The following is a 56,239-nucleotide window of genomic DNA, read 5'->3' on the forward strand; positions in this document are numbered from 1 at the left end:
GCCGGTTGAGTGAAGGGCATGTTAGAACCAGGGAAGAGAGCGATGAAAGGTTCAGATCACAGAATGGGAGAGAAGTTCAAAAAAATCCCCAAGCGACGCTTGGGGATTTTTGTATAAGAGACAGCCCCGGGGTGCCTCTTTCATTTCATCAAGCAGGGAACTCAGCCACGGCTGATATGGAGCGGACCAAAAGTCTGGGCCACCGGCATTATCTCTATGCTGTTGATGTTGACGTGGGCGGGCTGCTGGCTGACCCAGAGCACTGTATTGGCGATGTCTTCCGGCTGAATGGCCTGCACCCCCTGATAGACGGTAGCGGCTTTGGCGTCGTCACCGTGGAAGCGCACGTTGGAGAACTCGGTGCCGCCACACAGACCCGGCTCCACATTGGTGACGCGGATGGCGGTGCCCGCCAGGTCGGCGCGCAGGTTCAAGCTGAACTGTTTCACGAATGCCTTGGTGGCGCCGTAGACGTTGCCGCCCGGATAGGGGTAGGTGCCTGCGATGGAGCCGATATTGACCACGTGGCCGCGATTGCGCGCCACCATGCCCGGCAGCAGCAATCGGGTGAGCAGGGTCAAACCGCTGATGTTGGTGGCTATCATCTGCTCCCAGTCTTCGAGGTCCGCCTTGTGGGCGGGTTCCAGCCCCAGGGCCAGACCGGCGTTGTTGACCAGCAGATCCACTTCTTGCCAGGCAGCCGGCAGGCCAGCGATGGCGGCTTGAGTCGCCGTCTTGTCCTGCACGTCGAATACCAGCGGCAGGAAGCTGTCACCCAGCTCATCGCCCAAGGCAGCCAGACGTTCAGCACGTCGGCCTGTGCCTATCACCCTGTAACCCGCGTTCACCAGCTGGCGGCTGATGGCCTCCCCAAAGCCGGACGAAGCACCCGTTACCATTGCAATCATCTGAACCTCCATATCTACACCGATATTGTTATTTATGTGTTTGAATCCACTCAGATTCATTCATCGCTCAATTCACGCCCGGTCACCTTGCGCCAGACAAATACCACCAGATGGAGCAGGAACAGGCCTGAGCCTCCCAGCGCGAACAGCAGACCGGTGAGGGCATTGACCGAGGTGTCGGCACCAAACCACCACCACACCAGCCAGCCGATCAGGCCGATGACAAACGTCTGGATGGCGCAGACGGGGCAGCGCCCCAGCTTGGCCTTGATGGCGGTGGCAAGGCAGTCTTCACAACTCATCCTGAGCAGCCCGCCTTGCCGTGTTGCAAGGCTGCTTTACCGCCTATGCGGTGCTTGCGGGCCAGACCGCGCAGCTGACGCTCCTCGTCACCAATGAGTGACAACACCAGCCGGTGAGCATGCTGGTCTCGGCCATAGTAATCCGGCAACCTCTGCTGAGCCTTGAATCCCAGCGCCTGATAGAGGGCAAGCGCCTCTTCATTGGCATCGCCCACCTCGAGGCGCACAGCCCCCCAGCCAGCTTCGCGCCCCTCCCGGATCACCTGCTCCAGCAGACGGCGGGCCCAGCCCTGACGACGAATGGTCCAGCGGATGGCGAGAGTCTGGATCACCAGCCGATCCCACCCTCTGTGCTCCAGCAGGCTGAGATACCCCATCAGCTGTGACGTCTCATCCAGCAGCAGCAGGGTGCGCCCCTTGGCGTGGGTGAGCAGATAGTGCCAGCGGCTGCGGCCAAAGGCGACTTCGGGGGGAAAGCAGTAGCGTTCCAGCTTAACGATGGCGCCCAAATCATCGGTTCGGGCCGCGCGCACGGTCAACACAGGGAGTCCTTGTTCGGTTATTTATCTTCAGCACCAGAAATGCGACTTGTATCACAAGTTACCAAAGCAGAATATTAGGCACTGTAACCTCTTGTTTCCCCTCGCGCCATTGTCGTGCTTGTCGGTGCATCGAAGCCCACTGGGGATACTGCCATTCAAGGCAGTCTGATCTGTGGAGCCGAAGAACTATGAGTACCTATGTCATCGTCGAAGAGCTGGGCGACTGGCCCTGCCATGCCGATTATCTGCTGACTGCCCGCACCTACCTGCAACACGGCGTGCCGACCACGGGCGGCAGACCCCGCATCATCAACCTCTGCCGCGATCTGGAGCACCTGAGCGCGGGCTACTACTGCTCCCTGCTGGCGCAGGCCCGGGGCCATCACTGTCTGCCGGGATTGCAAGCCATCAGCGTGTTGCAACCCCAGCAGCCACCGGCCAAGCTGTGGCGCAAGGTGCAGGGCTGGCTGGCCCAGCAGAGCGAGGATCGCATTCGGGTGCGCGCCATCTTCGGTCAGAGCGAACAGAGTGAGCTGGCGGGGCTGGCTCGCTACTACTACGGCCTGAGCCAGTTGCCGCTGCAGGAGCTGACCCTCAAACGCGGTCGGCACGGCTGGTCGGTGCGCCAGCAACAAAGCCTGTCTCCGCTGGATCTGAGCCAGAGCGAGAAGGCGCTGATGCTGCACCATGCCCAGGCGCTGGTTGGCGCCGGGGATGGGGAGCATGCGGCGCCGCTTTACCAGCTCGCCATCCTGGTGGATCCCGATGATGGCCGCGCCAGCAGCGATGCCCTGGCCCTCGACCGCTTCATCAAGGCGGCCGCTGCACAGGGGATCCAGGCCGAGATACTTGCCCCCTCCGCCATAGAGCGGCTGCCGGAGTTCGACACCCTCTGGCTGCGGGCAGAAACCGCCGTCGGCCACTACACCTTCGAATTTGCCCGCCGCGCCGAGCAGCTCAAGATGCCGGTGATCGACAGCTCCCGCGCCATCCTCGCCTGCAGCAACAAGCTCTACCTCTACGAGCTGATGGTGCGCAGCGGCGTGCCCATGCCGCCCACCATGGTGGTCACCCGCCGTGGTCGCCACCAGGTGGACGAGCTGGTGCAGCGGCTCGGCCTGCCGTTGATGGTAAAAGTGCCCGACGGTGCCCAGGGGCGGGATCTCGCCATGGCCAGCGATGAACAGCAGCTCGCCCGCCTGTTGGACGAGGGACTGGGTCGCTCCGCCCTGCTGCTGGTGCAAAGCCGGATCCCTGCCGAATTTGACTGGCGCATCGGCTTTCTCGACGGCTCGCCGTTGTTCGCCTGTCGCCGCTACCGCCCGGAACCCGGCAACCGCATCCGCCGCCGCAAACACCCCCTCGACATGAGCCGGATAGAGGCACTACCGCTCACCGAGGTACCGGAGCGAGTGCTGCAAACAGCCCGCCGCGCCGTGCATCAGCTCGGCAACGGCCTGTTCGGGGTCGACCTGCGCCAGCAGGGGCGCGACTGCGTGCTGCTGGAAATCATCGACAATCCCTGGATACGTGGCGATATTGAGGACAGAGAGGCAAAGGACCTCTACGAGCGCCTGGCCAGGGCCTTCCGGCAACGGCTGGAAAACCGGGGGCAGAGCGCGGCAGGATAACAAGCATCGACAGCAGAGGTGATTATGATGACAGCGGATTGGTGGGACATAGCGCCCCTTGGCTGGGAGAACATCCTGGCCTGCCTGGTATGCGGCACCCTGGTGGGGCTGGAGCGGCAACTGCGCGGCAAGCCGGTCGGGATCCGCACCTCTTCGCTCATCATTCTCGGCACTTACTGCTTTCTCGCCATCGGTGCCGCCGTCAGCCCCCAGGGGGCCGATCAGGCACGGGTGCTGGGTCAACTCATCACGGGGATCGGCTTTCTTGGCGCCGGCGTCATGATGACCCGGGATGGTCAGGTACTGGGCGTCACCTCGGCTGCGACCGTCTGGATGCTGGCGGCACTCGGCGCCCTCATCGGCATGGAGATGCTGCACCAGGCCGTGCTGCTCACCGGCGTCACCCTGGCCATTCTGGTGGGGGTGGATTATCTCGAGACCAGCTTCAATAGTCTGCGCCGCGGTGTGCACAACCGGCTGGAGAGCTGGCGCCACGGCAATAGCCATGCGCCTGCCGCCAATACCCATCAGGACGAGCTTGGCAGCGGTATCGAGAAGTAACCCACCACAATGAACAAGGGCTCCAAACTGGAGCCCTTGTTGTTACTCGCCAGCCTTATTGCAACAGCAGGAAGCGACCGCTCAGCGGTGGCAAGTCCACCGTCACGCTGCTGCCACCCAGCGCCAGACTCTCACCGCTTTGCAGATCCACCAGGGCACTTCCACTGCGCAGTTTGCCGACCGGCAGGGCATAGCTTTGAGGCGTGGTGGAGACGTTGAGAAGGTAGACAATCTGCTCTGCCGCCGTCTGTTTGATGTCGCCATAAACGCTGCCATCGGCCACCAGCTTGACTCGCTCCCCCTGATAGAGGGCAGGATGCGTGGCGCGCATCGCCAGCAACTGGCTGAGCCACTGCTTGAGTTCGGCCTGATCGCTGTTCGGCACGAAACCGGTGACACCGGGCACCTTGCCATCGCTGCGGGCCACGTGATCGTCACAGAGTCCCTGCGCCGCACAGTCGCCACTCACCTGCTTGGCAAAGCCCGGCACCTCGTCGCCAAACTCCTCGCCGTAATAGAAGGTGATGGGGCCTGAGCGAGCCGCGAGGAAGCTGAAGGCCGCCTTGTGGCGCTGCCAGTAGTCCGCCGGATTGAAATTTCCCCGCTCCAGCAGGTCACCGAAGCGTACCAAATCGTGGTTGCCCAGCATCAGATTTGGCATGGCGTGGTTCGGATAGCTCTCCACCTTGTTCCAGCTGGCATCCAGCACGCTGGCCCCCTGCCCGCCCTTGCCGGACTCCTCCACCGCCAGCGCCTGTACTATGCCGTAGCGCAGCGGGAAGTCGAACGCCGAGGAGAGCGCCGGCTTGTCGCTCGGGCCATAGGCCTGGGCCCGGATCTCGTCAGCACTCTTCCATACCTCACCCACCATGTAGCCCAGGGTGCCCCACTGCTGGCCCGCCGCCTTGCGTGTCGCACTGGCCTGTTCGACTTCGCCGCGAATGGCACGCCATTCGTCCAGCCCCAGCTGATAGGCCTGATCCAGTCGCCAGCCGTCGATGCCGTACTGTTCGACCCAGTAACGTGCCACCTCCTTGAAGTAGGCGAGGCTCTCGGGTTGGCTGTAATCCACCAGCTGACCGGGATAACCGGTCCCCCCGCTCTTGAGCGCAGGCTGGCGCCCCGCTGGCGACGGCTTGCTCACTCCCACCTTGTTGACGTGACCGAACACGCCATCGAGAAAGACGTAAAGGCCGCGCTGGTGCGCCGCATCCACCAGCTGTTTGAGCTGGGCATTGCTGCCAAAGTTGGGATCCACGGTGAAAAAATCACAGGCGAAGTAGCCGGTAGCATCCAGCTTGTCATCCCCACCCTGACCCGCGCAGGAGTCAAATACAGGGGTGAGCCAGATGGCGTTGACGTTGAGACTCTTGATGTGATCCAGGCTGTCGATGATCCCTTGCAGATCGCCGTTGTGCCCGGAGGGGCCATAACCGACGCCATAGTTGGCGGCGCTGTCGCCATCGACGAAAGACTCCACCATCACCTGATAGGTTCTCAGGTTGCAGGCGGCCTGGTCATTGCCATAACAGGCGCGGCTGGCCGAGGTCACAGGTGGATTGACCACGGGTGGCTGAGCCTCGCTGCTGGAGCCACCGCCCCCGCTGCCGCACGCCGTCAGGAACAAGGCGGCCCCGAGCAGGCCGCCATAGCGCAAACGTCCTTGTTTCATTGTTATCTTCCCGCTGTGGTGGTGCTGGCGCAGAACGCGCCACCCTTGAGGTCATGATACCCAGCTCACCATTGCGGGTCTGTGACTGAAAACGTTACCCGCTTCAGTCGGTTAGAGCCCCTCTGACTGACAGTTGGCACGTACCCGGTTCAAAGCACGCCGGCAGAGGCGAAGCGATAGTTGACTGACAGCCAGAAGGCGCGGCCCGGTTCGGGGATACGACCAATCTGCTCATACCCCAGCCCAGCCTGGCTGGCGTGTACCGACTTGGAGAGATGCTCGTAGTAGAAGGTATCGAACAGGTTGTCGATACCGGCGGACAACTGCCACCCTTCGCTCACCTGCCAGGCACCGCTCAGATTCATGGTGAAGAAACCAGGTGTCTCCCCCTGATCCTGACCGGCCACTGTGCCAGATCCCACATCGACCCTCTTCTGCGCCGCGACGGCGCGCCCCAGCAGCGTAAAGCTCCAGTCCTCATCCGGCTGCCAGCCCAGGGCCAGCTTGCCATCGAGTGGCGGCATCTGGGCCAGCGGCTTGCTGTCGCTCTGGTTTTCGCCGTAGACCACTGCCAGACCACCATCGAGGCGCCACTGTTCGGCAAACTGCCAGCGCCCTTCCAGCTCGCCGCCCCGGGTCTGAGCCTCTATGTTGCGCACCTGGTTCGACTTGCTGTGATAGAGCAGGTAGTCCTTGATGTCGGCACTGAACAGGGAGAGGGTCAGATCCAGATCGCGGCTGCGCAGGGCCAGCCCGGCATCCCACTGGCGGCTGCGCTCGGGGTTGAGGGTAAAGGGGACGCTGTCTTTGCTGCGCTCCCAGTAATCCGGTGCCCGCTCGGCCTGGCCCCAGGCCAGATAGCTCGACCAGGCTGGCGACCACTGGTATTCGTAGCGGCCAAAGCCGCTGTCGAGCACCAGCTTGTCGCTATAGAGGGTCTGATCGCCGGCGCCATATTTGGTGGTCTCCACCCGATCCTGACGATAACCCCCCTTGTAGCTGTGGGCCCCCTGCTGGCGACCCAGCTCGCTGAACCAGCCTTGCTGTTCGAATCGCAAAGTACGCTGGCGAGGCTGGCTGGCGTAATCCACACCGCTGCGGGCCCTGTGCTGATCCCGGTTGGCATCGAGTCCGGCGGTCAGCAACCAGTCGGCCGGCAGGGCGATATCGTTGGCCCAGCGGCCGCCGGTATTGCGACGATCCGGGTTGGAAAGCATCTTGATGCCGCTGTTTGGCCGCAGGCTGAAGTTGTCCATGATGTGGTCTATGTCGTTGTCCCACAGCGTCAGCTCACTGCGGCGCCACTGCTGGCTGATCGCCTCCTGCTTGAACTTGAGACCGAAAGACTCCCGGTCGAACATGGGGCCATCCATCATGCGATCCGCGTAGGCGGCGCGGGCGTTGCTGCGCTCGGCGGTCAGCTCGAGCAGGGTGTTGTCGCCCGGCGTCCAGCCCAGCTGGGCCGTGCCGTTTTCCCGGCGATAGAAGGAGCGCACCTTGTCGCCATGACCATCGCGGTAGTCATCGCTGTCGGAGTGGGTGAACTGGCCGCGCAGATAGCCCTCGGGGGCGCCGACGGTGGCATCCAGCATCTGGTCGTCACGACCGGAACTGCCATACAGCGCCGAGGCTTCGGCCTTGACACCGGGAGCACTGAACTCGGGTCTGTCTCGCTCGAACAGCACGGTTCCCGCCAGGGTGGCACCCTGCTCCAGGGATTGCGGCCCCTTCAACACCCGTATCCGGTCGAAAGATTGGGGAAACACATAGGCGGTGGGCGGGTCCATGCGACCGCCACAGCCGCCGGCCAGCATGCCGCCATCCATCTGCACGTTGAGGCGGGACATGCCCATCCCCCGCAGCACGGGGTCTCCCCCCAGCCCCCCCTTGCGCACCATGCTCATGCCGGTGACGTTCTTCAGATAACCGGCGCCATCGGCGGCAGGCATGGGGGACCCCGGCTTCTTGGGATCCAGCGTCACTTCCAGAGTGCTGGTCGGGCGGCTGGCAACCACCACCATGGGCTCCAGCCGTTGCACCTGCTCCTGACCGGCTGCGCCGTGGCAGGCGAGGCCGCCCACCAGCAAGGCGAGAGGGGTCCGCATAAAATGAGCCATGAATTTTCCTTATCTATCTGTTTATCTTGTTTTTTTAACCTCTACCAACAAACCTTTCTGCTGGGGAAAGGTTTGCCGTCTGGCCGTAAAAAAGGCCTGCGACCAAGATGTGGCAAGCCTTGTCAGGCGACGGCAAGAGAGGGTTGGCAAAATGTTGCGCAGGTTTTACCCAAATTGGGTAGAGAAGGCAAACGGACAAACATTCCAGTTACAGGAATCTGGGGATGGCTCACAAAAAAGAGAGTTAGTTGAACGCCTCCCGCTCATTGATGGGTTTGATCAGGTGATACACCTCGTGGGCCGAGAGGGTGCAGCCAGCGGGCCATTCCAGCTGATGACGGCGGTTGATGAAGACCCTGGCACAGCGCCGCTCAGAATCCAGCGCCGCAAACAGGGGCTGTGCGCGCCAGGGGGCCAGATCCAGCGCTCCCGTGGTACCGTCGGAAAGCACCACAAACAGCCGCCATCCCTGCAAATATTCCACATCGATAAAGACCGGCATCCCTTCGGCTCCGATTGAGAAAATTCGGCGCCATTATAAACAAGCCCCCAGCGCCGCTTTGCAGGACGGATCACACTTTTTCCAGCCATTTATGCTGTCTTCAATCCCTGCGTCTTGTCACATAAAAGGCATAAATCGTGCCAGAACATCTCTTTTACCGGCACCTGATGCAACCTTTCCCCAAGCACAAGGTCATAACCCTGCAATATAAAAACAATGTGCCCGAGGACGGGTGCAAACAGGCTTGTAGGAACAACAATGACCACTATCAAACAATGGCTGGGACCGTTTTGGCCCATCGCCGTTTTTTCATTTATCGCGCTTGTCTCTCTCTCCGCCAGCCGAGTCGGCCTCGGCGTGTGGCAACTGGAACGGGTCGATGCCGTCGCAGGTTGGCCAGAGATGCTGCTGCAAGGGCTGCGGGTCGATATCGCGACCCTCTGCTGGATATGGGGTGTCCCCGCCATGCTGACCATGCTGCTGGCCGGGCCCCACGCCATTGGCCGGGCCTGGTTGCAACTCATCAGGGTCTGGCTGACGCTGGGACTCTGGCTGATGCTCTTCCTCGAGATCTCCACTCCCTCTTTCGTGACCGAGTACGGCGTGCGGCCCAACCGCCTCTATGTGGAGTACCTCATCTATCCGAAAGAAGTGCTCTCCATGCTGTGGGCCGGCCGCAAGGGTGAACTGCTGATCGCCATGTTGTTCAGCCTGCTGACCCTGGGAGGAGGTTGGTGGCTGAGCGGTCGTCTGCTGCGCGGACTCAGCTTCCCCCGCTGGTATCTGCGCCCGGCCTTCGCCCTGCTCATTCTCGCCATAGGCTTCCTCGGCGCCCGCTCCAGTCTGGGTCATCGCCCTCTGAATCCGGCCATGGTCGCCTTTGCCAGCGACCCTCTGATCAATGCCCTCACCGTCAACTCCGCCTACTCGGTGTTTTTCGCCATCAAGCAGATGGGGGGCGAAGAGGATGCCAGCCAGTTCTATGGCCAGTTGCCTCGGCAACAGATCCTCGACCTCATTCGCCAGGAGAGCGGCCGCGAGCTCCATGACTTCAGCTCGACGGCCCTGCCCAGCCAGACCTTCAACGAAGCCAGCTATAGCGGCCAACCCAAGAATCTGGTGATCCTGTTGCAAGAGAGCCTGGGAGCCCAGTTCGTCGGCTCCCTCGGCGGTCTGCCACTCACCCCCAATCTGGATGCGCTCTCGCAACAGGGTTGGGCATTCGAGCAGCTCTACGCCACTGGCACCCGTTCGGTGCGCGGCATAGAAGCTGTGCTGACCGGTTTCACGCCGACCCCGGCCCAGGCCGTGGTCAAGCTAGGCAAGAGCCAGACCAACTTCTTTACCATCGCGGATCTGCTCAAGCAACGCGGCTACGACACCAGCTTCATCTATGGTGGCGAGAGCCATTTCGACAACATGCGCAGCTTCTTCCTCGGCAACGGCTTCACCACCATAGTCGAGCAGAAAGACTTCAAGAACCCGGTATTCGAGGGGTCATGGGGCGCCTCCGACGAGGACCTGATGACCAAGGCCGACGAGACCTTCAAGGCGCTGCACAAGGAGGGCAAGCCCTTCTTCAGCCTGGTGTTCAGCTCCAGCAACCACGATCCTTTTGAATTCCCGGACGATCGCATCGCGCTCTACGAACAACCCAAGCAAACCCGCAACAACGCCGCCAAGTACGCGGACTACGCCATCGGCGAGTTCTTCAAGAAGGCGAAGCAGTCCGACTACTGGAAAGACACCCTGTTTCTGGTCATCGCCGACCACGACAGTCGGGTTGGCGGTGACAGTCTGGTCCCCATCCCCCGCTTCCACATTCCCGGCGTCATCGTCGGTGACGGCATAGCCCCGAAGCAGGACCCGCGCATCGTCAGCCAGATCGACATGGCACCGACCCTGCTCTCCCTGATGGGGATAAGCGCCGACTATCCCATGCTGGGCAAGGATCTGACCCGCATGCCAGCCGACTGGCCGGGGCGCGCCATCATGCAGTACGACAAGAACTTTGCCCTGATGCGGGGCAAGGATGTGGTGATCCTGCAACCGGAGCGTCCGGCGCAAGGCTTCATCTATGAGGATGCCAGCGAAACCCTCACACCTGCACCGCAACCGGATGCCATGAAGGATGCCGCCCTCGGGCTGGCGCTGTGGGGGAGTCTGGCCTACCAGAAAGGGCTCTACCAGACGGCGCCGGATACCCGGACAGTGCTGAACTGACCCCGCCAACGCAACAACATAAAACCCGCCAGTTGGCGGGTTTTATGTTGGGCGAGACATGCCATCAGATATTGAGGAAACAGGGCAGGGAACGGCTGAATCTGTGCTCGAACACCAGCGAGGTTTCGAGGTGCACCACCTCTTCCCGTGAAGTGAAGTGATCGAACACGAAGTTGCGCAGGTGCTCGGTATCGGCGACGCAGAGGTGCACCAGAAAGTCATCCTTGCCACCCATGTGAAACAGGCTGATCACCTCGGGCAGCGCCAGTATGGCATCGCGGAAGGCATCGATGATCTGGCGGCTGTGGCGCGCCAGTTGCAGCGAAACCATGGCCTGGATATGGCCACCCAGTGCCTGATGATCCACTTCGCAATGTGCCCCCTTGAGCACCCCGTCCTGCTGCAGCTTGCGCACCCGCTCCAGGCAAGTGGACGGAGCCACCCCGACCAGGGCAGCCAGATCCTTGTTGGTCATGCCCGCATCGCGAAACAGATGGGCCAGGATATCCAAATCCAGTTGATCCAGGTTTCTCATCTTAACTCCTTGAACCGATCAATTTTTTAGACTCTGCCCGTAAACCGGGCCGAACACAACGCAGATTGACATAGAGGCTGCACCCCCTATGCTTTGGCGCACTCAGGATCCGGGCCATGTCAGGCCCCCTCCCCCTTGCAGGCCTCATAAGGACCTTTATGTACTCGTCTCATCCCTTCTGGAGCCAGGAAGTGCCCCGCGTCGATGGCCAGTTGCTGCTGACCCCCTGCCCCGGCACCCAGCAAGTACCGCTGCCACTGGCGCTGGATCAGCTGAGGTTTGCCGGTGCCCACGGGGTAGTGACGCTCATGACCGCCACCGAGCTGGCAGAGCTGGATCTGGCGCACCTCGGTCGTCAGGTCGAGCAGGAAGGCATGCGCTGGTTCCACCTGCCCATCGAAGATGATCAGGCCCCCGATGCCGCCTTCGAACACGCCTGGCAGCTGGCGTTGCCACAACTGAGCGCGCTGCTGCACGATGGCAAGCATCTGGTCATCCACTGTCAGGGGGGCAGCGGCCGCACCGGTCTTGTCGCGGCCGCCCTGCTGATCTCCCTCGGCCAGCCACAACAGGAGGCCATGGCCGCCATCAAGGCCCACAGGCCCAAGGCCTTCACCCTGCCGGCGCATCGCCAATGGCTGGATGCCATGGCCACGCGGCTGGATCAGGCCGACTGACCCTGAGCGCTGGCCCTACTTGGGTTGCTGATAGGTAAACACCTTGCCGATATCTTCCACCCGATAGCTGGTGAGCTGGTAGACGTAGTAGTTGAGCCAGTTGGAAAACAACAGGTGGCCATGGCTGCGCCAGCTGGCGCGCGGCGGCTGGGCTGGATCATTGTTCGGGTAGTAGTTGACCGGAATGACGGGGTCGAGACCGGCCGCCAGATCCCGCTGATACTCCCCGTCCAGGGTCAGCACATCGTATTCAGGGTGGCCGGTGACAAATACCTGACGACAATCCTTGGTGGCCGCCAGGTAGACCCCCGCCTCCTCGGACTCGGCAAAGATCTGCAGGTCGGTGTGGGCACGGATGAGATCCCCGTCGAAGGCCGCATAGCGAGAGTGAGGCGCCACGAACTCGTCGTCGAAACCGCGCAGCAGCGGCTCGTTCTCATCGAGGCGATGATGGCGATAGACACCGGAAAGCTTCTCGCCATGGGTCTGCTTCTCCATACCATACAGGGCCTTGAGCGCCGCCTGTACGGCCCAGCAGAGGAACAGGGTCGAGGTCACGTGTTGATGGGACCACTCTATGATCTCGACGATGCGCGGCCAATAGACCACCTCCTCGAACTCCACCAGCCCGAGTGGTGCCCCCGTGATGATCATGCCGTCATAGTTGTTGCCGCGAACCTGCTCGAAATCATGATAGAAGTTCTCGAGATGGGCCTGAGGCGTGTTCTTTGACTCCCTGTCATCGATGCGCAGCAAATCCACGTCCACCTGCAGCGGCGAGTTGGAGAGCATCCGCATCAGCTGGATCTCGGTTTCAATCTTCTTGGGCATCAGGTTGAGGATCAACACCCGCAATGGGCGGATGTTCTGGGTGACGGCCCTGGATTCCGTCATCACGAAGATGTTCTCCTGCCCCAGCACTTCGGCGGCAGGTAACTGATCCGGGATCTTGATCGGCATGCTTACTCCCTGTACTGCATCGGTAAATATGTCTGGACATCCAGAAGCCTATAACAAAGCCACCCAGCCTGTCATCAGATACCTTTTGTATTCACCCCCACCTTTGACTAGCATACGGCTCAGTGTGTCTCTCGCAGCCAAGACAATGACAGGTATCAAAATTTCCGTAGACCGACTGCAAGTCGGCAATTTCGTCTCTCTGCCACTGGGTTGGCGCGAACACCCCTTCCTGTTTTCCAGCTTCAAGCTCAAGAATGAAGAAGAGATAGAGTTGATCCGTCGACTCGGGCTCAAGATGGTCACCATCATTCCGGACAAGAGCGATGCGCCGCCCAAGCCACTGAGCCAGATCCAGGCACAGCCTGCCGAGGTGCCGGACACCTCGCTGCGCCAGGCCGAGATGCAGCGGGATAAAGAGCAGCGCATCGAGCAGTTGCAACAGTATCGTCGTGATTTGCAGCAGTGCGAGAAGCAGTTCCAGCAATCTCTGGCGCAGGTACGCAGCGTCATGAGCAAGATCCAGTCCCGTCCCCTCAACGCCATCGGCGAGGCCCAGGAGCTGATCAACGCCATGACGGAGCAACTGCTGGCGGTGGATGAGATGGTGCTGCACCTGGTCTCTGACAGCGAAGATAGCAACAACCTCTACTTCCACTCCCTCAACGTCAGCGTGCTCAGCATGCTGCTGGCCAAGGAGTGCAACATGTCGGCCGACGAAATTCGCCAGGTCGGCATGGGCGCCCTGTTCCACGACATCGGCAAGCTGAAGATCCCGAGCCAGATACTGCGCAAGACAGAACCACTCACCAAGCCGGAGCAGAACCTGATGGCCCAGCATTCACGCTACGGCCTGGATCTGCTCAATCTGGCCAAGGATTTCCCCGCCGAGGCGAAAGGAATCGTGCTGCATCACCACGAATATCTGGATGGCAGCGGGCCCGAGGGGCTCAAGGGTGGGCAACTCGACCCGCTCACCCAGATGGTGTCGCTGATCAACGAGTACGACAACCTCTGCCACCTGCAGGCCAAGGTGCCCTACTCGGCCCTGAGCGGCCTCTACAAACAGCGCAAGGCCCAGTTCAACCCTGAATACCTCAGCATGCTGATCCGGCTGATGGGCATATACCCGCCAGGCAGCGTGGTGCAGCTCTCCAACGGTCAGGTGGGACTGGTGATGTCGGTCAATGCCTCCCGCCTGCTCTACCCCTCTGTGCTGGTGTACGATCCGCGCATCCCTCGCCAGGAGGCTGTCATCATAGATTTGCAGCAGGCCGAGCTGTCCATCGCCAAGGTAATCCACCCCAAACGACTGCCGCCAGCCGTGTTTGAATACCTCAATCCGCGTACCCGGATCAGCTACTACTTCGAGCAAGCCAAACCCTGATTGCCCCGGCCATGGTGCATGGCCGTCCCAGTTCACTTCCCCAGCCCAAGGAGCCCCCATGCGTATCGAGATCATCAGTACCGGAGACGAGATAGTGACTGGGCTGGTGGTGGATACCAATGCCGCCTGGCTCAGCGCCCTGCTGCTGGATCAGGGCTGGCAGGTGCGCCGCCGCGCCACAGTGGGGGACAACCTCGCCGACCTGAAAACCGTGCTGCAGGAGAGCGCCAGCCGCGCCGACGTGGTGCTGGTATGCGGCGGTCTGGGCCCCACCGCCGATGACCTCACAGCGCAAGCGGCGGCCGAAGCGTTCGGACAACCGCTAACGCTGTTCCCTGAGTGGCTGGCCACCATAGAGGTACGCTACGCCAGTCGGGGCCGCCCCATGGCGCAAAGCAACGCCAAGCAGGCCTGGCTGCCACAGGGGTGCGAGATCCTCGACAATCCGGTCGGCACCGCCTGCGGTTTCGTGGTCAGTCAGATGAACAGCCTGGGCCCGTGTCAGCTCTTCTTCACCCCGGGCGTACCGTTCGAGTTCAAGCAGATGGTGCGCGAGCAGATCTTGCCGCGCCTCAAACAGCTGGCTGGCGCGCAGACCGATACCGAGCTGCGCCGTTTCTACAGCTTCGGCATCTCGGAATCGGCCCTCTCGGACATGCTGGATGCGGCGCCCTGGCCGGCAGGCATAGAGCTGGGCTACCGCTCCGCCATGCCGTTGATCGAGCTGAAACTCATCGGCCACGGTGCGACCAGGGCAGACATGGAGGCCGCCGAGGCGCGGCTGCTCGCAGCCATCCAGCCCTGGCTGGTGGGACGCGGGAATGACGAACCCGCGCAGCAGATCCTGACCCTGCTGGGAGACAAACCGCTGACGCTGCTGGAGGGGGAGAGCCGGGGCGCCCTGCTTGCACTCTGCCACGATCATCCCCTGCTGGAGGCTCACTACGGCCCCCATCTTGCCAGCGATCTGGCATTGCTGCCCGGCACCGCAGCAGGCTTGCATCTGACCATAGGACAAGAGGGGGCTGACGGCGTGCCGCTGCTGCTCTGCGCCCATGGGCAGCAGACCGGCCAGACGGTGAGGGTCAACCATCCGGACCCCGAAAGCCGACGCAAGATCCTCGCCTTCGCCGCCCTCGACATGCTGCGCCGCCACCTGCAAGGCTTGCCAGTGCTTGGCGACTACCTCACCCTGCCCAGAACGACGCAGCGCAGCAGTTAGGCATCAACCGCCGCTACCCGCGCAAGCTGGCATCGGCGTACGCTTCAATCCAGACTCTTCTTGAACCTGTGGGCGGCCAGGGTCAGCACCAGCAGGGTGAACCCCGCCAGCCAGAGCACATCCGGCAGCAACTCCGACAGCTCCCCGCCCCGCAGCACTATGCCCCTGATCAGCCTCATGAAGTGGGTGGCAGGCAGCACCTCTGCAATCCACTGGGCCGCCACCGGCATCCCCTCGTACGGAAACATGAAGCCCGACAGCAATATGGATGGCAGCAGTATGAACACCGTCATCTGCATCGCCTGCAACTGGGTCTGTGCCAGAGTGGAGATGAGCAGCCCCAGAGTCAGGCTGGCGGCAATAAACAACAGGGTCGCCAGCAGCACCTGACTGAGTGCCCCGTTGATCGGTACGTCAAAGATGAAGTGGCCGAGCCCGAGTATGATGGCCACCTGGACCAGCCCCACCCCGATATAGGGCAGTATCTTGCCAAGCATCAGCTCCATGGAGCTGACCGGGGTAGTGATGAGCAGTTCCAGATTGCCGCGCTCCCGTTCGCGCACTATGGCCGCCGAGGTGAACATGATCATGGTCATGGTGAGGATCACCCCGAGCAGACCGGGCACTATGTTGACCGCAGATCGCCTAGCCGGATTGAAGTAGAGCACCGTCTCGAAAGTGGGTGGGGTAGATTCAAGGCCCGGTTTCAGATCCGAGAGCGGCATGTTGCGAAGGCCGAGCAGGGCCCCGGCTATCATGGTATCCGAGCCATCCACCAGCCACTGCCCTGCCGTCTCACCGGCGCTGAGGCGGCGGCTCAAGTCAGGGGGCAGCACCAGCACGGCCCGCACCTCGCCCCGGGTCAGGGCGGCTTCGGCTTCCTGTATCCCCACGTAATGACGTTCTATGCGCACCACCTGGCTCGCCTTCACCGCCTCCACCAGCAGCCGTCCCGGCACGCTCTGGCTCATCTCCACCAGCCCCACCGGTATGTGGCGCACATCCGTGTTGATGGCGTAGCCGAACAGCAGCAGCTGGATCAGGGGTATCATCACCACCATGCCAAACGTCAATCTGTCCCGCGCCAGCTGCCTGAGCTCTTTCTGGGTAATGGCCCAGAGCCGTCGCAGACTGTTCATCGACTCGCTCCTTCAGGGCTCATCACCGCCACAGTGCCAAAGGTCAATCTGTCACGCGCCAGCTGCCTGAGTTCTTGCTGGGTAATGGTCCAGAGCCGTCGCAGACTGTTCATGCCTCTGGCTCCTGACCGGTACAGCTGACAAACACATCCTCCAGACTGGGCCTGACCAGCGCCATGGCAGCTCCGCTCAAGGCCGGACAGGCCTGCTGCAACCAGGCAAGCGGTTCAGCCAGCTCCTTGTCCACCAGCACCCGCAACCGCTGGCCAAGCTGGGCGGCGGATCGCACCTGTGTCAGCTGCAGCAACTGCTGCTTGAGCAACCGCAAGTCGCTGGTCTGCACTTCCACCACCCGGGTGCTCATGGCATCCATCAGCGCCTGTGGTGACCCCTGGGCCCGCACCTGCCCGGCCTCCATGATGGCCAGCGCATGGCAGCGCTCTGCCTCGTCCATGTAGTGGGTGGTCACCAGTATGGTGGTGCCCCCTTCGCTGAGATCGAACAGTTTCTCCCAGAAATCGCGCCGGTTCTGCGGATCCACCGCCGAGGTGGGTTCGTCGAGCAGCAACAGGTCCGGATGGTGGATCACTGCCGCCGCCAGCGCCAACCGCTGCTTCTGGCCGCCGCTCATGGCACCGGCCCGCTGCCGCGTCAGCGACGTCAGTTCATAGGTTACCAGCAACGCGTGCAGGCGCGCCGTCAGCGACTGGCCAGCCATGCCGTGAATGCGCCCCATAAACTCCAGATTTTCCCAGGTCGTCAGCTCGTCATAGAGGGAGAACTTCTGGGTCATGTAGCCGATCCGGCGCCTGAGCGCTTCAGCCTGTTTCGGAATGCTCAGACCCAACACCTCCACCTCTCCCGCCGAGGGAGTGAGCAGGCCGGTCAGCATGCGCAGTGTGGTGGATTTGCCGCAGCCGTTGGGGCCGAGAAAACCGTGGATCTGCCCTCTGGGCACGCAGAGATCCAGCCCGTTCACCGCCAGAAAATCGCCAAAGCGCCGGCTGACCCCCTTGGCAAGGATCGCCAGCTCACTCATGAGCAGGCCCCTCATCGCCGGGATCGGCCTGCAGCGGCAAGCCGCTCGGCAGATCCTGCGCCCCGTCGGGCAGGTCTATCTCGGCCAGATAGACGAGTCGGGCCCTGTCCTGTTCGTTGAGGGCGTAGTAGGGAGTGAAAGCCGGTTCTTTCGAGATCCAGCGCAACCGGCCGGTGAGCGGCTCGGTCACCCCATCCACCACCACCCGCACCGGCTGGCCGATGCGGTAACTGGCGAGGGAGGGCTCAGGCACATAGACCCGGGCGTAGGGTGCCTGATCCGCCTGAATGGCGGCCAGCACGGCACCGACCGACACCCTTTCGCCGATATGATAGGGCAGGCTGTCGAGTCGACCACTGCGAGTGGCAGTGATGGAGAGATCCGCCAGCTCCCGTTCGGCCAGCGCTACCTCGGCACTGGCTGCCTGCAAGGCAGCATCGGCCTCGTCAATGTCTTCGCTGCGCACGCCACGGGCCAACTTGTCGAGCTGCTGGCGGGCCCCATCCTGCTCGGCCAGCGCGCCGTCGCGCAGGGCGCGGGCCTTGTCGAGATCCGCCGGGCTGACCAGCTTCTGACGCACCAGTCGGTCGATGCGCACGAAGTTGCGCTCGCTCTCCCTGACATTGGCTTCAGCCTTGTCGAGATTGGCACGGGCGGCGGCAATGTCCTCCGGTCGCTCGCCATTGGTCATGCGGGCGAGGGCAGCACGAGCTTGCGCCTCCCCGGCACGGGCGCGGGCCAGCACCGCCTGCTGGCGGCGATCGTCCAGCCTTGCCAGCAGGGTCCCCTCCTCCACCATGCTCCCCTGGGCCACCGGCAAGGCCCGGATAATCTCGCTGGCGGTGGCAGTCAGCAGCACCCGGTCCCGCTCCAGCGTACCGAGCGCCGTGGTAGAAACCTGCGGCTGGCAGGCAGTCAGCAGGCTAAACAAACCTAAAGGCAACAGGCAATGACGCAAGATCGACACTCCTCTCGTGACCTGCAATCTCGTCCCGATACAAGGCATTCCGGGGCGCTGGGCCGGCACGTCTCTCACTGACAAGCCGGTTCATTGAGTGGTCAGCATACCCGCTGTCATCCCTGATTTCCTCGTCCCAGCTCACCCATTTGTACTTAGCGCGTTGACCCAAAAAGAGAAATACCCGAATACTGCAGACCGGCGTGATGTTGATGACTCGCGTTTTTAATAAAAAGCCGATTAAATGGAAGCAAGAAGCGATCTCACTGGGGATCATGACGAGAGTAAGGGAGCCGGGTGTTAAGCAAAGAGTGGTTACTGTTATCAGCCGATATGGAATACGCCTGTCTGCGCATCGTGCCCGGGCTGACCAAACCCGTTTCGGAGAGCAACATTCTGGCGTTGTTGCAGGCCTCCAACTGTCGCCGCTACCAGCCGCTGCCGGAGGGGATCAAGCAGGCCATCAGCTTGCTCAATACCCTGTTGAGCAACCCGGCCGCCCCGCTGCCCCGTAACCCTGTGCCCATCGCCCAGCGCCACGATGCCCGTGTCACACTGATCGTCGAGAAGGACCGGATGAGCGCCGTCGCCCAGATAACCGCCGATTGGGGTGGCAAGTGTCTCACCACAGAACAGCTGGAGCTGGCAATCCAGGCCAGCGAGGCCAACCAGGGAATTCAGGATGCGCTCATTGCCGCAGCCATACAGACCGCCAGGGAGGCGGCACCGGGCTCCTTGCTCAAGTTGCCGGTGGCGCTGGGCCAGGCAGCGGTCAATGGCAAGGACACCCATCTGGAGCTGCTGGTGGAGACACCCGCCGAGCGGATCCTCAAGCCCCAGGAACAAGATAATGGCCGTGTCGACATGCGGGATCTGGGCACCATAGTCACGGTCAAAGCCGGTGCCCAGTTGATGCGGCGCCACCCTGCGACCAAGGGGGTGCCCGGTTTTACCGTCACGGGCCAGGATCTGCCCGCCAAAGATGGCAAAGACAGCGCCATGAGCGCAGGCGATGGCACTTGTCTCTCCCCTGACGATCCGGATTTGCTGCTTGCCAGCCGGGCCGGTCTCCCCTGCAAGGAAAAAGCGGGCATGAAGGTAGATGAGGTCTTGAGCGTCAAGCAGGTGGATGCTCGCCACGGCCATATCACCTTTGAAGGGGGGCTCATCGTCAATGCCGACGTCCAGCCCGGCATGAAGGTCAAGGTCAGTGGCGACATCGTCATCGGTGGTTTTATCGAAGGGGCCGAGATCGAAGCCGGCGGCAGCATAACGGTACGCCATGGCATCATAGGTCGGCGCAACGAGCAGGGGGAATACCTGTGCCGCCTCAGTGCCCAGGGCGAGATCCACGCCAGTTATGCCCAGTACGCCAAGCTGGAAGCAGGGGGCGACATCCAGATCCAGAGCCAGCTCAACCATTGTTACAGTTGCAGCGGGCAAGACATCAAAGTGGGCGACACCAATATGCGTAAAGGGCATCTGCTCGGCGGCACCAGCATTGCCAATCGCCTCATCATGGCCCCCATTCTGGGCGCCTCAGCGGCCAACCACACCAAGTTGCAGATCCTTGGCGGCTACTTCACCCACAAGGAGCAGGAGCTGGCCCTGCGCCAGCGCAAGCAGGAGTGCCGGGATCAGTTGGACAAGCTGCAGGATCTGCTGCTCAAGTTGCTGCAGTTGCCCACCGACAAACGCAACCCCGAGACCCTGCAGAAGATAAAGCTGATCCGTACCAAGCATCTCGAGGAGAGCAAGCTGCTGGATGAGCAGCTGGAGGCAGCCCAGGAGGAGCTGCAAAAGCTGATGGCGGAGATGGATATCATCGCCACCCAACGGGTCTTCTCCGGGGTCGAGGTGGAGATGGCCCACTATCACTGTCGGGTCGATATCGAGCATGGCCCCATCCACTTTGCCATTCGCGAAGATCAGGTGCAACTGACCCCTTACGTACCGCAAAAATGACCCTGGCCGGAGACAACCGGCCCTCTCCTCATTGCCCTTCCACCTTGCGAGCAGGCGCCCAATACTCGGAATCCATCCCGTCAATCCGTGATCCAGACGGCGATTTTCGCTACACTCGGCCTCCCATTGGCCCCATAGGGCGGGCCAGCCAGACTTCAGGTAGTGAGAGATGTACAAGCTGATCGCATTGGATATGGATGGCACCCTGCTGAACCCCCAGGGCCAGATTTCACCCCGCACCCACGCCGCCATTGCCGCCGCCCGCGCCAAGGGAGTGACAGTGGTGCTTGCCTCGGGCCGCCCCCTGGAAGGGATGAGCCGCTATCTGGCAGAGCTCGGCCTCACGGGTCAGGATGACTACGTCATCTGTTACAACGGCGCTCTGGTGCAGCAGGTTGCCGACCAGCGCATCATCCGCAGCCAGCTGCTCACCGGAAGCGACGCCAGCGCCATCGCCAGACTGGCCGACGAGCTGGAGGTGAACGTACACGGCTTCTCGGTCAGTCAGGGCCTCATCAGTCCCAAAGTCAGCACCTATACAGAGCACGAATCCCGCCTCATCGGCATGCCCATCAATCTGATCGATTTTGCCACTCTGGCGGCCGACGAACAGATCATGAAGGTGATGATGATCGACGAGCCCCCCCGGCTCTCCCGCGCTATCGAACGCCTACCAGCCGAACTGTACGAGCGCTACACTGTGGTGCAGAGCGCCCCCTTCTTCCTCGAATTCATGAACAAGCAGAGCAACAAGGGCACAGGAGTCGCCGCACTGGCCGAACATCTGGGCCTTGACGCCTCCCAAGTCATCGCAGTGGGGGATGCAGGCAACGATCATCACATGATTGAATACGCCGGACTGGGGGTGGCCATGGGCAACGCCACCGATGAAATCAAGGCGCTGGCCCAACACATCACGGGCCGCAACGACGAGGATGGCGTCGCCCAGGTGATCGAGCTGTTCATCCTGAACGCCTGAGCCAAACAAGGGGCCTCCACCAGGGCCCCTTCTGCTATCCGGCCAATCTGGTCAAATGTTTAATATATCCACCACAGCCATCCCCTTCATACCCACTGCATCCCGTCAAGGCCCCTATAAAAGGGACTCAAGCCTGTGTATCGCTCATGATGATTAACATTTCAGTATCATTTCGTTTGACATATTGAACGGCCTTGGCAGACTGAGATCAGGATCCAGGCCGTCATTGCCCACGCTGACCGACGATTCTGGTACTGCGGCACGACCCTGATCCCACGACCATGCCTTGAGGCATGCCCTTGCCCTCTCGCTGGCAGCAAGGGCCTTCCCAAGGCGCAGGACCGCAAAGGATAGCCAAGGTGAATCATGACTCGCATCCCCCACACCCCATGTAAGCCCGTCGTACTGATGACAATGGGTGCCCAGCCCCGCAACGGTCATGCCTATCAGGTAATGACCCACAAATACATCACGCCCCTGGTGGACATCAGTGGCTGCGTCCCCCTGCTGGTACCGACCTGCTGCGGAACGGAAGACCTGGCGCAGTATCTGGATCTGGCCGATGGCGTCTATCTGAGCGGCGCCGGATCCAACATAGATCCTGCCCTCTATGGCCAGGAGAACCTTACCCCGGAGAAGCAGCAGGACAGAGACAGGGATCTGTTCGACATTCCGCTGGTACGTGCCGCCCTCGATCGCGGTCTGCCAATTCTCGGGATCTGTCGCGGCATGCAGGAGATCAACGTAGCCCTCGGGGGCGACATACACCAGAAGGTCTACAACGAGCCCGGTTATGACGATCACAGGGAAGATTCGGACGATCCGGTCGATGAACAGTACGGGGAGAGTCACCAGATTAAACTGGTGCCCGGCAGCTGGTTTGCAGATCTGATGGGGCAACCTGCTATCCCCGTCAACTCGCTGCATGGACAGGGGATCAAGACGCTGGCAAAGGGGCTTGAGCCGCTGGCCCATGCCGAAGACGGGCTGGTCGAGGCCATTCATGCCCCCACCCTCTCCCCCTTCCTGCTGGCGGTACAGTGGCATCCTGAGTGGAAGGCGACCGAAAATCCCCACTCCATCAAGATCTTCCAGGCCTTTGGTGACGCCTGCCGCCAACGCCGTGATGCCACTCCCGACAACTAGTCACCGAACCCACGCGGCTTGAGCTTGGGCAAGCCACCGCGCTCGGGACGCATAGTGCTGCACACATCCATGCCCTTGAGCCCACGCTGGATATGATCCGGCGTGTGGCCAAACACCATGCCGTTGCTGCGATAAAGGTTGTCATCGTCGAGCTCGAACAGCTCGCCACCAATGAGCATCTGTTCACGGCCATCCACCACCTTGCCCCGTTTCAGCGGCAGCGTCATGTCGGTCAGCACCTCGCCGGTGGCACACCCCTCAAGCCAGCGGGCCTCGTCGGAGAATGGGGTAATGGCAATCTCGCGCCAGGAGCCATCCCTGAACTCGACCCTGTATCTGTCAGTGAACAGATCGCATCCAGCCAGTGGCAACAATACCAACAAGCAGATGATTTTCTTTGTTAATTGCACCAAGTCACACTCTCCTGTCGAGACTGACAACAGCATAAATAAATCGTGTCGCCAGCGCACCCCTTCCCCTTGTCTAACCAGCTATGCTGGAAATATCCAACGATAAGGGGCTGTTATGTTTAGCGATAATTTCATTGCCCTACCTACCTTGCAATGGATTGGCGAACACCCGTTCTGGACCCTGCTGACCCTGTTCTTGCTCATCACCCATTTTTTGCGCAGCCCGGGGCGGCGGCGCGAGCTGATTTCCGAGCTCGGCTTCGTCATGATGAGCATGGTCGTGATCCTGCTGATCCAGTTCGAGGGAGGCTGGTTCCGCCTGCCGCTACCCCACCACTGGCTGGTGGAGATCTCCAGTCTGCTGGCCGGTCTGGTGCTGGTGAAGGTCTGGGGCATACTGCTGTTCCAGTTTCTGCTGCCCCTGTGCCAGATCCGCATACCGCGCATCATAGCGGACATCGTCATCACCGTCGGCTACATCAGCTGGTGCCTGTTCCGGCTATACGCTTCCGGCATGGCCCTTGGCGAGATCGTCACCACCTCGGCCGTCATCACCGCCATCATCGCCTTCTCCATGCAGGACACACTGGGCAACCTGCTGGCTGGAGTCTCCATCCAGCTGGACAACTCCATCGCCATCGGTGACTGGTTGCAGGTGGAAGCCATCCAGGGCCGGGTGGTGGAGATCAACTGGCGCGCCACCACCATGGAGACCCGCAACTGGGAAACCGTGGTGATCCCCAACAGCCACTTGCTCAAGCAGCGTTTCACCGTGCTGGGACGGCGACAAAATGCCCCCCTCCAATGGCGGCGCTGGGTCTGGTTCGATCTGACCCTGGATACATTGCCGACCCAGATCATCGCCCTGATCGAGAAGTCCTTGCGGGAAACCAATCTGCCCTGTGTGGCCAAATATCCTCAACCCGACTGTCTGTTGATGAATGTGGAAGGGGGAATTGCCCGTTATGCCGTTCGCTACTGGCTGACCGACCTGGCGCGGGACGACCCGACCGATTCCATGGTGCGCAGCCTGATCGATGCCGCCCTGCGCCGTAACGACCGGCGTCTCACCCCCCCCATTTTCAATGTCTTCATGGCCAAGGAGAAACAGCATCAGGATGCCCGCCACAAGCGCCACACCGTCGAGCGCACCGCCACCCTGCGCAAGTTGCCGCTGTTTGCCATGTTGCAGGAGGATGAGCTGATCCAGCTCGCCGATCAGGTCAAATTCGCCCCCTTTGTCAGTGGTGACATCATGCTGGAGCAGGGGGAGGTTTCCAGCTGGCTGTTCGTGCTGGTCAAAGGAGAAGCTGAAATGCTGGTCAAAGTGGAGGGGCGTGAATTGCCGCTCGGCACCCTCAACACCGGCGACTTCTTCGGCGAGCTGAGCCTGCTCACCGGCGACCCCAGTCCATTCACGGTGCGGGCACTCGGCACCGTTGAAACCTACCGCATCAATCAGGCCATGTTCCAGGAGCTGGTGATGCACAGGGAGTCTCTGGTCGAGCCGCTCTATCGGGTGCTGAGCAGTCGCGAGCAGGAGCAGCAGACACTGTTGGCAAGGGAGGCGGAGTCCATGAAGCAGCCGCCGCAACAGCGTGATCTGCTCAATAAACTGATGAAGCTGTTCAGTGGAGGATGACGTAGCATGGGGCACCACATGATGCCGGGAGACCCCACACAATGTTACTGACCGCACTGGCTTTGAGCGCCAGTTTGCAATTTGACTGCCCGCCAGCCATAGACACCCGCCAGCAGCTGCTGAGCCAGCCTCTCGGCTGGCAAGCCGTGGCCCGGAACAACCAGGGAGAAGCGGGCCAGACCCTGAGCCACAGGCTGGATAACCTGGCCCTGTTCGATGGTGATCCGGGCGAGCTTGCCCAGCTCAAACCGGACAATGGTGACAACGACGAGACTCACTACTGGAGTCTGGACAGCCGCAATCCGCGACTATTTTATCTGGTCTGCCACTATGGGGGCACAGCCATCACCTTGCAGCAGGCGCTCCCCTCGGGCATCAACTACTGCCGCGTCAACCAGACCGACCATGACCAGCTGCTCGGACTGATTTGCCGTCAATAAGGGCCGCAAACAGCAGCCGGCAAAAACGATCAGAGCAGCAGGTCTGCCAGCTCTCCCAGTCCGTTCAGTTCCACATCCGGCAACAATGGCAACTGCCGCCAGGAGCGCTGGCGGTCATTGAGCCAGGCGGCGCGAAAGCCGTGCAGGCGGGCGCCCAGCACATCCGTCACTGAATGATCCCCCACGTGAAGTATCCGGTCTGGTGCCAGCTTGAGGGCAGCCTGCGCCTGGACAAACATGTCCGGCGCCGGTTTCATCCTGGCACCCGCCCCCGCCTTGCAGACCAGGGTGAAGTAATCATTCAGCCCGGCCTGGGCCAGGTCCAGATTGCCATTGGTGATCACCACCAGCGGATAGCGCTCGGCCAGTCGTGCCAGCAACTCATGGGTCGCGTCACTCACCTCAATCTTTGAGCGTTCGACGAGAAAGCCGGCGAACACCTGCTCCGCCTCGCGACTGGCGATGGCTGCCGCCATGCCTCCCTGCAACATGGCCTCATGAATGGTCCGCTGGCGCGCCAGACTGACATCCTGGCGCAGCTCGGGCTGGGCGATCAGCATGGTGCGCTTGAGATCCAGCCAGCGCGGCTTGTCCAGCATGGCGGTCGCCAGGTATTCGCTGCGCAGATGCTCAAGCATCCACTGCTCGGCCAGTTCAATGGCCGGGCCGTTGTCGTAGAGGGTGTCATCGAGGTCGAACGAGATGGCAGCAACCGGCTGCCAACGGCGATAAAAATGCATTCATGCTCCTTCACGGCGGGGTTATCTGGCCCCCTTGTTCATCTTCCGGCATATCTGGCTACCCTGGCGGTTTGGATGCTCAGATAACCCCAGACACTCCTTCACAGAGGTAAAGGTCACTCATCTTCCGGCGTGGCAGGATCCCGCTTTGCTCTTGGGTGGGCATTGTCATAGACCTTGGCCAGATGCTGAAAATCGAGATGGGTATAGATCTGGGTAGTGGAGAGATCCGCATGACCCAGCAGCTCCTGCACGGCACGCAGATCGCCGGAGGACTCCAGCATGTGAGTAGCGAAGCTGTGGCGCAGCTTGTGGGGATGGACGTGGGCATTGAGCGCCTGCTTGTTGCCCCAACCATCGAGCCGCTCCTGTACGGAACGGGCCGACAGCCGCTGTTTGCGCTTGGAGACGAACAAGGCGTCAGCCTCGTCCCCCGCCAGCAGAGGGCGTACCTTGAGCCACTTGTGCAGCCACTCCACCGCCATTCTTCCCATGGGCAGCACCCGCTCCCGCGAGCCCTTGCCGGTCACCTTGAGCTGACGGTCATCGAGCTTGATGTCACCCAGATTGAGCCCCACCAGCTCGGCCAGCCGCAGGCCGGAAGAGTACATCAGCTCCATGATGGCCCGATCCCGTACCGCCAGGGGATCCTGCTCGTCTGTGATGTTGAGCAACTGGTACATCTCGTCCACATCCAGATTTTTCGGCAGCGGTCGCCCCTGCTTGGGGGTCACTATGCCGCGGGCCGGGTTGGCGGTGAGCCGTCCCTGGCGCACCTGCCAGTCGCAGAAACTGCGCAAGGCGGAGATCTTGGTAGAAAGGGAGCGGGGAGCGAGCCCGGCCTTGTGCATCCGGGTCACCAGACTGCGCACCTGGCTCGCCTCGAGCCGGGCCCAGTCGCTTACACCCAGCCTGACCAGCTCGGCGGCCATGGCCTGCAGATGGGATTCATAGTTGCTGCGAGTGTGAGGGCTGAGCTGGCGCTCGACCCTCAGGTATTCGATAAAGGCCGCCAGCTCATCGGCCAGAGAGGCTGGCAGAGGCTCGGCTGCAGGGGCAGACGCTTTGGCCGGTTCCCTAGCCATGGGTCAGTTCAGGCAGACGCAACTGCAACAATCGACCCAGCTGACCCAGCAGCAGGGTGTCGTTATGGGGGCTGAAGTGGCTGGGATCGGAACTGGCAAAGGCCAGCACGCCGAGATCGCCGAGCCGCATCAGGGCCACGGAGTTGACCAGCACATCGTGGCCAAACAAGGCCTGCTTCTCACTCTGGTTGAGGCGGCCAAAATAGTAATCCTGCCCCGGCAGCCGTTGACCCAGCAGTTGCTCGAGTTGCTTGCCATCCGCCATGAAGCGCAGCTCGGGGCCGCTCAACTGGAATTTCTTCGGACTGAGCCAGAGCCGCAGGCCGGTCAGCCGCAGCCGCTGCACGAACGCCTTGCCCATCACGGCGCTCACCTCGAACAGAGACTGGCAACCATAGAGCTCGCCGTAGAGGTCGGCATAGACCCGGAAGATCCGCTCGTTCTCGCTGGCAATCCCCATCAACTCGGTGATCTCCTGCTCCAGCTGCTCGATGCGCTCCCGCTGCCTGTCCATCTGGCGTTCAACCAGAGAGACCGAGCCTTTGCGTTCATGGGGAATGCGGATCCGGTCCAGCGTGGCCGCGTGGCGCTGGAAAAACTCGGGATAACGGGCCAGGTACTCCAGCACTGTGGCTTCATCCACCAGTGGCTCCTGCCGTTTGAGTTCGCTCATAAATTGGTTGGTCCATTACAGAAAAAGGGCACTGGGCCCTGACATTATCGCGCAGCAGAGAGGGCTTGCGCCCTCGTCATGCCTATAACTCTATCTGGCCGTCGAATACATGCTCGGCCGGGCCCGTCATATAGACCGGCTGACCCGGCCCCTTCCAGGCTATGGTCAGCTTGCCACCCGGCAGACTGACGGTGACCCGCTCCTTGAGCTTGCCCTGACTGATGCCAATCACCGCCGCCGCACAGGCTCCAGTACCGCAGGCCAGGGTCTCACCCACACCGCGCTCGAATACCCGCAAGCGGATCTCGGTGGCGTTGACCATCTCCATGAAGCCGACGTTGACCCGTTCAGGGAAACGCTCGTGCCGCTCCATGATGGCACCCAGAGTCTCCACAGGCGCATCGGCCACCGACGGAACTTCAATGACGCAGTGGGGGTTCCCCATCGAGACCACACCACACATCACAGTATGCTCTTGTGCCCGCAACAGATAGGTTTTTTCCGCCTTCTGAGCCCGAAACGGGATCTTGCCCGGCTCAAACTGGGGAACCCCCATGTTGACCGTGACCTGATTCTCCCCTTCCAGCTGCAGGCTAATGCGGCCACGGGCCGTGCTGACCGCGATGCGATCCCGGTTGATCAGCCCCTTGAGGCGCACGAAACGGGCGAAACAGCGGGCACCATTGCCGCACTGCTCCACCTCGCTGCCATCGGCATTGAAGATGCGATAGTGGAAGTCGAGTTCAGGGTCATAGGGCGGCTCCACCAGCAACAGCTGGTCAAAACCGATCCCGAAGTGGCGATCCGCCAGCTTCTTGATGACGTCATTGCTGAAAAACACCTTCTGGGTGACACCATCCACCACCATGAAGTCGTTGCCCAGCCCATGCATCTTGGAAAAATCTATCAACATAGTGCGTTCCTGTACCCTTTAGGCAGTAAATGCTCGGCGCACCAGCGATCCGCTCAATCGTGCGTTCCCCTGCTATCAGGGCCGTCAATGCTCGCAACACCGGCAATCGGTCAACTGCTCGCGCGTTCAACGCACACAGAGACGCGTCTGGAAAATCCAGTCGCCGTGGTGCCTTCCTGTGTTCAGGGCAGTAGATGCTCACCACGCCAGAGATCGGCCAACTGCTCGCGCTCTCTGATGAGGAAGGATTGGGTGCCATCCACCAGCACCTCGGCCGCACGCGGACGAGTGTTGTAGTTGGATGACATGGTAAAGCCATAGGCACCAGCGGAGCGTACCGCCAGCAGGGAGCCCTCGGCGATAGCCAGGGTGCGCTCCTTGCCGAGGAAGTCACCTGTCTCGCAGACCGGGCCGACCACGTCATACAGCGCCTTCTCATGGGCCGTGCGGCTGTCCACCTCTATGATGTTCATCCAGGCGCCGTAAAGAGAGGGGCGCAGCAGGTCGTTCATGCCGGCATCGATCAGGGCAAAGTTGCGGGTTTCACCCGGCTTCAGGTACTCCACCCGGGTCAGCAGCACACCGGCGTTGGCGACGATGGCTCGGCCCGGTTCGAACAGCAGGGTCAGATCCCGACCCGCCAGCTTCTGCTTGAGCGCCTCGGCATACTCGGTGGGATGAGGTGGCTGCTCGGCACCATAGTTGACCCCGAGGCCGCCGCCCACGTCCAGGTGATGGATGTGAATACCTTCCGCCGCCAGGGTGTCGATCAGGCGCAGCAGCTTGTCGGCCGCCTCCATGAAGGGGTTGAGTTCGGTCAGCTGGGAACCGATGTGGCAATCCACCCCCTTGATCTCTATGTTGGCCATGGCCGCCGCCTTGCGATAGATGGCAGGCGCCTGCTCGATGGGGATGCCGAATTTGTTCTGCTTGAGGCCGGTGGAGATATAAGGGTGAGTGCCGGCATCGATATCCGGATTGACCCGCACCGAGACCCGGGCCTTCTTGCCCATACTGCCCGCCACCCGGTTCAGACGCTCCAGTTCGGCTTCCGACTCCAGGTTGAAACAGAGGATCTCTTTATCCAGCGCCAGCCGCATCTCGGCTTCGCTCTTGGCCACGCCGGAGAAAACCACCTTGGCCGGATCACCGCCCGCCGCCAGCACCCGCGACAACTCGCCGCCGGAGACGATGTCAAAACCCGAGCCCAGACGGGCCAGCAGGTTGAGCAGCGCCAGATTGGAGTTGGCCTTGACCGCATAGCAGATCAGATGGGGAATATCGCCCGCTGCCTGATCGAAGGCATGCCAGTGGCGTTCCAGGGTCGCACGGGAGTATACGTACAGCGGGGTGCCGTATTGCTCGGCAAGGTGTTGCAGCGAGGTTTGCTCGGCCTGAAGCTGGCCGTCGGCATCGTAGTTAAAGTGATCCAAGGGGGCGGTTCCTTCCTAAATTATTGCGGCGCGGCCTCTGGGGCAGCTTCGACGGTCGCAGGCGTCTGTGCTTGCGGTGTACTCTCGGTCTGGGGCTGCTCGGGAGGCGGCATGTAAAGCGGTCCCGTCAGGCCACACGCGGCCAAACCAAGAGACAGAAGAGTGGCGAGCAGACACTTGGTAAGCTGGGTAATCATAATGGTTCGCTGCGAAAAAATTTTTGGCCCTCTATAATCGCACTCACATTGTTAAAAGCAACAGGATAAACCGATGAAGGATCACGAGTATCACGCCCTGACCGACGCCTTTTTCCAATATGTGGAAGACACTGTCGACGCAGGATATCCGGATATTGACTGTGAACGTGCCGGTGGGGTCTTGACCCTGTCGTTCGAGAACAAGACCAAGGTCATCATCAACAAGCAGGAGCCCCTGCACCAGATCTGGGTCGCCACCCGCGAGAACGGTTTCCACTTCGAGCTGCAAGGGGAAACCTGGATAGACAACCGCTTCGGCCATGAGCTCAAGGCGCTGCTGACCAAAGCCTGTACCACACAGGCAGGTGAGTCAGTGGTATTCCCATGATTGACATTCATCCACAGGATGCCCGCCACGCCGTGATCTGGCTGCACGGGCTGGGGGATTCCGGAGCCGGGCTGGCCCCGCTGGTGGACGCACTGGACTTGCCTGCCGACCTGCCGGTTCGTCATCTTCTGCCCGACGCACCCGAGCGGCCCATCACCATCAACATGGGCTACAAGATGCGCGGCTGGTACGACATCAAGAGCTTCGACGATCCGGCGGACCGCGCCGTTGAGTCACATGTGCGTGAATCCGCCGCTCGCATCGCTGCCCTGCTGGACCAGCTGGTGGCCGAAGGGTTTGCCCCAGAGCGCATCCTGCTGGCCGGTTTCTCCCAGGGCGGAGTGATCGCCTCCTTCACTGCTCTGCGCCATCCGGTTCGGCTGGCTGGCCTGCTTTGCATGTCTACCTATCTGGCTGCGCCCGAACAACTGGTCGAGGAGATGAGCGAGGCCGCCCGCAGCCTGCCCATCTGCTACATGCACGGCATCTATGACGACGTGGTGAATCTCTCCATGGGCTGGGATGCCAAGAACCGGCTGGAAGCGGCGGGGCTCACCCTCGAGTGGCACGAATATCCGATGCGCCACGAGATCTGCCGCCCCCAGCTGGATGACATCCGTCACTGGCTGCTGGCACGCCTCAGTGCCTGATCGGGCTCACGACGGATAAAACAACGGCCTGCTTCTGCAGGCCGCTTTATATTCGATTTGTTCGAGGATGTTCTTGAGGCTGCTTGCCTCTCTTGCGACCCTTCGCCGGGCCACATGAGCTAGCCAGTGGCAGACCCCAGCTCGCGGGCCGGACTGGCGTTGTCACGCATCTGCCCCTGACTGCGGTAGGGGATCACCTCCAGCTCGCCATTGATCTGCACTATCTCGTAGTACTGGGGCAAGTTGAAGTTGCTGAACTGGCCCGCATCACTGAAACGCTCGTGACTGGAGGCATAGAAACGGTTCACCCCCTGCACCAGCTCATCCTTGTTGCCAGCAAAATGCTGGTAGATCTCCACCCGGTTCGCCTCATCCAGAATATAGATGTTGGTGCCCGCATCCCGGGTATCGAAGAAGAACTGCACCAGCCCTTCACTGGCGTAGGCATCGACTATGTCGGGCAGATGCTGACTGTGGGTCTTGTCGAGCCGCAGCGGCAGGTGATCCAGCTTGTTGTGGGAGATATGGCGGTAGAAGTCGATGGCGTTTTCCAGCTTCTTGACCGATACCCCGCGCCGTTCGAAGAAGATACCGTACTTCTCGCGACCCAGCGCCAGCGTCTTGACCAGTTGCAGCTTGTCGCGCGCGAGACGCAACTCGATGCACTCGGCCACCAGTTGCTGGAAGCGGGTCCGAATAAGAGAGCGGAAATGCTGGCTGTAACAGAACACTTCGATCATCTCGGGAGCCGCCGCATCCTGATGCATCTTGCCGAGAATGGTGGTGAGAGCATCCACCACGGCTTCGTCGCCCTGGAAGTGCAGGGTACGGATCTCGCTCCAGGAGTTGCGATAGACCAGGTCCACCGAGCCCACCAGACACTCCTGATTGCGACCGAACGAGAACACATCGGCAGCATTGGCATCGAACTCGATCACCTGACCCATCCAGTGGCTGGTCGGGTCCGTCTCCAGGTTGAGGAAAATGGAGAGCTGACGGATCTCGCACGGACGGCTGAGGGCCAGGTTGGTGGCGCGGGGATACTTGACCGGGAAGGTACCGGACAGGTCGCGGCAGAACTGGTGCAGATTGTCGATGTGCAGATCCGATCCCTGATTGAACAGGTGCACCCGGGACTGGGGCGTCAGCAGACCGTTGAAGTAGGCCCAGGAGACCAGCTTGCTGATGTAGCCGTTATATTCGAGCGGCGCCCGGCCAATGATGTCTACCGGATCCAGTGAATGCTTGTAGAGATACCAGCCGGCGCGGTTGAGGCGACCATGAGGAACCTGCACTAGGCTCAGATCCGGCTCACTCAGATCCGGCGCTATGGTCAGATTGATGCGCTGCACCTTGCCCGGCAGGCTCTCGAACGCGGCGTAGAGCTTGCGTGACAGTATGCCTATGTCTTCCGGATTGATGGACTCGCTGATGTTGTTGCGCCGGGCAAACTGGATCAGGTTGCGATAGCTCTGCATCAGGGCTTCCAGCAACTCGGCGTGGGCCACCTTGACGTCTTCGACCTTCCACTCCTGGCGGTGATCCAGATGGTGGAGCCGCTCCGGGCTCCAGCCCCAGTAGGAGACCAGCTGGGTCATCTGCTCGCGGCGCCAGGCCGGGGAGTGCTCCTCCTTCGGATGGCTGAGGCCGTCACACACTTTCAGATAGAAGCAGCGGCGCACCAGATCGAGGCGCTGCATGTCACCAATGGACTTGAGGTAGTTGGTCACCTTGTCCAGCATCAGACAGTAGTTGTCGAGCCGGTAGTGCATGCCATCGTTGTGCTGGAACCAGTCGCGACTGGTGACCGACAGCAGACGGGTGTTGGGATACTCGTGAGAGTAAGCCTCCATCAGCACCGACTTGAGCACGGCTTTGTAAGGGGAGTCGATGCCCTTATAGAGCTGCCACAAGGCGGAACCGAAGTACTCCTCGGCCGGAATCCGGTTGAACCCACCCAGATCGAGCCAGTCATCCTGGCTCAGCTTGCCATCCGCAAACAGGCTGTCCACATACTCGTCGTAGTGATCGTCATACTCGGCAGGCACCAGATACCAGAGCAGGCGCTTGCCCGCGATCAGCATGGCACTGCGGTAGAACTCGTCGAGCAGCAACAGGTGCTGGGCGCTGCCACAGCTCTCTCCCTGCATCTGGGCGTCGTTGCACTGGCGGAACTTGTCTTCGGGGATCAGGAAGAAGTTGAGATCCACTCCCCGCTGCTCGGCCCACTTGGAAAGTTGCTGACACTTGAGATCCAGCAACTCGAGCCGCGCCTGCGACAAACCGGCCACGTGGCAGACCCAGATGTCGAGATCCGAGTGGCAGCACTGACCGATGGACGAAGTGCTGCCCATGGAATAAAGCCCCTGGATCGACTTGTCATGGGTAGTGAGGCCGTTCTGGCAGTTGGCGTTCTGGCACAGATCCTGGATGAAGGCCTGCTGGGCCTCGTTGGCGGTAAAACTCCAGATGCCGTGGGGCACATCACCTGCCACATAACCGGGCAACAGGGGATGATTGAAGTGCAGCATGACAGGCAGCAGTTGGAAGACCTGCTGCCCATAGCGACTCATGAGACCTAACGCCCGTTGCGTCTTGAGACGATTGAGTTCGTCGTAGCGCGCCACCAGCGTATCGAGTTTTACCAGCAATGCCCTGCCTATACCAAGGTAAGAAATGACGCACCAAAACGGGGAGACGTCAAAAAAGTGTGATCATGTTAACAATGCAAACAGCGGTGGTAAACAAGCCCGCACTGAATCACCGGATTATTTCTGACAAGCCACTAAACAGTATCAATGGAAAGCAATAAAAATTAATAATTTCATGTAGTTAATAAATTAATCTGCCTTAATGAAAATCATTTTCAGCAGCCCTTTTTGAGCTTGGCCCCGCTTTTGCGGGCTGCGCCATGAAAGCCCCTGCAAAGGGTGGTAAGATCGTTTTCCTTCTAAAGATGAAACAACTGATTGATATGGCAGCCCGAACCCTGAAAATTGCCACTCGCAAGAGCCCATTGGCCCTGTGGCAGGCCAACTTCGTCAAAGACCGGCTGGAAGCCCTGTACCCCGAGTTGCAGGTCGAGCTGGTGCCCATGAGCACTCAGGGTGACAAGATCCTGGATACCCCTCTCGCCAAAGTGGGTGGCAAGGGGTTGTTCGTCAAGGAGCTGGAAACCGCCATGCTGGAGGGCCGAGCCGACATCGCCGTCCACTCCATGAAGGATGTGCCGGTGGAGTTCCCGGAAGGGCTGGGCCTGCACACCATCTGTGAGCGCGAAGATCCGCGCGATGCCTTCGTTTCCAACCGTTTCAGCCAGATAGAAGCACTGCCGCAGGGCGCCGTGGTCGGCACCTCCAGCCTGCGCCGTCAGTGTCAGCTGCGGGCCGCCCGCCCGGATCTGGTGATCCGCGACCTGCGTGGTAACGTCAATACCCGTCTCGCCAAGCTGGATGCCGGTGAATATGACGCCATCATTCTCGCCGCCGCCGGCCTGAAGCGTCTGGAGATGGCACATCGCATCACCGCCTTCATCGAGCCGGAGCAGAGCCTGCCTGCCAACGGTCAGGGGGCGGTCGGCATCGAATGCCGCCTCGACGATCACGAGCTGCACACCCTGCTGGCACCGCTGGAGCACGCCGAGACCCGGATACGGGTGCTGACCGAGCGAGCCATGAACCGCGCCCTGCAAGGGGGCTGTCAGGTCCCTATCGGCGCCTACGCTCTGGTGCAGGGGGATGAGGTCTGGTTGCGCGGTCTGGTGGGCAGCCCGGATGGCAGTCAGGTGATCCACGACGAGATCCGCGGTCCGCTGGCAGACGGTGAGGCCCTCGGCCACACCCTGGCCCAGCGTCTGCTGGCGGCCGGTGCCGACGTTATCCTGGCCGAGGTCTACCGGGCATGATACCCCTGGTGGTGCGCCCGGCCGCTCAGGCCGCCGAGCTGGTGCAACTGCTGCGCCAGCACGGCCACGCACCGCTCTGCTGTCCACTGCTTGAAACGGCAGCGGGCAGCGAACTCCCCCGCCTGCCCGAACTGCTGCCCCTGGCCGATATCGTCATCGCAGTCAGCGTGCATGCAGTTCATTTCACTCATCATTTTCTGTTGCAAACTGGTCAGACCTGGCCAAGTATTGACTACTTTGCGGTCGGCCAGGCCAGCGCGGATGCCTTCGCCGACGTCGGTATAGAGGCGAGCTGCCCTGACGATCCCCGTAGCGAAGGGCTGCTGGCCCTGCCCGCCCTGCAACAGGTGAGCGGCAAGCGGGTATTGATACTCAGAGGCAACGGGGGCCGGGATCTTATCGCCCGGACGCTGGCCTCACGCGGTGCTCTGGTGCACTATTGTGCGGCCTATGAGCGCCACTACCCCGAACTCGACGGGGACACATTGACTCGCCATTGGCAGGCAGCCGGGCTCGACAGCCTGCTCATTACCAGTGGTGAACTGTTGCAACGGCTGCTGGAGCTGGTGCCAGGCCCGCAGCAGCCCTGGCTTTATGACCGCCTCTTGGTGGTGCCCAGCCCCCGCGTGGCCGACATGGCCAAGATGGCGGGCTTTACCCATATCACGATTGCCCAGGGTGCATCCAACCAGGCCCTGACGGCCGCTCTGGAACTGAGGAAGATGGAATGACTGAACAACAAGAATCCCAGGTCAAGCCCCAGCCGACCGCCGTGGTCAATGGCGGCAAGAGCCGCTCCGGCGTTCTGCTGGGTGGTGTTGCCATACTGCTGGCCCTCGGCCTGACTGGCGGTCTCTACCTGCATGGCCACCAGAGCGCCGTGGCTCAGCAGGGGGAACTGGATCAGCTCAAGCAGCAACTGGCCGAGGCCATGAACAAGCTGGATCAGAGCAACAGCAAGGATAGCGAGCAACTGAGTGCGCTGGGCAAAACCCAGCAGCAACTGCAAGAAGAGCTCAAGGGTCTGCAGAATCGGGTGCTGGATCTCAACGACAAGCGTCCCAACGACTGGATGCTGGCCGAATCCGAATACCTGGTACGCATGGCGGGCCGCAAGTTGTGGCTGGAACATGACCTCATCTCCGCCATTACCTTGCTTGGCAATGCCGACGAGCGGATCAAGGCGCTCAACGATCCCAGCCTGATGCCCATTCGCAAGGCGCTGGCGGAAGACATAGCCCAGCTCAAGGGGATGCCGCGCATCGACCGTGAAGGATTGACTCTGAAACTGGCCGCCCTCTCTGACCAGATAGAGCTGCTGCCCCTCTCCACCGTCAGCATGCCAGAAGCCAAGACCGAGCCGGATCAAGCCGTCAGCACCAATCCGGACGAGTGGGAAAGCAACCTGAAGAAGAACTGGGTCAAGTTCACCGAGAACTTCATCACCATACGTCGCCGCGATGGCGCCGTGGAAGCCCTGCTCTCCCCGCAGCAGGAGATCTTCCTGCGCGAAAACCTCAAGACCAAGCTGCTGCAAGCCCAGCTCGCCGTCTACCGCGAGCAGCAGGCACTGTATGACGACAGCCTGGAGAAGGCACAGCGCTGGCTGACCCAGTATTTCGATATCGACAACAGCGCCACTCACTACATGCAGTCCGAGCTGGACAAGCTCAAGAGCGAGCAGATCCAGTTCACCTATCCGGATCGCTTCAAGACCCAAGCCATGCTGGAAGAGGTGCTGACCGAGCGCCTGCAACGCATTCTGGCCAGCAACTGAGGAGGGCACCATGATTCGTCTGATTGTTCTGGTGGCCGTGATGATAGCCGGGCTGATGTTTGGCCCTGAAGCATCCGGCAACAAGGGGTATGTGCTAATTGCCCTGGGTAACTACACGGTAGAGTCCTCTGTCACCAGTGCCGTGATCCTGGCTGTGCTGTTCTACGGCGCCCTGCTTGTCATCGAATGGCTGCTGGGCAGGGTATTCGGTCTGCGCCGCAAGACGCTGGGCTGGTACGGTTCGCGCCGGCGCCGCAAGGCCAACCAGCAGACGGTGGCAGCGACACTGGCCATGGCCGAAGGTCACTACAGCCAGGCCGAGAAGCTGATGCTCAAGGGCGCCAGCAACAGCGATACCCCGCTGCTCAACTATCTGAGTGCCGCCAAGGCCGCCCAGGCCCGTGGCGACGACGTACGCCGGGATCAATACCTGCAAAAAGCGCAGGAGGAGAACCCCAAGGCCGAGCTGGCACTGACCCTGACCCAGACGCAGCTGCAAATTGAGCAGGGCCAGTACGACACTGCGCTGGCCATGCTGGAATCCGTCTACGCCCTCAACCCGCGCCACCCCATGGTGCTGGATCAGCTGCGTCAGGTACATCTGGCGCGCGAGGACTGGGCGGCACTCATCGACCTGATCCCCGTGCTGCACAAGGTGGGCAAGCTGACCCCCAAACAGGAAGAAGATTTGCTGCATCGGGCCTGGACCGGTCGGCTCAAGGCTGCCAGTGACGCACTCGAAACCCTGCGCCCTGTCTGGCAGGATCTGCCCCGCAAGCTGCGCCAGGATCCGGATCTGCTGGCCGCCTACGGCGATCGCCTGCGTGAGCTCGGCGCCGACAGCGAAGCCGCCGAACTCTGGCTGGACGCGCTGCGCAAGCAGGTCTCCCCCCAGTTGCTGGCTCGTCTGCCCAAACTCAAGCTGGAGAGCTACCAGCCGGTGCTGACCCTGTTGCAGAAGATACAGGATCAACCGGGTGTCGAGGCGGCCCTGGCCCAGATCTATCTGCTGGCGGGTCAGCTGGACCAAGCCCAGCGCCTGCTGGAACAGGAAGTGGCTAAGGCACCGAGCGCCGCCATCTACCACGCCCTTGGCCAGGTAATGGACAAGCGCCGGCTCACCAACAAGGCCAACGAGTATTATCGTCAGGCCCTGGCCCTGGCCGACGTCTGACCCGGGTGCCGCTGACGGATACCACCCAAAAAGAGAGGCCGCGATTGCGGCCTCTCTTTCTTCTGATCTGCTCTGATTTTACGCCGCAGCCGGTTTATGCCGTTTGTCGCTCCAGCTCACCGATGAGCCAGATGGCCTCTTCCCGATGAAAGCCGCACACATCCTGCATGGGTCGAAAACCACCGCAAACCGCCGGCCGATCAGGCTGGTCGAAGATCTTGCAACCCAGCTGCATGTCTAGCTGTACGCAGGGCACACCGGCCGGCTTGCCGGCGGGCATACCCGGGATGGCACTGCTGATACTGGGGGCGATGCAGCAGGCACCACAACCTTGACGACATTCCATGTAACGCTTTCCTGTGCGTGGCGAACCAGTCTAGCAAAGAGCCGTGATTCCCCTTAGCCTTATCCCGGCGCTCCCTGAAATAGCGACCTCCCAGACAACAAAAAGCCCGACGGCAACAGCCGTCGGGCTTTTTCAACAGCAGCGTCAGCGCATCACAGAATGATGTCGCGCACCACGCTGTCTTTGCGCTCCAGGAAGTGGATCGACTTGATGCGGCGAATCGTCCGCGACTTGCCACGGATCAACAGAGTCTCTGTGGTCGCCATGACGCCATCGCTGGTGATACCGTCCAGCAGATCACCCTTGGTGATGCCGGTCGCCGAGAAGATGACGTTGTCATTCTTGGCCAGATCTTCCAGCTTGAGCACCTTGGTCACATCGATGCCAAGCTCCACGCAGCGAGCAATTTCCTGCTCGCCCAGCGCACGCACTTCCGGGCTGTCGCCCTTGACCTGATGACGAGGCATCAGGCGAGCCTGCATGTCACCATCCAACGCACGGATCACCGCCGCCGAGATCACCCCTTCCGGCGCGCCGCCGATGCCATACAGCATGTCGACTTCGCTGTCCGGCAGACAGGTCAGGATGGACGCTGCCACGTCGCCATCAGGGATGGCAAACACCCGCACGCCCAACCCCTGCATCTCCTTGATCGCCTTGTCGTGACGCGGCTTGGCCAGGGTGATCACGGTCAGGCGGGAGAGCGGCTTGCCCAGCGCCTTGGCCACGGCCTTGAGGTTCAGCTCGAGGGCCTGATCCAGGTCGATGGCCCCCTTGGCCTTGGGACCCACGATCAGTTTTTCCATGTACATGTCGGGCGCCTTGAGGAAGGAACCCTTGTCGCCGACCGCCAGCACAGCCAAGGCGTTGGCCTGGCCCATGGCGGTCATGCGGGTACCCTCAATAGGATCGACCGCGATATCCACGGCATCACCCAGCCCGGTCCCCACCTTCTCGCCTATGTAGAGCATGGGGGCTTCGTCGATCTCACCTTCACCGATCACAATCTCACCATCGATCTGGATCTGATTGAGGATATGGCGCATGGCCGCTACGGCCGCCCCATCGGCGATATTCTTGTCACCACGTCCGAGCCACTTGTAGCCAGCCAGTGCAGCCGCTTCCGTCACTCGGGAAAACTCGATTGCCAGTTCACGTCTCATCGCATATCCAACCTTTGGAGCTCGAAAACGGGCGGCATTCTATCACAAGGGCAAACCTTTGCGCGCAAAAGTGGCGGATGGTCACACAAATCCCGGACCGTCACCAAACTGACATCAAACCGCCATCGACACTTAACGGGATTGTCACCCCGCCGTCATTCCCCCTGCCTAGCATGGCCCCGTCTTTTAAAACAAAAGCTTGCAACAAGGGATCAAGATGAAAAAGCTGACTGTAGTGGCACTGGCTCTCACCGCGGCCTTCCAGGCCCAGGCCGTTGAAGTGTACAAAAACGACACCACGATGGTGGATTTGTATGGACGTATCTACGCTGGCCATTTCTTCGGTGACAAGAAGGAAGGGGTCGACACTGCAAACCCGAATGGCACTCATGACTACAGTGCCAAGCAGGGTGCAAACCAGTTTGTCCGCTTCGGCGCCAAGGTGGATAGCCAGATCAACAGCCAACTGAAGGCGCTGGCCCAGTACGAAGTGCAGATGTACATCAATGACAGCGAGAAGACCATCAGCGACAACTCGGACAACCTGCGGACCCGCCTGGCGTTCGCCGGTGTGGGCGCTGACTGGGGCAACATCACCTTCGGTCGCCAGAAGGGGGCCCCCGGATTCCTGGCCGACTGGACTGACGTCTCCCTCTCCGATGGCTATGGCAACGAAGCCCTCGGCGCCAAGACCGACACCTTCGCCACCAACCGCGCCGGTTCAGTGCTGAAATACTCCGGCCTGTTCAACGGCTTCCAGATAGACACCAGCTACAAGTTCGATGGCGGTGATACCGAAGAGACCACCAGCAAGGACAGCGATGCCGCCTACGGTGCCGCCGTGGCCTACACCTTCCCGTTCAATCTGGCACTGGGTACCGCCTACAACGTGGGGATCCGTGACAAGAACGGTGAAGAAGATGCCAAGCTGTGGCTCATCTCCGCCAAATACGACAACAAGGCCGTCTATGCCGCCCTGAGCTATGCCGACGGCACCGACTTCCTGGCCACCGGCACCGACCACACAGGTTGGGAAGCCGCGCTCGGTTACAACTTCGAGAACGGTTTCGGCCTGATGGCACTGTGGAACAAGCAGGAACAGGACAAGGCGGGTACCAAGAAAGACAATCTGGATTACTACACCCTCGGCGCCCAGTACAAGTTCAACAAGAACCTGCGCGTCATCGGCGAGTACCGCATCAACAACCTGGACAGCGTTGCCGGTAAAGCAACCGCCAACAAGGATGACTTCCAGCTGGCGGCACGTTACGACTTCTAAGTCGGGTTTTCAGCAAGAAAAACAACGCGCTGGCTTATGCCAGCGCATTTTTTTGTGGCCCCCTGTCAACCCGGCATCCAGCCATGATCTAGGCTCAACAGAACCATGAAGAGGAGATCACCATGCTGTTACGCCTGCTTGTCTGCTGCTGCCTGTTGCTCACCCTTCCCGTTCAGGCGCTGACCATCGCCATGGTGCTGTGGCGCGGTGAAACCGATGCCGAGCGGGGCTTTCGTGCCGAACTGATCCGACTGGGATACAACCCCACCTTTATCACCTTCAACGCCAATCAGGATCGCTCTGCTCTGGCGACACTGCTGCGCCAGCAACTGCTGCCCTCCCTCGCCCAATACGACTATATCTACAGCTTCGGGACCACGGCTACCACCATGGTCAAGAGTCTGATCGGTGAGCGCAAACCACTGATTTTCAATATAGTGTCTGACCCTGTCGGGGCAGGGATCCTGTCAGAAGATCGAAGCGACAACCCCATGGTGGCCGGCTCCAGCAACCTGGTGCCCATGGCACTCCAGCTCGCCAACGCCCGCAAACATCTGCCCAACAGCAAGGGGCTGCTGCTGCCCTTCAACCCCCGCGAGCAGAACACCTTGCTGACCGCTGAACTGCTGCTGCGTGAAGCCAAGCGCTACCAGTGGGACCTCACGACCTGGCGCATAGCACCGGACAAACGGCGGCTCACAAACGAGCTCAAGCGCCTGCAGCAGGATGCGAAACAGAGCATCGTCTTCCTTGCCGCCGACAGCTATCTGCTCTCCATCGCCCCCGAGCTGCTGGCCGCCCTCAACGAGGCGGGCATCCCCACCATCTGCAGCGCCGAGCAGTTTGTCCAACACGACTGCACCGTCAGCACCATCAGCAGCTATGACACCCTGGGACGGATGACGGCCAGCATCATCCACCGCCACTTGCAGGGCACGCCGCTGCAAGAGATACCACTGCAGACGGATCCGGCTCCGCGACTGGTGCTGGGCAAGCAACTGGCGCCATAGCACCGGACTTTTCTGCCCATACCCTCAACCCCCAACCACACGGGCCTGACGTCATGTGCGCTCCATCCGATCCCCCTGCATATTTGCATCACATCTTTATGTTGCAGAGCTAATAAAAATCAATATCATTAGCATCCTCTCAGATGAGAGAAACCAATAATTATAAATAAATCAATAAGTTCAGACCATCAGGTCGCTTCCTCAAGAGTCAACACGCAACATGTACACACCGAATCACCCACGCGCCCTGCTGGGCGTGGCTCTGCTGGCCCTGAGTGCCGGCGCCCGCGCCGAAGACGAGACCATGACGGTCGTCGGCAAACGCAGCCAGCATGAAGAGGTCGCCACCGCGACCCGCACCAACACCCCGGCCAAGCTTGTTCCCCAGGCCATCGACAGTGTCAAGGCCAGCGAACTGACCGCCTTCGGCCAACCCACCCTGAGCGAAGCCCTGACCGGCATTCCCGGGGTCAACGCCAGCGGTGACACCCGCTTCGATAGCGTCAATATCCGTGGCTTCAGTGCCAGCAATGACTTCTATCTGGACGGCTTTCGCGATGACATGCAGTACACCCGGGATCTCGGCAACATAGAGAGGGTCGAGGTGCTCAAGGGCCCGGCGGCGGTGCTGTACGGCCGTGGCAGCACGGGTGGCATCATCAACCGGGTCAGCAAGAAACCGCAGAAGGGCCAGGAGTCCAGCGTAACCGCCCTGGTGGGCAGTTTCGATACCAGGCGCGTGGCCGCCGACCTCAATGCCGAGGCGGGTGAACGGGTGCAGCTGCGCCTCAACCTGGCACAGGAAGACAAGGACAGTTTTCGCAACAACGTGACCAGCAAGCGCACCCTGCTGGCCCCCTCCGTCAACTGGGAGATCAGCGACAAGCTGAACTGGCTGGTACAGTACGAGCGCAATGCCCACGACCGCACCCCGGATCGCGGTATTCCCGGCGTCAATGGCCGTCCGGCCGACGTGCCGAAGGAATATGTCTACAGCGACACCCGCCGCGACTTTATCGACGACGTGGCGCAATCTACTCGCTCCCGCCTCTCCTGGGACATCAATGATCAGTGGCAACTGCGCCAGCAGCTGGGCTACAGCACCCTCGACAGCCAGTTCGACAACACCTATGTCACCAGCGTCAAAGGGGATCAGGTCACCCGTGCCCGCTGGCAGCAGGATCTCAAGGCCAACAGCCTGATCAGCAACACAGAGGCCGAAGGCCAGCTGCAGACCGGCCCCGTCGAGCATCGTCTGCTGATCGGGTTCGAGCAGAACTGGCAGGAGCGCACCCCCAAGCTCTACCAGAACGCCAGCCCCATCTCGGCCGGCAATCTTTACGATCCCGGCTCACTGCCCACCTATGATGGCGCCATGAAGTTATCCAGCGACGCCAACCACAAGGTGCGCGGTTACGGCCTCTATCTGCAGGATCAACTCAGCCTGGGTGACTGGCATCTGGTAGGCGGCTTGCGCCGCGACGACTTCACCGTCACCAGCCGCCGCAACGACCTCAACAAGGAAGAGACCCTTTCGGTCACCAGCCTGAGCCCACGGCTGGGGCTGGTGTGGAATCCCCTCGAGGATCACGCCTTCTACACCTCCTACAGCAAGACCTTCACGCCGGTTGGCGGGGAGCTTATCGGCATCACACCGGGGGACAAGAACAACGCTCTGGATCCCCAGAACACCCGACTGTATGAGGGGGGCGTGAAGAGCGACTGGCTGGATGGCCGCCTGGCGACCACCCTCTCTCTCTATCGGTTGGAGATGTACAACAAGCGCAGCAAGGACCCGCTGGATCCCACCAAGGTGACCCTCACCGGCCTGCAGCGCACAGATGGCATAGAGCTGAGTGCCCGCGCCCAGCTGACCGACGAGCTCTACCTGCGCGGTGGCATCGCCATTCAGGATGCCGAGCAGGTGAAGGCGGATGCGGATCTGCAGGGCAAGCGGCCGATGAACGTCTCCCGCCAGAACGGCCAGCTGTTTGCCGGCTATGAGAGCGGCCAGCAGGGTTGGTTCGGCGAAACCGGCGTGACTGCGGTAGGCGATCGCTTCGCCGACAACGCCAACACCACCACCTTGCCCGGCTATGCCCGCTTCGATGCCCGCGCCGGCTACCGCTGGCAGCAATGGGAAGCCCAGCTGAGCGCCGAGAACCTGACCGACCACGAATACTTCGTCAGCGCCACCAGTGCCTCCCAGATCCTGCCGGGCACGCCCCGTCAGCTGAATCTGAGCGCAGCCTACCGTTTCTGATCTTCCTTCCATCACAGATGACCCCTGGCCAGCGATTGCTGGCCAGATTTTTATGAAGCGCAAAATATGAAACGCAAAAAACTCCCTCTTCACAACAACAAATGGGTGCGCCGCATCCATGCCTGGGCCGGCTTTGCCACCCTCACCCTGATGCTGCTCTACGGCCTGACCGGCCTCTGGCTGCAACACAGGGCCGTGCTCCCCATTCCCGGCCCCCACACCGACAAGTCGAGCGAGGAAATAGGGCTGAATGCGCCGCTGACCAGCCCGGACGAGCTGAAAACCCTGCTGCAACAGCGCTATCCGGAGGGCTTTGAGGAGGGACGCGCCATGATCACACCGGCCCAGACCCTGCCCACCCCGATGGGCCCCCTCACACTGCCGGCCCGCTGGGAGATGCGCGGCGTCACCCTCAGCCAGAGCGTGGCGGCCAGCTATGTGGAGGGGACCCTGCTGGTTCGCACCGAATTGCAGCAGGCCAACTTCGCCGCCAGCCTGAACCGGCTGCATCGCGGCATGGGTACCGGCCTCTCCTGGCAGCTGCTCGGCGATCTGGCGGCGCTGGCCATGTTGCTGCTGGCTCTCACCAGTTTGCTGATGTGGAACAAGCTGCACGGCCCGGCCGGCAGGGGCATAGCCCTGCTGCTGACCGGCGCCGTCGCCACTGTGCTGGTCGCTCTGCTCTAGCCCATTTACCGACACCAAAGCGGGATCAGGCTCTCACGGGCGGTAACCCCGCTCGCCGCCGAAGTAACAAAGGGTAACCGGCTGCCGATGGGGGTCACACTTGTCGGCGCCGTGACTGGATGGGGGCCGCTCGCGACTGTTAGGGTGCGGCCTCGACTCCAGACGGCAGCAGGCATAATGCGCATCTCCAGCATAGAGTGCGGGCGAGTAGTGGCTATCATGGCCGTGATGACCATTCACCTCTCCCCCTTCAGCAATCCGTTCGACCCCACACTGTGGAATGACGCCCTCTACCTCTGGCTGGGGGGCGTCATCAACCAGCTGTGCCGCTTCGCGGTCCCGCTCTTCTTCCTCTGCGCCGGCTACTTCCTGCAACCAGCCCTCGTCGCAGGCAACCCCATGACGGTAGCACTGCGTTACTGCCGCCCTCTGCTGGGACTCTGGCTGGTGTGGAGCCTCATTTATCTGCTGATGCCCTTCAACCCGCTGGCGACGATTGAGCAAGGCTACCTGCCGGCCATGGCGAGTCAGTGGCAGATGCAGCTGGGGGATCCCCTCAATGCCTGGTGGGTGGGTGGCATGATCCACCTCTGGTTCCTGCCCGCCCTGATGCTGGCCGTCTTGCTGCAGGCACTGTGTCACAGGATTGGGCGGCCCCGACTTGCGTTGGTGCTCGGTGTCCTGCTCTACCTGCTGGCCTTGCTCGGCGGCTCCTATGGCCAGCCGCTGCTGGGGGGCGAGTGGGCCCTGCTGACCCGCAACGGTCCCTTCTTCTCCTCGATTTTCGTGGCGCTGGGCGCCGAGCTGCGGGCCCGTCACTGGCGGCCGGACACCCGGCGCAGCGCCCTGCTGTTGAGCGTGGGTATGGGGATCTATGCACTGGAAGCCTGGGGCTTGCTGTACTTCGCAGACGTGCCCCTCAGTCGCCACGACTTCCTGCTCGGCTCGCTCCCCTGGGGCCTGGGCCTGTTCGACCTGCTGCTGGCCAACCCAGGCTGGGGCAGGGGCAGCTGGCTGGAACGCCAGGCACCCAGGGTGCTGGGTCTCTACTGCCTGCACATGATGCTGGTGGTGTGGCTGATGATCTTTGGCCCGCAGGGGAAGTTGCTCTGGTGGGAACTTATGAAGGTACCGGCCTTGATCACCCTCTCCCTGCTCGCCTACCGGCTGCTGGCGGCAACCCCGGCCAGCCGCAGCTTGCTGCGCGCCCGTTGAGGAGGGACATGTGAGACTGAGAGGAGAGGAGGCGGGAGCTATGCCGATCCCTCCCTACTCGCGACTGAACGGGTGGTTCAATTTTTATTCATCGCCGACAGATAAACTCCGGTCTCCTTAACGCGAAACCCAACCTGGAGTCATGACCGCATGAAGTTGCTCACCAAGAAGTCATTTACCAAGCAATACGGCCTTGTCCTCGTTCTGCTCGCCGCCAGCGGCTCCCTCAGTGCCGCCGAGATCGCCAACAACAACATCACTGAAGCCGAGATCAAAGCCGCGCAGGATGCCTGGGGCAAGGCCCTGATCCAGATCAGCGACGACTACCGCACCGGCGGCATAGAGAAGGCCAAAACGACGGCCACGACAGTGCTCGACAGCGCCTACGGCTACAACAATGGCCCTGTCCTGTTCAAGCCCACCCTGGCCGGAGGCGAACAGACCTTCCGCATCAATCAGGAAGGGGCGCTGGCCTACTTCGTCGGCAACAACAAGGCCTATCCCGCCGACACCGGCTTCGCCCTCAAGAACTGGAAAAGTTACAACTACGACAACGCTGCCGTCTATATCAACGGCGACATGGCCCTGACCATGGGCAAGGTTCACCTGACAGACAGGGACAACAAGGAGACCACGGTCGACAAGACCTGGGGCTTCAAGAAGGGGGATGACGGCAAGGTCCGCATAGTGTTGCACCACTCTTCCCTCCCCTACGCCGGTTAAGCGGCAAAGGCGACCTGCGGGTCGCCTTTTTGTTATGAGGGTGGCACTTTGGCCACCCACAAGGTGACGGCGAGACTGGCGCTGTTACCATGCTCCTTTTGTGACGAATCCAGACGAGACACCCATGCAGATCCGCCCCTTCACTCCGTCCGACATGGAGGCCGTCCTCGCCATCTGGCTGGAGGCCTCCCTGCAGGCGCACCACTTCATCGACCCGGCCTACTGGCACGCCAACCTGGCGCCGATGCGGGAGCACTACCTGCCCGCCGCCGACTCTTATGTGCTCTGGCAAGATGGCACTGCGCTGGGTTTTTATTCCCTGTATGAAGAGACCCTGGCCGCCATCTTCGTAGCACCGACGCAGCAGGGGCGCGGCTATGGCAAGGCTCTGCTGGCCCACGCCAAACAACAGCGGCCAGCGCTGCGCCTGCAGGTGTACCAGCAAAATCGTGCCAGCTGCGACTTCTATCTCGCTCAGGGCTTCCAGATAGAGGCCGAACAGCAGGATCCCCACACCCATTGCGCCGAATGGGTAATGGCCTGGTCGGCGGAAGACTAACGCCGTTCGATGGCGGCTGAGAGTGGCTCGCTCGCCGGGCCATCCCAGGCCCGTACCAAGAGGTCACAGTGGCTCAGCGCGAAGTCGTGCATCTGCTGGAGCAGGGGCAGCAGCGCCATGCCGCTGGCCAAGTCCATCACCCGGGAGCCTGGCTTTATCTCCAAGATCTGGACCGAGAACCCGCGCACCGGCGAGGCGGGTGGCATCTATCTGTTCGAGGATGAGGCAAGCGCTCTCGCCTACGCCAAGATGCACGAGCAGCGGGTGCTCGCCATGGGCGCCAGCGCTGTGCAGTACAAGCTGTTCGACGTCAACGAGCCCCTTAGCCGGATCACCCGCGGCATTGTCTGACACTGCACTCCACAGCGCTGACAGGCATCAAAACCTCAGGGTCAGACCGATATTGGCCTGCCACTGGGTCACCAGCTCGCCGCGCACCTTGAATACGCAGTCGTCCGGGTTGCAGAGGAACTGGCTGTTGTCGTTGACCAGGGTGCCGTAGCCGCGCACCTCGGCCCGCAGCGCCAGATGCTCGGTCAGGCGTGGCTGCACCCCGAGCGCCAGCGACATGGAAGGAGCCAGCTCGCTGTCGTAGGCGGCGAAGCGCGTCGCCCCTATGCCGGCGCCTATGTAGGGAGCCATCAGGTTGTCCGACAGGGTGAGGGCTCCGGCGAAGTGCAGGGTATCCACCGTCAGCCGCTCCGACTGATCCGGGGAGAGGCGGGTGGATTGGTGGCTGTAGAGCAGCTCTATCATACCGGGGTCATCCACCTCCTTGCTGATGAACAGGCCCCAGCTGCCGGAACTATCCCCCTGCAATGACTCCAGCTTGGTTGAGACAGGCACGGGTTGGGGGTCATCGTTCGCTTCGAAGTCGATGGACGAGCTGTAGCCGAAAAACGGCGTCACCTGCCAGCCAAGTCCTGCCTCGCCGTCGGCGCTCCATGCCTGCCCCAGTGGCAGCAAGAGCCACATCATCATGATCCCCGCTCGTTTCATCACAGTTCCTCTGCTTGTGCACCAGTGCCCACCAAGCATATCAGAGCCCCCTGACCCCCATCCTAAACCAGGCCTGTATCAACCCATTTTCGCAGGGAGGATCACACTCAGCTGCCGCAACCATATCCCGCTACCACGCCACTCATCGCCGCCGCCGTTATTCATCGGTGATTAACCTCTACCACGTATGCTGGCGCGCAACCGGGTCATGGTGACCCGACTCCACTCATCAGAAGGAAACTCGGGAATGGTTGCCGCGCAACTCAAGGACCCACAACACAAGCTCTCCGACACATTGCGGGCAACCGCCCACGCCATAGAGGAGAGCCATATCAGCCTGCGTCAGATGCTGGCCCTGGTGGGTGAACAGGGCATGCTGCTGTTTTGCGTACTGCTCACTGTGCCCTTCCTGCTGCCGGTTTCCATCCCTGGCGTCAGCACCCCGTTTGGCCTGCTGATCCTGTTTATCGGTATCGGCATCACCCTCAACCGTGTGCCCTGGCTGCCCGCCATCCTGATGGAACGCCGCTTCGCCGCCGATCAGCTAAAGCCGACCCTGCACAAGGGCGCTGACTTGCTGGCCCGCATCGATCGCTTCATTCGCCCGCGCCTCCTGCTGCTGACCGGCAGCAGTACCATCAACCGCTGCAACGGCCTCTTGCTCATGCTGGCCGCCCTGTTGCTGATGCTGCCGCTGGGGGCCATCCCCTTCACCAACGCCATGCCCGCCTGGGCCATTCTGCTGCTGGCCATCGGCATGCTGCAGCGAGACGGCCTGTTCGTCGCCAGCGGTTACCTGCTGGTCAGCGCCACCCTGGTCTGGTTCAGCGCCCTGGCCATAGGCCTGCTGATGGCGGGGCAGAGCGTCTCGACCCTGCTGGGCTGACCCGTCTCACGCAGACGAAAAAGGGGCGACCAGGTGGTCGCCCCTTTTGTTTCATGCGGCATGCAGGCCGTCAGATCAGGTCATAGATCAGCGCAGAGATGGCGAGCAGACCCACCACCATCACGAACAGTGTGCTCGCGCCGCGATAACCCTTGAGCGCCGGCAGACGATAGATGGCGTAGGCGGGCAGCAGGAACAGGATCACCGCTATCAGGGGGCCGCTCACCTTCTCTATGATATTCAGCACATTGGGGTTCAGATAGGTGATGACACCGGTCACCACGAACAGGATGACGGATGAGACCCTGGCTATGGTGACCTCCCGGAGGGAGAGCCCCAGTCCCCGGCAAGCGCCGCTCACCATGCTCACAGTCCCCTCGTTCACCCCCATTGAAGTGCCGAGGAAGGATTTGGACATGGCCAGAATGGCAATGAGCGGACCCACATAGGCGATAAGCGGATTGGAAAATTTGTTCGCCAGCGCCGACAGCACGGAAATATTGTCGGTACGAGCCAGCGCCATTTCCGCCTGACTCAGGCTCATCACACAGCTGATGACAAAAAACAGCACGCTGCCGCAGATCAGCAGGCTGCTCCACTTGATGATGCGCTGGCTGCGCATATGGGCGCTCACATGGCAGCGCTTTTTCTGGGCGGCGGTAAAGGAGGAGATAATGGGCGCATGGCTGAATGAAAACACCATCACTGGCACTATCAGCCAGAGGGATTTCCAGACGGCGGGATCACGCCAATCCACGGCCTGACTCTCGGTGAAATAGGAGAGGCTCCACTGGGGCAACAGGTAGAAAGAGATACCCAGCAGGAAGGCGATCATCGGCAGCGCCAGCACACTGATGGCAGAGACCACCACCTGTTTGCCGGTCAGCAAGATCAGGTGCAACCCCAGCATCACCGCCAGCACCAGCCAGCCACGGCTGACCATTGCGCCGCCCATCTGATGCACCATAAAGCTCTCGATGGCATTGGTGATGGAGATGCTGTAGACCAGAATGATGGGGTAGAAGGCCATCAGATAGACCAGCATCAGCAGCTTGCCTGCCCTGGGGCCAAAATGTTCCTCCACCACATGAGTAATATCCCCTTCCCGATGGGAACTGGATAACACGAAGCGACTCAAGGCTCGGTGGGAATAATAAGAGAGCGGAAATGCTGCCAATAAAATAAACAGCAGTATGATCGGAGCATTACTGCCGACTGTAATGGGGAGAAAAAGGGTTCCGGCACCGACGGCTGTGGCATATAAGCCCATAGTCCATACCGAGTCACTTCTCTCCCATTTCAACTTTGAGACTGAATTATTCTTTTCAGCAATAGCTATACTCATTGCGATATACACCTTATTTGTCTGTCACATTATTTTATTGGCCCGTGTAATAGGCAGGTGATATGTCTGTGCACATCGTACTCATTTTTTAGAAAACACAAACCCGTCAGCGGTCAACAGGACAGCCAATATGAAACGGATATGCCACGCTACCATCGTTGAAAACGCAATCAAGGTCAAGGTTAATAATTCATGACTGTTTGAATAACTTTGTTTGAAATGAAAACAGAATGTGTCATTTCGACCAGAATACAACCGCTTGATTCCAGAATCATAACATCACGGCAAACCATACATTAATCAGTCGATCATATAAACATGACCAACAATCCATCTGGTAATATCAAAAATATAGATAATGGTTTTGTGAAAATAATTATGCCGCCTTCTGAATTAATTGACTTGAACAATAACAAGACTGCGTTCTGAATATCCTTCACCCCGGCAAGCAGGGCCTGCGGATTGTGATGCGGGGCCGAGCACTGTCCCCGGAGAAGCCGATCCCGCTCACACTGCGCACAGGCAAGTGATTGTTTCGCTGGGGCAGTTCCTTTAGGCTGACCATCTTGAGTCTATTGCCACCCCATCAGCCGCCCAGGGACGCCAGCTCAGCGCCAGCAAGCGAGGACGGCCGTCAACCGGAGAAGGATTATCCAGATGAAGAGAACCATAGTCACCGCCAAATTCGATGCCGTGAGCCTGGAGGGCGAACAGGTGACCCTGAAAATTGCCATCGGCGCACCGCAACCCGACCCCAAATCCACCAGTGGCGACTATCGCTGCAAAGTGAAGCTGGCCGGGCTTGGCGACAAGACCTTTATCCATGGCATAGACGCCTTGCAGGCCCTGAGCCTGGCCCTGAAATTTGTCGAAAGTGAGCTGCGCGCTTTCTCCGACGCCGGCTGGCACTTCTATCTGCCCGGCTGCCCGGATCAGCCCGTCGATATCGCCGCCTGCTATTTTCCAGAGATTTGACAATGCAACTGACTGCCCCTCAACCGCCAGACACAGCAGAGTTCGACGCCCTACGCTGCGGCCTGAATCAATTCAATGAAACCATCACAGGCCCATTAACCCGTGAGCGAATTGCCAGCTTTATCAAGGATGAAGAGGGCCTGGTGCTGGGGGGGATTCTCGGCGAGATAAAATGGGGCTGGCTGCACATAGAAGGGCTCTGGGTCGAGGACGCCATGCGCCGCGACGGTTGGGGCGCCCGCCTGCTCGCCACCATGGAGCAATATGCCAGCGACAAGGGCATCACCAAGGTTCATCTGGAAACCAGCAGCTTCCAGGCCCTGCCCTTCTACCAGAAGCAGGGTTACACCGTCTTTGGCGAACTGCCGGATATGCCGCCTGGGCATATCACCTATTTTCTGAAGAAGACGGGGCAGTAACAGTCGCAGTCATGGTCATGGTCATGGTCATGGTAACAAGAGGGTTGAATGCAATGGCAATCAACCCTCCTTGACATGTTTAGTGGCTGGCGGAGCGGCTGCCGTTCCAGAGCAGCTCGCCACTGCGCAGCTCCATCAGGCTCATGGTGAGCCGATAGCGACTCCCCTCGGACACCAGATCCCCATAGAGCATGTAACCGGCCCCAGTCTGGCGGCCAAGCCGCACCAAGGATGCCGGATTCATTCTCCCCTGCTGATACTCGAGCTGCCCCGTGATGGCGGCCACCTGACCGGGATCGACGAAGCGAAAACCGCTCTTGGACTGGATCCGCTTGCTCATGGCCGCCGCCATTGTGCTGGTATCTAGCTCGTCATTGGTACCGTCTCGGGGCGGGGTAAGCAGCAGCACGGCATTGCCACTCTGTGCCAGCTCCCGCACCTCGGGGGCCTGCACGAAGGCATCCGCCATGGAAAGCGCCAGCCCGGTCGGGGCCACCGGCTTGGGTAGCGGCGCCCCGGCATCCGGCTTGGTCACTGGTTTTTCTGGCTGGATCACAGGCTGATCCGGCTCGGTGACAGGCGCCGGAGTTCCGCCATAGGGATTGATACTACAACCGCCCAGGAGCAGGACCCCCACCATCAACAAGGAACGCATATTCATCATCTCTTCTCTCCGCCATCAGTCCGTGGAACGGACTTCGTCAAAAGCCCGTGACGGAGCCCAGGCCCCGCATCAGCTCCATGCTAGAGACAAACCCGCCCCGGGTCGATGCGCACATAACGACGGGGCGACAAAGGCTGGCGAGTGCACCACCACAAAAAGGTGGCATGCCATCATCAACTTCCTTTACGGTAGTGTGCCAACAGATTCGAAAGGAGAGCATCTTGCACGGACCCGATCCCGCCAACCCCCACCCCATGAAAGGCTTCCCCCAGGTGTGCTTTATCAAGAACACCATCAAGGGTCCCAATATCGAGGTGGGCGACTACAGCTATTACGACGACCCGGAAGACTCGGCAGGCTTTGAGCGCAACGTCCTCTATCACTTCCCCTTCATCGGCGACCGGCTCATCATCGGCAAGTTCTGCGCCATCGCCCGCGGGGTCAAGTTCATCATGAACGGCGCCAACCACCAGAGCTCCGGCTTCTCCACCTACCCCTTCTTTATCTTCGGCAACGGCTGGGAGAGCGCCGCCCCCGCACCGGGCACCCTTCCCTACAAGGGAGACACCCTCATCGGCAACGATGTCTGGATAGGCTATGAGGCCCTGATCATGCCTGGGGTCAAGGTCGGCAACGGCGCCATTATCGCCGCCCGCTCAGTGGTCACCACTGACGTGCCCGCCTATGCCGTGGTCGGCGGCAACCCCGCCAAGCTGATCCGCTACCGCTTTGACGACGATACCATAGCCCGCCTCAACGCCCTCGCCTGGTGGGACTGGCCGGTGGAGCAGATCAGCCGGAACTTAAAGCTGATTAGCTGCGGGGAGATCGAGGAGTTGGAGAGAGTGGGGTAATCCGAGTCTCTCGAGGAAGCAAAGACTCTAGTTACAGGCCGTATCTGCCATGCAGACTGGAGCATAGAGAGACTGCGACATATCACACTTTCAGACAGTAGGGCTTCATATAATACCCATCTAGAGGTACACTGATTTACAAGTTAGTGTGGGCATCTCAATGGCCCGAAGATACCATATCCATACAAAGCTACCTCTTATAGGGATATATATGAATTTCACGCAAGAAAATATTGCACAATTATTCGGACATGAGGCTGCAGAAGACGAAGATATAGAAAGACTTAATGCCTATTATTTTAAGAGCAAGGTATACGAACAAGTTTATAACGACCTTCCAATTAGGATCCTTGTGGGCCACAAAGGAATTGGAAAATCTGCTTTATTTCATGTTGCAATGTCAGAACAGTACCAAGAGAAAAAATTAGCTATATTGATCAAACCAGATGATATTGCTGGAATTAGTGAGGGTGAGTCAGATTTTTTAAAAATGATTCGAGTATGGAAGGATGGAATATCAGAAATAATATCTAGAAAAGTTCTCGCCTCTGTTGGAATGTTATCTGATGGCTGGACAAATAAGCTCGGGCAATATGGCGGGCAATTTATAAACTTCCTTCAGTCTACAATTAAAGCAGGCGAACATATAGACTTGGGGGAAACTCAAGAGTTAATAATAAAAAACTTTCTAAAAAGCGGAACGATATTCGTTTATTTAGATGACCTTGACCGTGGTTGGCAGGGGACTGGATCTGATATCAGAAAAGTATCAGCCCTTCTAAATGCAATACGAGATCTAGCATCAGAATGTAAAGGAGTGAAATTTAGAGTCAGTTTGCGCACTGATGTATACTACTTAGTCAGAACATCTGATGAATCAACTGACAAAATCGAAGGATCTGTTGTTTGGTTCTCTTGGAACAATCATGAAATCCTAGCTCTTCTAGTTAAGAGAGTTAACCAATACTTTGGCTTGGATTCTTCTACGGAAGAATTAATGAAATTAGAACAGAAGGTTCTGGCTCATCATTTAGATCGTGTGCTCGAACCTGTTTTTAATGGGAAAGGAAAGTGGGAGTCTATTCCAACCTATAGGATGTTGATGTCCCTAATAAGAAAGAGACCGCGAGATCTAGTTAAACTTTGCACTTTAGCGGCCAAAAATGCCAGCAATGAGAGTAATAACTTAATTGGAACAAAGGACTTCAACAGCATTTTTGAAGAATACTCACAGGGGCGCTTGCAAGATACCATAAATGAATACCGCTCAGAGCTTCCAGATATAGAGAAGTTACTTTTTGGGATGAAACCATCGAGAGAAGAAAAAAGGCAAAATAGTGGGTATATATATACAACTTCAGCTCTTCTCAAAAAAATAGAAAATATACAAAACAATCATAACTTTCGTTTCTTCGGTAAAGACAGGAAGGCTGACAATAAAGAACTTGCAGCCTTCCTATACAAAATAAATTTCTTGACTGCGCGTAAAGAAAACAATGGGTTCATTGATAGAAAATATTTTGAAGAAAGTCGTTATCTATCACATAAATTCGTTGATTTTGGTTTTGATTGGGAAATTCACCCTGCTTATCGATGGGCCCTTCAACCAGATTCACTAACAGATGTTTTTGATAATTTACTCCCTAGCGAATAAGTTATATAAATAGTTATTTTGGGGCCACCAGCACGGCAAGGAAAACCACAGCGGATCCGATAATAATATTTTCACCTCAAGCAAAGGCGGTCACGGTATTGTTTCCCCCCCTTATTTGCTGAGGCGAACCCGCTTGTCCAGGCCGCGAGACAGGATGTCGAGCGAGCGGCGCCGGGCCATGGATGGCCCGTCGGCGCGTGCCGTCGGACAAGCGGGTGAGCCGAAGGCACCCGACGTAAGTCGGGCGAATAAGTGGGGGAGAAGACCTTTGGTGACTTTGGGTCTTTCCAAAGTCACTCGCCCCAGCCCGAAGGGCGGGCGAAACCCCGTCGAGGCCAGCGGCCTCGTGTCCTGCTCGGCGTAGCCGAGCCATCCACAATCCCCAAAAACTACAAAGCGGACGATTGCGCCTGACGGCTAATCGACCCTACGATTGCACGGCGCAGCCGTGCCTGCTCGCCACAGGCACGGAGTCTGGCTGGACGCCCGGATGCCACCGGCAAAGGGGCCTGGCCGCCCCTATCGGCCCAAAAACGGTTCCCAATCCTTGAACACCGGCTGCAACCCCGCCTGCCTGACGGCATCGGCGACCTCACCCAGCGGGCGAGCATCGTGGATGGCAAACTGCTCCAGCTCCTCCTTGTCCCCTTCGGCATAGCCGCCCGGCTGGGTGCGCGATTCCGCCGACATCTGGGTGATGCCAAGGCGCAGGGCACCGTTGCGAAACGCAGGGGATTCCCGGGTCGAGAGCGACAACTCCAGGGTCGGCGAGAAGAGACGCCAGGCGCAGATAAGCTGCACCAGCTGCCTGTCCGACATCACCACCTCGGGCTGCAGGCCACCGGTGCAGGGGCGCAGGCGCGGGAAGGATAGCGAATAGCGGCTCTGCCAGTGGTGACGTTCCATCCAGGCCAAGTGTTCGGCCACAAAATAGCTGTCGGCGCGCCAATCCGAAGAGAGGCCAATCAGCGCCCCCAGCCCTATCTTGTCGATGCCGGCCCGCCCCAGCCGCTCCGGGGTGGCGAGCCGCCAGTCGATATCCTGCTTGTTGCCGCGCAGGTGATGGCGGGCGTAACTGGGGGCGTGATAGGTCTCCTGATAGACCATGACGGCATCCAGCCCCAAGGTTTTGAGCTCGGCGTAATCGGCCTGCGACAGTGGCTGTACCTCCATCGCCAAGGCGCTGAAATGGCGGCGGATCTGCGGCAGGTGCTCACGAAAATAGGCCATGCCCACCTTGCTCTCGTGCTCGCCGGTCACCAGCAACACGCTGTCGAAACCGCGCGCCTTGATGGCCAGGCACTCGCGCT

Annotated in this window: 56 protein-coding genes (1 of these 56 cut by a window edge); 30 read left to right on the top strand and 26 right to left on the bottom strand. The window is 60.3% G+C overall.

The genetic code is table 11. The features are described from left to right. Positions 1-161: 161 nt before the first annotated feature. The 3 genes from GWQ29_RS14535 to GWQ29_RS14545 are packed head-to-tail and all read right to left on the bottom strand — an operon-like array spanning position 162 to position 1,752. Complete coding sequence (locus tag GWQ29_RS14535) at positions 162-908, bottom strand: SDR family oxidoreductase (RefSeq protein ID WP_113720784.1); 747 nt, start codon at positions 906-908, stop codon at positions 162-164. Positions 909-964: 56 nt separating this feature from the next. Further along, a complete protein-coding gene (locus GWQ29_RS14540; RefSeq protein ID WP_099991521.1) occupies positions 965-1,210 on the bottom strand; it encodes a DUF3624 domain-containing protein in 246 nt (81 codons plus the stop codon). Continuing rightward, a complete protein-coding gene (locus GWQ29_RS14545) occupies positions 1,207-1,752 on the bottom strand; it encodes an N-acetyltransferase (protein WP_011899119.1) in 546 nt (181 codons plus the stop codon). Before GWQ29_RS14545 ends, GWQ29_RS14540 begins: the two co-directional genes overlap by 4 nt. Before the next feature lie 188 nt (positions 1,753-1,940). Between GWQ29_RS14545 and GWQ29_RS14550 the strand changes: the two genes are divergently transcribed. Both GWQ29_RS14550 and GWQ29_RS14555 read left to right on the top strand, forming a co-directional pair. Continuing rightward, positions 1,941-3,383: a RimK family alpha-L-glutamate ligase gene (locus GWQ29_RS14550; RefSeq protein ID WP_005316090.1), complete on the top strand. Its 1,443-nt coding sequence runs from the start codon at positions 1,941-1,943 to the stop codon at positions 3,381-3,383. Between the two features lie 24 nt (positions 3,384-3,407). Next, complete coding sequence (locus GWQ29_RS14555; RefSeq protein WP_265462031.1) at positions 3,408-3,944, top strand: MgtC/SapB family protein; 537 nt, start codon at positions 3,408-3,410, stop codon at positions 3,942-3,944. 55 nt (positions 3,945-3,999) lie between these two features. Here the strand turns inward: GWQ29_RS14555 and GWQ29_RS14560 are convergent, their stop codons facing one another. The 3 genes from GWQ29_RS14560 to GWQ29_RS14570 form a co-directional block, all read right to left on the bottom strand. Then, positions 4,000-5,616 carry an alpha-amylase family protein gene (locus GWQ29_RS14560; protein ID WP_275919713.1) on the bottom strand — a complete coding sequence of 539 codons (1,617 nt, stop codon included), beginning with the start codon at positions 5,614-5,616 and terminating at the stop codon, positions 4,000-4,002. Between the two features lie 149 nt (positions 5,617-5,765). Then, on the bottom strand, positions 5,766-7,733 hold the full coding sequence (locus tag GWQ29_RS14565; RefSeq protein ID WP_219591696.1) for a TonB-dependent copper receptor: 1,968 nt from the start codon (positions 7,731-7,733) through the stop codon (positions 5,766-5,768). 244 nt (positions 7,734-7,977) lie between these two features. Further along, entirely contained in the window at positions 7,978-8,235 is a 258-nt protein-coding gene (locus GWQ29_RS14570; protein WP_005316103.1) for a DUF2442 domain-containing protein, read from the bottom strand. Positions 8,236-8,493: 258 nt separating this feature from the next. Here GWQ29_RS14570 and GWQ29_RS14575 point away from each other — a divergent pair, with 258 nt between their 5' ends. Beyond that, positions 8,494-10,458, top strand: coding sequence for an LTA synthase family protein (locus tag GWQ29_RS14575; protein WP_275919714.1), 1,965 nt, complete (start codon positions 8,494-8,496; stop codon positions 10,456-10,458). A 64-nt stretch (positions 10,459-10,522) separates the two neighbouring features. Here GWQ29_RS14575 and GWQ29_RS14580 read toward each other — a convergent pair whose 3' ends face one another. Then, a complete protein-coding gene (locus GWQ29_RS14580) occupies positions 10,523-10,993 on the bottom strand; it encodes an Lrp/AsnC family transcriptional regulator (protein ID WP_021138960.1) in 471 nt (156 codons plus the stop codon). Positions 10,994-11,151: 158 nt separating this feature from the next. Between GWQ29_RS14580 and GWQ29_RS14585 the strand changes: the two genes are divergently transcribed. After that, positions 11,152-11,670, top strand: coding sequence for a cyclin-dependent kinase inhibitor 3 family protein (locus GWQ29_RS14585; protein ID WP_275919715.1), 519 nt, complete (start codon positions 11,152-11,154; stop codon positions 11,668-11,670). A 15-nt stretch (positions 11,671-11,685) separates the two neighbouring features. Here GWQ29_RS14585 and metA read toward each other — a convergent pair whose 3' ends face one another. Continuing rightward, positions 11,686-12,630: a homoserine O-succinyltransferase gene (gene metA, locus GWQ29_RS14590; protein ID WP_021138958.1), complete on the bottom strand. Its 945-nt coding sequence runs from the start codon at positions 12,628-12,630 to the stop codon at positions 11,686-11,688. Between the two features lie 145 nt (positions 12,631-12,775). Between metA and GWQ29_RS14595 the strand changes: the two genes are divergently transcribed. Beyond that, the gene (locus GWQ29_RS14595) at positions 12,776-14,014 is read left to right on the top strand and encodes a DUF3391 domain-containing protein (RefSeq protein WP_162626245.1); all 1,239 of its coding nucleotides are present in this window, start codon (positions 12,776-12,778) and stop codon (positions 14,012-14,014) included. A gap of 58 nt (positions 14,015-14,072) precedes the next feature. Next, positions 14,073-15,236: a CinA family nicotinamide mononucleotide deamidase-related protein gene (locus GWQ29_RS14600; RefSeq protein ID WP_275919716.1), complete on the top strand. Its 1,164-nt coding sequence runs from the start codon at positions 14,073-14,075 to the stop codon at positions 15,234-15,236. A gap of 44 nt (positions 15,237-15,280) precedes the next feature. On the opposite strand, the gene GWQ29_RS14605 is transcribed toward GWQ29_RS14600, so the two are convergent. The 3 genes from GWQ29_RS14605 to GWQ29_RS14615 all read right to left on the bottom strand — a co-directional run bounded on the left by GWQ29_RS14605 (position 15,281) and on the right by GWQ29_RS14615 (position 18,381). Then, positions 15,281-16,375 (bottom strand): ABC transporter permease, encoded by a 1,095-nt coding sequence (locus tag GWQ29_RS14605; RefSeq protein ID WP_275919717.1) that lies wholly within the window; start codon positions 16,373-16,375, stop codon positions 15,281-15,283. A 109-nt stretch (positions 16,376-16,484) separates the two neighbouring features. Beyond that, entirely contained in the window at positions 16,485-17,414 is a 930-nt protein-coding gene (locus GWQ29_RS14610; protein ID WP_275919718.1) for an ABC transporter ATP-binding protein, read from the bottom strand. Continuing rightward, positions 17,407-18,381 carry an HlyD family efflux transporter periplasmic adaptor subunit gene (locus GWQ29_RS14615; protein WP_275919719.1) on the bottom strand — a complete coding sequence of 325 codons (975 nt, stop codon included), beginning with the start codon at positions 18,379-18,381 and terminating at the stop codon, positions 17,407-17,409. The genes GWQ29_RS14610 and GWQ29_RS14615 overlap by 8 nt, the downstream gene beginning before the upstream one ends. A gap of 288 nt (positions 18,382-18,669) precedes the next feature. Between GWQ29_RS14615 and GWQ29_RS14620 the strand changes: the two genes are divergently transcribed. The 3 genes from GWQ29_RS14620 (at position 18,670) to GWQ29_RS14630 (ending at position 22,462) form a co-directional block, all read left to right on the top strand. Further along, positions 18,670-20,337 carry a FapA family protein gene (locus GWQ29_RS14620; protein ID WP_345893337.1) on the top strand — a complete coding sequence of 556 codons (1,668 nt, stop codon included), beginning with the start codon at positions 18,670-18,672 and terminating at the stop codon, positions 20,335-20,337. Between the two features lie 169 nt (positions 20,338-20,506). Further along, entirely contained in the window at positions 20,507-21,316 is an 810-nt protein-coding gene (gene yidA / locus GWQ29_RS14625; protein WP_275919720.1) for a sugar-phosphatase, read from the top strand. Positions 21,317-21,682: 366 nt separating this feature from the next. Continuing rightward, on the top strand, positions 21,683-22,462 hold the full coding sequence (locus tag GWQ29_RS14630; protein ID WP_275919721.1) for a gamma-glutamyl-gamma-aminobutyrate hydrolase family protein: 780 nt from the start codon (positions 21,683-21,685) through the stop codon (positions 22,460-22,462). Here the strand turns inward: GWQ29_RS14630 and GWQ29_RS14635 are convergent. Beyond that, positions 22,459-22,854 carry a hypothetical protein gene (locus GWQ29_RS14635; RefSeq protein WP_258394232.1) on the bottom strand — a complete coding sequence of 132 codons (396 nt, stop codon included), beginning with the start codon at positions 22,852-22,854 and terminating at the stop codon, positions 22,459-22,461. The two genes, GWQ29_RS14630 and GWQ29_RS14635, sit on opposite strands and share 4 nt — an antisense overlap. 133 nt (positions 22,855-22,987) lie before the next feature. Here GWQ29_RS14635 and GWQ29_RS14640 point away from each other — a divergent pair, with 133 nt between their 5' ends. Next, complete coding sequence (locus tag GWQ29_RS14640; protein WP_275919722.1) at positions 22,988-24,514, top strand: mechanosensitive ion channel family protein; 1,527 nt, start codon at positions 22,988-22,990, stop codon at positions 24,512-24,514. A 41-nt stretch (positions 24,515-24,555) separates the two neighbouring features. Next, entirely contained in the window at positions 24,556-24,954 is a 399-nt protein-coding gene (locus tag GWQ29_RS14645; protein ID WP_275919723.1) for an STY0301 family protein, read from the top strand. 29 nt (positions 24,955-24,983) lie between these two features. Here the strand turns inward: GWQ29_RS14645 and GWQ29_RS14650 are convergent, their stop codons facing one another. The 6 genes from GWQ29_RS14650 to GWQ29_RS14675 all read right to left on the bottom strand — a co-directional run bounded on the left by GWQ29_RS14650 (position 24,984) and on the right by GWQ29_RS14675 (position 29,995). Beyond that, entirely contained in the window at positions 24,984-25,694 is a 711-nt protein-coding gene (locus GWQ29_RS14650) for an HAD-IA family hydrolase (protein ID WP_275919724.1), read from the bottom strand. 116 nt (positions 25,695-25,810) lie between these two features. After that, positions 25,811-26,779, bottom strand: a complete 969-nt coding sequence (gene xerC, locus GWQ29_RS14655) for a tyrosine recombinase XerC (protein ID WP_005316155.1) — start codon at positions 26,777-26,779, stop codon at positions 25,811-25,813. Next, complete coding sequence (locus tag GWQ29_RS14660) at positions 26,772-27,452, bottom strand: DUF484 family protein (protein ID WP_275919725.1); 681 nt, start codon at positions 27,450-27,452, stop codon at positions 26,772-26,774. The genes xerC and GWQ29_RS14660 overlap by 8 nt, the downstream gene beginning before the upstream one ends. 82 nt (positions 27,453-27,534) lie before the next feature. Next, complete coding sequence (dapF, locus tag GWQ29_RS14665; RefSeq protein WP_011899114.1) at positions 27,535-28,365, bottom strand: diaminopimelate epimerase; 831 nt, start codon at positions 28,363-28,365, stop codon at positions 27,535-27,537. Positions 28,366-28,547: 182 nt separating this feature from the next. Beyond that, on the bottom strand, positions 28,548-29,798 hold the full coding sequence (lysA, locus tag GWQ29_RS14670; protein WP_005316164.1) for a diaminopimelate decarboxylase: 1,251 nt from the start codon (positions 29,796-29,798) through the stop codon (positions 28,548-28,550). A 20-nt stretch (positions 29,799-29,818) separates the two neighbouring features. After that, a complete protein-coding gene (locus tag GWQ29_RS14675; protein WP_073531790.1) occupies positions 29,819-29,995 on the bottom strand; it encodes a lipoprotein in 177 nt (58 codons plus the stop codon). Positions 29,996-30,068: 73 nt separating this feature from the next. On the opposite strand from GWQ29_RS14675, the gene cyaY reads away from it, so the two are divergent. Together cyaY and GWQ29_RS14685 are read left to right on the top strand one after the other, a co-directional pair. Continuing rightward, entirely contained in the window at positions 30,069-30,383 is a 315-nt protein-coding gene (gene cyaY / locus GWQ29_RS14680; RefSeq protein ID WP_005316166.1) for an iron donor protein CyaY, read from the top strand. Then, positions 30,380-31,033 (top strand): alpha/beta fold hydrolase, encoded by a 654-nt coding sequence (locus tag GWQ29_RS14685; protein WP_219591687.1) that lies wholly within the window; start codon positions 30,380-30,382, stop codon positions 31,031-31,033. The genes cyaY and GWQ29_RS14685 overlap by 4 nt, the downstream gene beginning before the upstream one ends. 119 nt (positions 31,034-31,152) lie before the next feature. On the opposite strand, the gene GWQ29_RS14690 is transcribed toward GWQ29_RS14685, so the two are convergent. After that, complete coding sequence (locus tag GWQ29_RS14690; protein ID WP_058394812.1) at positions 31,153-33,684, bottom strand: class I adenylate cyclase; 2,532 nt, start codon at positions 33,682-33,684, stop codon at positions 31,153-31,155. Positions 33,685-34,007: 323 nt separating this feature from the next. On the opposite strand from GWQ29_RS14690, the gene hemC reads away from it, so the two are divergent. The 4 genes from hemC to GWQ29_RS14710 are packed head-to-tail and all read left to right on the top strand — an operon-like array spanning position 34,008 to position 37,888. Beyond that, positions 34,008-34,937 (top strand): hydroxymethylbilane synthase, encoded by a 930-nt coding sequence (hemC, locus tag GWQ29_RS14695; RefSeq protein WP_005316194.1) that lies wholly within the window; start codon positions 34,008-34,010, stop codon positions 34,935-34,937. After that, positions 34,934-35,668, top strand: a complete 735-nt coding sequence (locus GWQ29_RS14700; protein WP_275919726.1) for a uroporphyrinogen-III synthase — start codon at positions 34,934-34,936, stop codon at positions 35,666-35,668. Before hemC ends, GWQ29_RS14700 begins: the two co-directional genes overlap by 4 nt. Beyond that, positions 35,665-36,714 (top strand): uroporphyrinogen-III C-methyltransferase, encoded by a 1,050-nt coding sequence (locus GWQ29_RS14705; RefSeq protein ID WP_275919727.1) that lies wholly within the window; start codon positions 35,665-35,667, stop codon positions 36,712-36,714. Before GWQ29_RS14700 ends, GWQ29_RS14705 begins: the two co-directional genes overlap by 4 nt. 10 nt (positions 36,715-36,724) lie before the next feature. Then, positions 36,725-37,888 carry a heme biosynthesis HemY N-terminal domain-containing protein gene (locus GWQ29_RS14710; RefSeq protein WP_275919728.1) on the top strand — a complete coding sequence of 388 codons (1,164 nt, stop codon included), beginning with the start codon at positions 36,725-36,727 and terminating at the stop codon, positions 37,886-37,888. Between the two features lie 94 nt (positions 37,889-37,982). Here GWQ29_RS14710 and GWQ29_RS14715 read toward each other — a convergent pair whose 3' ends face one another. Then, entirely contained in the window at positions 37,983-38,234 is a 252-nt protein-coding gene (locus GWQ29_RS14715) for a YkgJ family cysteine cluster protein (RefSeq protein WP_005316205.1), read from the bottom strand. A gap of 152 nt (positions 38,235-38,386) precedes the next feature. Next, the gene (glpX, locus tag GWQ29_RS14720; RefSeq protein ID WP_005316208.1) at positions 38,387-39,397 is read right to left on the bottom strand and encodes a class II fructose-bisphosphatase; all 1,011 of its coding nucleotides are present in this window, start codon (positions 39,395-39,397) and stop codon (positions 38,387-38,389) included. A 217-nt stretch (positions 39,398-39,614) separates the two neighbouring features. On the opposite strand from glpX, the gene GWQ29_RS14725 reads away from it, so the two are divergent. The 7 genes from GWQ29_RS14725 (at position 39,615) to GWQ29_RS14755 (ending at position 47,133) form a co-directional block, all read left to right on the top strand. Next, positions 39,615-40,676, top strand: coding sequence for a porin (locus tag GWQ29_RS14725; RefSeq protein WP_021138938.1), 1,062 nt, complete (start codon positions 39,615-39,617; stop codon positions 40,674-40,676). A 122-nt stretch (positions 40,677-40,798) separates the two neighbouring features. Further along, positions 40,799-41,686, top strand: a complete 888-nt coding sequence (locus GWQ29_RS14730; RefSeq protein WP_219598279.1) for an ABC transporter substrate binding protein — start codon at positions 40,799-40,801, stop codon at positions 41,684-41,686. 220 nt (positions 41,687-41,906) lie between these two features. Then, a complete protein-coding gene (locus GWQ29_RS14735; RefSeq protein ID WP_275919729.1) occupies positions 41,907-43,949 on the top strand; it encodes a TonB-dependent siderophore receptor in 2,043 nt (680 codons plus the stop codon). A gap of 66 nt (positions 43,950-44,015) precedes the next feature. Then, a complete protein-coding gene (locus tag GWQ29_RS14740) occupies positions 44,016-44,636 on the top strand; it encodes a PepSY-associated TM helix domain-containing protein (protein WP_275919730.1) in 621 nt (206 codons plus the stop codon). Positions 44,637-44,813: 177 nt separating this feature from the next. Further along, entirely contained in the window at positions 44,814-45,851 is a 1,038-nt protein-coding gene (locus GWQ29_RS14745) for an acyltransferase family protein (RefSeq protein WP_275919731.1), read from the top strand. A 150-nt stretch (positions 45,852-46,001) separates the two neighbouring features. Continuing rightward, entirely contained in the window at positions 46,002-46,574 is a 573-nt protein-coding gene (locus tag GWQ29_RS14750) for a hypothetical protein (RefSeq protein WP_005316227.1), read from the top strand. A 124-nt stretch (positions 46,575-46,698) separates the two neighbouring features. Further along, entirely contained in the window at positions 46,699-47,133 is a 435-nt protein-coding gene (locus GWQ29_RS14755) for an N-acetyltransferase (RefSeq protein ID WP_275919732.1), read from the top strand. Here the strand turns inward: GWQ29_RS14755 and GWQ29_RS14760 are convergent. Beyond that, a complete protein-coding gene (locus GWQ29_RS14760) occupies positions 47,130-47,252 on the bottom strand; it encodes a hypothetical protein (protein WP_265420728.1) in 123 nt (40 codons plus the stop codon). The genes GWQ29_RS14755 and GWQ29_RS14760 overlap by 4 nt on opposite strands. Here GWQ29_RS14760 and GWQ29_RS14765 point away from each other — a divergent pair. Continuing rightward, complete coding sequence (locus GWQ29_RS14765; protein WP_345893342.1) at positions 47,224-47,484, top strand: monooxygenase; 261 nt, start codon at positions 47,224-47,226, stop codon at positions 47,482-47,484. The two genes, GWQ29_RS14760 and GWQ29_RS14765, sit on opposite strands and share 29 nt — an antisense overlap. A 27-nt stretch (positions 47,485-47,511) precedes the next feature. Here GWQ29_RS14765 and GWQ29_RS14770 read toward each other — a convergent pair whose 3' ends face one another. Continuing rightward, on the bottom strand, positions 47,512-48,132 hold the full coding sequence (locus GWQ29_RS14770; RefSeq protein WP_275919734.1) for an outer membrane beta-barrel protein: 621 nt from the start codon (positions 48,130-48,132) through the stop codon (positions 47,512-47,514). Between the two features lie 247 nt (positions 48,133-48,379). Here GWQ29_RS14770 and GWQ29_RS14775 point away from each other — a divergent pair, with 247 nt between their 5' ends. Beyond that, entirely contained in the window at positions 48,380-49,018 is a 639-nt protein-coding gene (locus GWQ29_RS14775; protein ID WP_219593318.1) for an exopolysaccharide biosynthesis protein, read from the top strand. A gap of 70 nt (positions 49,019-49,088) precedes the next feature. On the opposite strand, the gene GWQ29_RS14780 is transcribed toward GWQ29_RS14775, so the two are convergent. Further along, positions 49,089-50,144: an HAAAP family serine/threonine permease gene (locus GWQ29_RS14780; protein ID WP_238583099.1), complete on the bottom strand. Its 1,056-nt coding sequence runs from the start codon at positions 50,142-50,144 to the stop codon at positions 49,089-49,091. A gap of 876 nt (positions 50,145-51,020) precedes the next feature. Between GWQ29_RS14780 and GWQ29_RS14785 the strand changes: the two genes are divergently transcribed. Both GWQ29_RS14785 and GWQ29_RS14790 read left to right on the top strand, forming a co-directional pair. Beyond that, positions 51,021-51,338, top strand: a complete 318-nt coding sequence (locus GWQ29_RS14785) for a hypothetical protein (RefSeq protein ID WP_005316246.1) — start codon at positions 51,021-51,023, stop codon at positions 51,336-51,338. A 2-nt stretch (positions 51,339-51,340) separates the two neighbouring features. Continuing rightward, the gene (locus tag GWQ29_RS14790; RefSeq protein WP_275919735.1) at positions 51,341-51,757 is read left to right on the top strand and encodes a GNAT family N-acetyltransferase; all 417 of its coding nucleotides are present in this window, start codon (positions 51,341-51,343) and stop codon (positions 51,755-51,757) included. A gap of 79 nt (positions 51,758-51,836) precedes the next feature. Here GWQ29_RS14790 and GWQ29_RS14795 read toward each other — a convergent pair whose 3' ends face one another. Then, positions 51,837-52,418, bottom strand: a complete 582-nt coding sequence (locus GWQ29_RS14795) for a penicillin-binding protein activator LpoB (RefSeq protein WP_256688361.1) — start codon at positions 52,416-52,418, stop codon at positions 51,837-51,839. Positions 52,419-52,639: 221 nt separating this feature from the next. Here GWQ29_RS14795 and GWQ29_RS14800 point away from each other — a divergent pair, with 221 nt between their 5' ends. Together GWQ29_RS14800 and GWQ29_RS14805 are read left to right on the top strand one after the other, a co-directional pair. Then, entirely contained in the window at positions 52,640-53,275 is a 636-nt protein-coding gene (locus GWQ29_RS14800) for a Vat family streptogramin A O-acetyltransferase (protein WP_345893343.1), read from the top strand. 211 nt (positions 53,276-53,486) lie between these two features. After that, a complete protein-coding gene (locus tag GWQ29_RS14805) occupies positions 53,487-54,929 on the top strand; it encodes a hypothetical protein (RefSeq protein ID WP_275919737.1) in 1,443 nt (480 codons plus the stop codon). A 519-nt stretch (positions 54,930-55,448) separates the two neighbouring features. Here GWQ29_RS14805 and thiH read toward each other — a convergent pair. Beyond that, positions 55,449-56,239, bottom strand: the 3' portion of a protein-coding gene (gene thiH / locus GWQ29_RS14810) for a 2-iminoacetate synthase ThiH (protein WP_275919738.1). Its footprint extends 478 nt past the window's final position; only the last 791 of its 1,269 coding nucleotides appear in the window; the start codon falls outside the window, past its right edge; it ends in the stop codon at positions 55,449-55,451.

It is taken from the genome of Aeromonas sp. 2HA2 (assembly GCF_029237345.1).
GTDB lineage: Bacteria > Pseudomonadota > Gammaproteobacteria > Enterobacterales > Aeromonadaceae > Aeromonas > Aeromonas salmonicida.

Bases quoted from the DNA above. Each gene is read 5' to 3' on its own strand.
- GWQ29_RS14535 (WP_113720784.1), bottom strand. From the start codon at position 908: ATGATTGCAATGGTAACGGGTGCTTCGTCCGGCTTTGGGGAGGCCATC.
- GWQ29_RS14540 (WP_099991521.1), bottom strand. From the start codon at position 1,210: ATGAGTTGTGAAGACTGCCTTGCCACCGCCATCAAGGCCAAGCTGGGG.
- GWQ29_RS14550 (WP_005316090.1), top strand. From the start codon at position 1,941: ATGAGTACCTATGTCATCGTCGAAGAGCTGGGCGACTGGCCCTGCCAT.
- GWQ29_RS14555 (WP_265462031.1), top strand. From the start codon at position 3,408: ATGATGACAGCGGATTGGTGGGACATAGCGCCCCTTGGCTGGGAGAAC.
- GWQ29_RS14560 (WP_275919713.1), bottom strand. From the start codon at position 5,616: ATGAAACAAGGACGTTTGCGCTATGGCGGCCTGCTCGGGGCCGCCTTG.
- GWQ29_RS14565 (WP_219591696.1), bottom strand. From the start codon at position 7,733: ATGGCTCATTTTATGCGGACCCCTCTCGCCTTGCTGGTGGGCGGCCTC.
- GWQ29_RS14570 (WP_005316103.1), bottom strand. From the start codon at position 8,235: ATGCCGGTCTTTATCGATGTGGAATATTTGCAGGGATGGCGGCTGTTT.
- GWQ29_RS14575 (WP_275919714.1), top strand. From the start codon at position 8,494: ATGACCACTATCAAACAATGGCTGGGACCGTTTTGGCCCATCGCCGTT.
- GWQ29_RS14580 (WP_021138960.1), bottom strand. From the start codon at position 10,993: ATGAGAAACCTGGATCAACTGGATTTGGATATCCTGGCCCATCTGTTT.
- GWQ29_RS14585 (WP_275919715.1), top strand. From the start codon at position 11,152: ATGTACTCGTCTCATCCCTTCTGGAGCCAGGAAGTGCCCCGCGTCGAT.
- metA (WP_021138958.1), bottom strand. From the start codon at position 12,630: ATGCCGATCAAGATCCCGGATCAGTTACCTGCCGCCGAAGTGCTGGGG.
- GWQ29_RS14595 (WP_162626245.1), top strand. From the start codon at position 12,776: ATGACAGGTATCAAAATTTCCGTAGACCGACTGCAAGTCGGCAATTTC.
- GWQ29_RS14600 (WP_275919716.1), top strand. From the start codon at position 14,073: ATGCGTATCGAGATCATCAGTACCGGAGACGAGATAGTGACTGGGCTG.
- GWQ29_RS14605 (WP_275919717.1), bottom strand. From the start codon at position 16,375: ATGAACAGTCTGCGACGGCTCTGGGCCATTACCCAGAAAGAGCTCAGG.
- GWQ29_RS14610 (WP_275919718.1), bottom strand. From the start codon at position 17,414: ATGAGTGAGCTGGCGATCCTTGCCAAGGGGGTCAGCCGGCGCTTTGGC.
- yidA (WP_275919720.1), top strand. From the start codon at position 20,507: ATGTACAAGCTGATCGCATTGGATATGGATGGCACCCTGCTGAACCCC.
- GWQ29_RS14630 (WP_275919721.1), top strand. From the start codon at position 21,683: ATGACTCGCATCCCCCACACCCCATGTAAGCCCGTCGTACTGATGACA.
- GWQ29_RS14640 (WP_275919722.1), top strand. From the start codon at position 22,988: ATGTTTAGCGATAATTTCATTGCCCTACCTACCTTGCAATGGATTGGC.
- GWQ29_RS14645 (WP_275919723.1), top strand. From the start codon at position 24,556: ATGTTACTGACCGCACTGGCTTTGAGCGCCAGTTTGCAATTTGACTGC.
- GWQ29_RS14650 (WP_275919724.1), bottom strand. From the start codon at position 25,694: ATGCATTTTTATCGCCGTTGGCAGCCGGTTGCTGCCATCTCGTTCGAC.
- xerC (WP_005316155.1), bottom strand. From the start codon at position 26,779: ATGGCTAGGGAACCGGCCAAAGCGTCTGCCCCTGCAGCCGAGCCTCTG.
- GWQ29_RS14660 (WP_275919725.1), bottom strand. From the start codon at position 27,452: ATGAGCGAACTCAAACGGCAGGAGCCACTGGTGGATGAAGCCACAGTG.
- dapF (WP_011899114.1), bottom strand. From the start codon at position 28,365: ATGTTGATAGATTTTTCCAAGATGCATGGGCTGGGCAACGACTTCATG.
- GWQ29_RS14675 (WP_073531790.1), bottom strand. From the start codon at position 29,995: ATGATTACCCAGCTTACCAAGTGTCTGCTCGCCACTCTTCTGTCTCTT.
- cyaY (WP_005316166.1), top strand. From the start codon at position 30,069: ATGAAGGATCACGAGTATCACGCCCTGACCGACGCCTTTTTCCAATAT.
- GWQ29_RS14685 (WP_219591687.1), top strand. From the start codon at position 30,380: ATGATTGACATTCATCCACAGGATGCCCGCCACGCCGTGATCTGGCTG.
- hemC (WP_005316194.1), top strand. From the start codon at position 34,008: ATGGCAGCCCGAACCCTGAAAATTGCCACTCGCAAGAGCCCATTGGCC.
- GWQ29_RS14700 (WP_275919726.1), top strand. From the start codon at position 34,934: ATGATACCCCTGGTGGTGCGCCCGGCCGCTCAGGCCGCCGAGCTGGTG.
- GWQ29_RS14705 (WP_275919727.1), top strand. From the start codon at position 35,665: ATGACTGAACAACAAGAATCCCAGGTCAAGCCCCAGCCGACCGCCGTG.
- GWQ29_RS14710 (WP_275919728.1), top strand. From the start codon at position 36,725: ATGATTCGTCTGATTGTTCTGGTGGCCGTGATGATAGCCGGGCTGATG.
- GWQ29_RS14715 (WP_005316205.1), bottom strand. From the start codon at position 38,234: ATGGAATGTCGTCAAGGTTGTGGTGCCTGCTGCATCGCCCCCAGTATC.
- glpX (WP_005316208.1), bottom strand. From the start codon at position 39,397: ATGAGACGTGAACTGGCAATCGAGTTTTCCCGAGTGACGGAAGCGGCT.
- GWQ29_RS14725 (WP_021138938.1), top strand. From the start codon at position 39,615: ATGAAAAAGCTGACTGTAGTGGCACTGGCTCTCACCGCGGCCTTCCAG.
- GWQ29_RS14730 (WP_219598279.1), top strand. From the start codon at position 40,799: ATGCTGTTACGCCTGCTTGTCTGCTGCTGCCTGTTGCTCACCCTTCCC.
- GWQ29_RS14735 (WP_275919729.1), top strand. From the start codon at position 41,907: ATGTACACACCGAATCACCCACGCGCCCTGCTGGGCGTGGCTCTGCTG.
- GWQ29_RS14740 (WP_275919730.1), top strand. From the start codon at position 44,016: ATGAAACGCAAAAAACTCCCTCTTCACAACAACAAATGGGTGCGCCGC.
- GWQ29_RS14745 (WP_275919731.1), top strand. From the start codon at position 44,814: ATGCGCATCTCCAGCATAGAGTGCGGGCGAGTAGTGGCTATCATGGCC.
- GWQ29_RS14750 (WP_005316227.1), top strand. From the start codon at position 46,002: ATGAAGTTGCTCACCAAGAAGTCATTTACCAAGCAATACGGCCTTGTC.
- GWQ29_RS14755 (WP_275919732.1), top strand. From the start codon at position 46,699: ATGCAGATCCGCCCCTTCACTCCGTCCGACATGGAGGCCGTCCTCGCC.
- GWQ29_RS14760 (WP_265420728.1), bottom strand. From the start codon at position 47,252: ATGGCGCTGCTGCCCCTGCTCCAGCAGATGCACGACTTCGCGCTGAGC.
- GWQ29_RS14770 (WP_275919734.1), bottom strand. From the start codon at position 48,132: ATGAAACGAGCGGGGATCATGATGATGTGGCTCTTGCTGCCACTGGGG.
- GWQ29_RS14775 (WP_219593318.1), top strand. From the start codon at position 48,380: ATGGTTGCCGCGCAACTCAAGGACCCACAACACAAGCTCTCCGACACA.
- GWQ29_RS14785 (WP_005316246.1), top strand. From the start codon at position 51,021: ATGAAGAGAACCATAGTCACCGCCAAATTCGATGCCGTGAGCCTGGAG.
- GWQ29_RS14790 (WP_275919735.1), top strand. From the start codon at position 51,341: ATGCAACTGACTGCCCCTCAACCGCCAGACACAGCAGAGTTCGACGCC.
- GWQ29_RS14795 (WP_256688361.1), bottom strand. From the start codon at position 52,418: ATGAATATGCGTTCCTTGTTGATGGTGGGGGTCCTGCTCCTGGGCGGT.
- GWQ29_RS14805 (WP_275919737.1), top strand. From the start codon at position 53,487: ATGAATTTCACGCAAGAAAATATTGCACAATTATTCGGACATGAGGCT.